The sequence below is a fragment of the Sulfitobacter sp. 1A10359 genome (genome assembly GCF_043558145.1).
GTDB classification, from domain to species: Bacteria; Pseudomonadota; Alphaproteobacteria; order Rhodobacterales; family Rhodobacteraceae; genus Sulfitobacter; species Sulfitobacter faviae.
On record NZ_JBIFGB010000004.1, the window covers coordinates 1 to 54,502 of the forward strand.

General features: G+C 62.8%; 59 protein-coding genes and 2 tRNA genes (1 of these 61 cut by a window edge). 31 read left to right on the top strand and 30 right to left on the bottom strand.

Annotated features, from left to right (window positions below):
- Positions 1-71: 71 nt before the first annotated feature.
- Complete coding sequence (locus ACGYK2_RS11180) at positions 72-2,006, bottom strand: DUF6538 domain-containing protein (RefSeq protein ID WP_394374304.1); 1,935 nt, start codon at positions 2,004-2,006, stop codon at positions 72-74.
- Between the two features lie 48 nt (positions 2,007-2,054).
- Positions 2,055-2,129 (bottom strand) — tRNA-Asn (locus tag ACGYK2_RS11185).
- A 276-nt stretch (positions 2,130-2,405) separates the two neighbouring features.
- On the opposite strand from ACGYK2_RS11185, the gene ACGYK2_RS11190 reads away from it, so the two are divergent.
- The gene (locus tag ACGYK2_RS11190; RefSeq protein ID WP_271689384.1) at positions 2,406-2,795 is read left to right on the top strand and encodes a DoxX family protein; all 390 of its coding nucleotides are present in this window, start codon (positions 2,406-2,408) and stop codon (positions 2,793-2,795) included.
- Between the two features lie 62 nt (positions 2,796-2,857).
- Here the strand turns inward: ACGYK2_RS11190 and ACGYK2_RS11195 are convergent, their stop codons facing one another.
- Both ACGYK2_RS11195 and ACGYK2_RS11200 read right to left on the bottom strand, forming a co-directional pair.
- The gene (locus ACGYK2_RS11195; RefSeq protein WP_271689383.1) at positions 2,858-4,444 is read right to left on the bottom strand and encodes a gamma-glutamyltransferase family protein; all 1,587 of its coding nucleotides are present in this window, start codon (positions 4,442-4,444) and stop codon (positions 2,858-2,860) included.
- Between the two features lie 587 nt (positions 4,445-5,031).
- Positions 5,032-5,121, bottom strand: a tRNA-Ser gene (locus tag ACGYK2_RS11200).
- Between the two features lie 435 nt (positions 5,122-5,556).
- Here ACGYK2_RS11200 and ACGYK2_RS11205 point away from each other — a divergent pair.
- Positions 5,557-5,859 (top strand): hypothetical protein, encoded by a 303-nt coding sequence (locus ACGYK2_RS11205; RefSeq protein ID WP_271689382.1) that lies wholly within the window; start codon positions 5,557-5,559, stop codon positions 5,857-5,859.
- An 86-nt stretch (positions 5,860-5,945) separates the two neighbouring features.
- Here ACGYK2_RS11205 and ychF read toward each other — a convergent pair whose 3' ends face one another.
- Together ychF and ACGYK2_RS11215 are read right to left on the bottom strand one after the other, a co-directional pair.
- The gene (ychF, locus tag ACGYK2_RS11210) at positions 5,946-7,043 is read right to left on the bottom strand and encodes a redox-regulated ATPase YchF (RefSeq protein ID WP_271689380.1); all 1,098 of its coding nucleotides are present in this window, start codon (positions 7,041-7,043) and stop codon (positions 5,946-5,948) included.
- Positions 7,044-7,102: 59 nt separating this feature from the next.
- The gene (locus ACGYK2_RS11215) at positions 7,103-7,294 is read right to left on the bottom strand and encodes a hypothetical protein (RefSeq protein WP_067261693.1); all 192 of its coding nucleotides are present in this window, start codon (positions 7,292-7,294) and stop codon (positions 7,103-7,105) included.
- Between the two features lie 156 nt (positions 7,295-7,450).
- Between ACGYK2_RS11215 and trpA the strand changes: the two genes are divergently transcribed.
- The 8 genes from trpA to ACGYK2_RS11255 all read left to right on the top strand — a co-directional run bounded on the left by trpA (position 7,451) and on the right by ACGYK2_RS11255 (position 14,085).
- A complete protein-coding gene (trpA, locus tag ACGYK2_RS11220) occupies positions 7,451-8,242 on the top strand; it encodes a tryptophan synthase subunit alpha (protein ID WP_271689379.1) in 792 nt (263 codons plus the stop codon).
- 139 nt (positions 8,243-8,381) lie between these two features.
- Positions 8,382-9,572 (top strand): alpha-hydroxy acid oxidase, encoded by a 1,191-nt coding sequence (locus ACGYK2_RS11225; RefSeq protein WP_067261685.1) that lies wholly within the window; start codon positions 8,382-8,384, stop codon positions 9,570-9,572.
- On the top strand, positions 9,566-10,183 hold the full coding sequence (locus ACGYK2_RS11230; protein WP_271689378.1) for a hypothetical protein: 618 nt from the start codon (positions 9,566-9,568) through the stop codon (positions 10,181-10,183). The genes ACGYK2_RS11225 and ACGYK2_RS11230 overlap by 7 nt, the downstream gene beginning before the upstream one ends.
- 116 nt (positions 10,184-10,299) lie before the next feature.
- On the top strand, positions 10,300-10,953 hold the full coding sequence (locus tag ACGYK2_RS11235) for a 50S ribosomal protein L25/general stress protein Ctc (RefSeq protein ID WP_271689377.1): 654 nt from the start codon (positions 10,300-10,302) through the stop codon (positions 10,951-10,953).
- Positions 10,954-11,128: 175 nt separating this feature from the next.
- Positions 11,129-11,827 (top strand): aminoacyl-tRNA hydrolase, encoded by a 699-nt coding sequence (gene pth / locus ACGYK2_RS11240; protein WP_271689376.1) that lies wholly within the window; start codon positions 11,129-11,131, stop codon positions 11,825-11,827.
- A gap of 102 nt (positions 11,828-11,929) precedes the next feature.
- Positions 11,930-13,105 (top strand): serine hydrolase, encoded by a 1,176-nt coding sequence (locus ACGYK2_RS11245; RefSeq protein ID WP_271689375.1) that lies wholly within the window; start codon positions 11,930-11,932, stop codon positions 13,103-13,105.
- Positions 13,106-13,120: 15 nt separating this feature from the next.
- Positions 13,121-13,504, top strand: a complete 384-nt coding sequence (locus tag ACGYK2_RS11250) for a DUF2237 family protein (protein ID WP_271689374.1) — start codon at positions 13,121-13,123, stop codon at positions 13,502-13,504.
- A 2-nt stretch (positions 13,505-13,506) separates the two neighbouring features.
- Positions 13,507-14,085 (top strand): DUF4893 domain-containing protein, encoded by a 579-nt coding sequence (locus ACGYK2_RS11255; protein ID WP_271689373.1) that lies wholly within the window; start codon positions 13,507-13,509, stop codon positions 14,083-14,085.
- Positions 14,086-14,100: 15 nt separating this feature from the next.
- Here ACGYK2_RS11255 and ACGYK2_RS11260 read toward each other — a convergent pair whose 3' ends face one another.
- The 6 genes from ACGYK2_RS11260 to ACGYK2_RS11285 all read right to left on the bottom strand — a co-directional run bounded on the left by ACGYK2_RS11260 (position 14,101) and on the right by ACGYK2_RS11285 (position 19,412).
- Entirely contained in the window at positions 14,101-14,634 is a 534-nt protein-coding gene (locus ACGYK2_RS11260) for a LuxR C-terminal-related transcriptional regulator (protein ID WP_271689372.1), read from the bottom strand.
- Positions 14,635-14,836: 202 nt separating this feature from the next.
- Entirely contained in the window at positions 14,837-15,103 is a 267-nt protein-coding gene (locus ACGYK2_RS11265) for a tryptophan synthase subunit beta (RefSeq protein WP_271689371.1), read from the bottom strand.
- 39 nt (positions 15,104-15,142) lie between these two features.
- Positions 15,143-15,409: a tryptophan synthase subunit beta gene (locus tag ACGYK2_RS11270; protein ID WP_271689370.1), complete on the bottom strand. Its 267-nt coding sequence runs from the start codon at positions 15,407-15,409 to the stop codon at positions 15,143-15,145.
- A gap of 51 nt (positions 15,410-15,460) precedes the next feature.
- A complete protein-coding gene (locus ACGYK2_RS11275; RefSeq protein ID WP_209217424.1) occupies positions 15,461-15,709 on the bottom strand; it encodes a tryptophan synthase subunit beta in 249 nt (82 codons plus the stop codon).
- Between the two features lie 434 nt (positions 15,710-16,143).
- Positions 16,144-17,376, bottom strand: coding sequence for a tryptophan synthase subunit beta (gene trpB / locus ACGYK2_RS11280; protein ID WP_067263216.1), 1,233 nt, complete (start codon positions 17,374-17,376; stop codon positions 16,144-16,146).
- Between the two features lie 98 nt (positions 17,377-17,474).
- Positions 17,475-19,412 carry an AsmA family protein gene (locus tag ACGYK2_RS11285; protein ID WP_271689369.1) on the bottom strand — a complete coding sequence of 646 codons (1,938 nt, stop codon included), beginning with the start codon at positions 19,410-19,412 and terminating at the stop codon, positions 17,475-17,477.
- Between the two features lie 62 nt (positions 19,413-19,474).
- Here ACGYK2_RS11285 and rimO point away from each other — a divergent pair, with 62 nt between their 5' ends.
- Positions 19,475-20,848, top strand: a complete 1,374-nt coding sequence (gene rimO / locus ACGYK2_RS11290; protein ID WP_271689368.1) for a 30S ribosomal protein S12 methylthiotransferase RimO — start codon at positions 19,475-19,477, stop codon at positions 20,846-20,848.
- 18 nt (positions 20,849-20,866) lie between these two features.
- On the opposite strand, the gene ACGYK2_RS11295 is transcribed toward rimO, so the two are convergent.
- Positions 20,867-21,361 (bottom strand): lactoylglutathione lyase family protein, encoded by a 495-nt coding sequence (locus tag ACGYK2_RS11295; RefSeq protein WP_209217428.1) that lies wholly within the window; start codon positions 21,359-21,361, stop codon positions 20,867-20,869.
- Between the two features lie 95 nt (positions 21,362-21,456).
- On the opposite strand from ACGYK2_RS11295, the gene ACGYK2_RS11300 reads away from it, so the two are divergent.
- From ACGYK2_RS11300 to ACGYK2_RS11310, 3 genes are all read left to right on the top strand, one after another.
- Positions 21,457-22,347, top strand: coding sequence for a LysR family transcriptional regulator (locus ACGYK2_RS11300; protein ID WP_276154467.1), 891 nt, complete (start codon positions 21,457-21,459; stop codon positions 22,345-22,347).
- 138 nt (positions 22,348-22,485) lie between these two features.
- The gene (locus ACGYK2_RS11305) at positions 22,486-22,869 is read left to right on the top strand and encodes a hypothetical protein (protein WP_271689366.1); all 384 of its coding nucleotides are present in this window, start codon (positions 22,486-22,488) and stop codon (positions 22,867-22,869) included.
- 69 nt (positions 22,870-22,938) lie between these two features.
- The gene (locus ACGYK2_RS11310) at positions 22,939-23,559 is read left to right on the top strand and encodes a hemolysin III family protein (protein WP_209217431.1); all 621 of its coding nucleotides are present in this window, start codon (positions 22,939-22,941) and stop codon (positions 23,557-23,559) included.
- Here the strand turns inward: ACGYK2_RS11310 and ACGYK2_RS11315 are convergent.
- Both ACGYK2_RS11315 and ACGYK2_RS11320 read right to left on the bottom strand, forming a co-directional pair.
- On the bottom strand, positions 23,556-23,912 hold the full coding sequence (locus ACGYK2_RS11315) for a YigZ family protein (RefSeq protein WP_394374297.1): 357 nt from the start codon (positions 23,910-23,912) through the stop codon (positions 23,556-23,558). The two genes, ACGYK2_RS11310 and ACGYK2_RS11315, sit on opposite strands and share 4 nt — an antisense overlap.
- Positions 23,913-23,916: 4 nt before the next feature.
- Entirely contained in the window at positions 23,917-24,642 is a 726-nt protein-coding gene (locus ACGYK2_RS11320; protein WP_271689364.1) for a M48 family metallopeptidase, read from the bottom strand.
- Between the two features lie 209 nt (positions 24,643-24,851).
- On the opposite strand from ACGYK2_RS11320, the gene ACGYK2_RS11325 reads away from it, so the two are divergent.
- The 12 genes from ACGYK2_RS11325 to ACGYK2_RS11380 all read left to right on the top strand — a co-directional run bounded on the left by ACGYK2_RS11325 (position 24,852) and on the right by ACGYK2_RS11380 (position 35,051).
- Positions 24,852-25,082, top strand: coding sequence for a hypothetical protein (locus tag ACGYK2_RS11325; RefSeq protein ID WP_067261534.1), 231 nt, complete (start codon positions 24,852-24,854; stop codon positions 25,080-25,082).
- A gap of 10 nt (positions 25,083-25,092) precedes the next feature.
- Positions 25,093-25,971, top strand: coding sequence for a branched-chain amino acid aminotransferase (locus ACGYK2_RS11330; protein WP_271689363.1), 879 nt, complete (start codon positions 25,093-25,095; stop codon positions 25,969-25,971).
- Between the two features lie 97 nt (positions 25,972-26,068).
- A complete protein-coding gene (locus ACGYK2_RS11335) occupies positions 26,069-26,527 on the top strand; it encodes a universal stress protein (protein WP_040700546.1) in 459 nt (152 codons plus the stop codon).
- 113 nt (positions 26,528-26,640) lie between these two features.
- Positions 26,641-27,201, top strand: coding sequence for a NifU family protein (locus ACGYK2_RS11340; protein ID WP_067261530.1), 561 nt, complete (start codon positions 26,641-26,643; stop codon positions 27,199-27,201).
- A 19-nt stretch (positions 27,202-27,220) separates the two neighbouring features.
- Positions 27,221-27,817 (top strand): tRNA (adenosine(37)-N6)-threonylcarbamoyltransferase complex dimerization subunit type 1 TsaB, encoded by a 597-nt coding sequence (gene tsaB, locus ACGYK2_RS11345; protein WP_271689930.1) that lies wholly within the window; start codon positions 27,221-27,223, stop codon positions 27,815-27,817.
- A complete protein-coding gene (locus ACGYK2_RS11350; RefSeq protein ID WP_271689362.1) occupies positions 27,814-28,269 on the top strand; it encodes a GNAT family N-acetyltransferase in 456 nt (151 codons plus the stop codon). Before tsaB ends, ACGYK2_RS11350 begins: the two co-directional genes overlap by 4 nt.
- Before the next feature lie 107 nt (positions 28,270-28,376).
- The gene (locus tag ACGYK2_RS11355) at positions 28,377-29,378 is read left to right on the top strand and encodes a BMP family protein (RefSeq protein WP_271689361.1); all 1,002 of its coding nucleotides are present in this window, start codon (positions 28,377-28,379) and stop codon (positions 29,376-29,378) included.
- A gap of 136 nt (positions 29,379-29,514) precedes the next feature.
- Positions 29,515-31,116: an ABC transporter ATP-binding protein gene (locus ACGYK2_RS11360; RefSeq protein ID WP_271689360.1), complete on the top strand. Its 1,602-nt coding sequence runs from the start codon at positions 29,515-29,517 to the stop codon at positions 31,114-31,116.
- A 1-nt stretch (position 31,117) separates the two neighbouring features.
- Positions 31,118-32,254 (top strand): ABC transporter permease, encoded by a 1,137-nt coding sequence (locus ACGYK2_RS11365; RefSeq protein ID WP_271689359.1) that lies wholly within the window; start codon positions 31,118-31,120, stop codon positions 32,252-32,254.
- 35 nt (positions 32,255-32,289) lie between these two features.
- A complete protein-coding gene (locus tag ACGYK2_RS11370) occupies positions 32,290-33,258 on the top strand; it encodes an ABC transporter permease (protein ID WP_271689358.1) in 969 nt (322 codons plus the stop codon).
- A 114-nt stretch (positions 33,259-33,372) separates the two neighbouring features.
- Entirely contained in the window at positions 33,373-34,287 is a 915-nt protein-coding gene (locus ACGYK2_RS11375; protein WP_067261874.1) for a sulfite exporter TauE/SafE family protein, read from the top strand.
- Positions 34,284-35,051 (top strand): TIGR02186 family protein, encoded by a 768-nt coding sequence (locus tag ACGYK2_RS11380; protein ID WP_271689357.1) that lies wholly within the window; start codon positions 34,284-34,286, stop codon positions 35,049-35,051. The genes ACGYK2_RS11375 and ACGYK2_RS11380 overlap by 4 nt, the downstream gene beginning before the upstream one ends.
- Here the strand turns inward: ACGYK2_RS11380 and ACGYK2_RS11385 are convergent.
- The 5 genes from ACGYK2_RS11385 to ACGYK2_RS11405 form a co-directional block, all read right to left on the bottom strand.
- Positions 35,048-36,586: an ATP-dependent RecD-like DNA helicase gene (locus ACGYK2_RS11385; protein WP_271689356.1), complete on the bottom strand. Its 1,539-nt coding sequence runs from the start codon at positions 36,584-36,586 to the stop codon at positions 35,048-35,050. The two genes, ACGYK2_RS11380 and ACGYK2_RS11385, sit on opposite strands and share 4 nt — an antisense overlap.
- Before the next feature lie 80 nt (positions 36,587-36,666).
- Positions 36,667-37,386 carry a LuxR family transcriptional regulator gene (locus tag ACGYK2_RS11390; protein ID WP_271689355.1) on the bottom strand — a complete coding sequence of 240 codons (720 nt, stop codon included), beginning with the start codon at positions 37,384-37,386 and terminating at the stop codon, positions 36,667-36,669.
- Positions 37,334-37,540, bottom strand: coding sequence for a hypothetical protein (locus ACGYK2_RS11395; RefSeq protein WP_271689354.1), 207 nt, complete (start codon positions 37,538-37,540; stop codon positions 37,334-37,336). The genes ACGYK2_RS11390 and ACGYK2_RS11395 overlap by 53 nt, the downstream gene beginning before the upstream one ends.
- 191 nt (positions 37,541-37,731) lie before the next feature.
- Positions 37,732-39,012, bottom strand: a complete 1,281-nt coding sequence (ccrA, locus tag ACGYK2_RS11400; RefSeq protein WP_209217441.1) for a crotonyl-CoA carboxylase/reductase — start codon at positions 39,010-39,012, stop codon at positions 37,732-37,734.
- Positions 39,013-39,137: 125 nt separating this feature from the next.
- The gene (locus ACGYK2_RS11405; protein ID WP_271689353.1) at positions 39,138-40,535 is read right to left on the bottom strand and encodes a 1-acyl-sn-glycerol-3-phosphate acyltransferase; all 1,398 of its coding nucleotides are present in this window, start codon (positions 40,533-40,535) and stop codon (positions 39,138-39,140) included.
- 165 nt (positions 40,536-40,700) lie between these two features.
- On the opposite strand from ACGYK2_RS11405, the gene ACGYK2_RS11410 reads away from it, so the two are divergent.
- The 3 genes from ACGYK2_RS11410 to deoD all read left to right on the top strand — a co-directional run bounded on the left by ACGYK2_RS11410 (position 40,701) and on the right by deoD (position 44,000).
- Positions 40,701-42,668 (top strand): protein meaA, encoded by a 1,968-nt coding sequence (locus ACGYK2_RS11410; protein WP_271689352.1) that lies wholly within the window; start codon positions 40,701-40,703, stop codon positions 42,666-42,668.
- 83 nt (positions 42,669-42,751) lie between these two features.
- Positions 42,752-43,096, top strand: coding sequence for an H-NS histone family protein (locus ACGYK2_RS11415; RefSeq protein WP_271689351.1), 345 nt, complete (start codon positions 42,752-42,754; stop codon positions 43,094-43,096).
- Positions 43,097-43,295: 199 nt separating this feature from the next.
- Positions 43,296-44,000 carry a purine-nucleoside phosphorylase gene (gene deoD, locus ACGYK2_RS11420; protein WP_209217445.1) on the top strand — a complete coding sequence of 235 codons (705 nt, stop codon included), beginning with the start codon at positions 43,296-43,298 and terminating at the stop codon, positions 43,998-44,000.
- Positions 44,001-44,191: 191 nt separating this feature from the next.
- Here the strand turns inward: deoD and ACGYK2_RS11425 are convergent, their stop codons facing one another.
- The 10 genes from ACGYK2_RS11425 to ACGYK2_RS11470 all read right to left on the bottom strand — a co-directional run bounded on the left by ACGYK2_RS11425 (position 44,192) and on the right by ACGYK2_RS11470 (position 52,878).
- Positions 44,192-45,841: an FAD-binding dehydrogenase gene (locus tag ACGYK2_RS11425; RefSeq protein WP_394374298.1), complete on the bottom strand. Its 1,650-nt coding sequence runs from the start codon at positions 45,839-45,841 to the stop codon at positions 44,192-44,194.
- Between the two features lie 52 nt (positions 45,842-45,893).
- The gene (locus ACGYK2_RS11430) at positions 45,894-46,109 is read right to left on the bottom strand and encodes a hypothetical protein (RefSeq protein ID WP_067261889.1); all 216 of its coding nucleotides are present in this window, start codon (positions 46,107-46,109) and stop codon (positions 45,894-45,896) included.
- Between the two features lie 54 nt (positions 46,110-46,163).
- A complete protein-coding gene (locus ACGYK2_RS11435) occupies positions 46,164-46,943 on the bottom strand; it encodes a succinate dehydrogenase iron-sulfur subunit (protein WP_067261891.1) in 780 nt (259 codons plus the stop codon).
- Between the two features lie 10 nt (positions 46,944-46,953).
- Positions 46,954-47,289 carry a hypothetical protein gene (locus ACGYK2_RS11440; protein ID WP_271689349.1) on the bottom strand — a complete coding sequence of 112 codons (336 nt, stop codon included), beginning with the start codon at positions 47,287-47,289 and terminating at the stop codon, positions 46,954-46,956.
- Positions 47,289-49,094 carry a succinate dehydrogenase flavoprotein subunit gene (sdhA, locus tag ACGYK2_RS11445; protein WP_271689348.1) on the bottom strand — a complete coding sequence of 602 codons (1,806 nt, stop codon included), beginning with the start codon at positions 49,092-49,094 and terminating at the stop codon, positions 47,289-47,291. The genes ACGYK2_RS11440 and sdhA overlap by 1 nt, the downstream gene beginning before the upstream one ends.
- A gap of 28 nt (positions 49,095-49,122) precedes the next feature.
- Positions 49,123-49,494: a succinate dehydrogenase, hydrophobic membrane anchor protein gene (sdhD, locus tag ACGYK2_RS11450; RefSeq protein WP_067261896.1), complete on the bottom strand. Its 372-nt coding sequence runs from the start codon at positions 49,492-49,494 to the stop codon at positions 49,123-49,125.
- Positions 49,495-49,505: 11 nt separating this feature from the next.
- The gene (gene sdhC, locus ACGYK2_RS11455; RefSeq protein ID WP_067261898.1) at positions 49,506-49,889 is read right to left on the bottom strand and encodes a succinate dehydrogenase, cytochrome b556 subunit; all 384 of its coding nucleotides are present in this window, start codon (positions 49,887-49,889) and stop codon (positions 49,506-49,508) included.
- Positions 49,890-50,141: 252 nt separating this feature from the next.
- Entirely contained in the window at positions 50,142-51,104 is a 963-nt protein-coding gene (gene mdh / locus ACGYK2_RS11460) for a malate dehydrogenase (protein ID WP_067261933.1), read from the bottom strand.
- A 154-nt stretch (positions 51,105-51,258) separates the two neighbouring features.
- A complete protein-coding gene (locus tag ACGYK2_RS11465) occupies positions 51,259-52,374 on the bottom strand; it encodes a PRC-barrel domain-containing protein (protein WP_271689347.1) in 1,116 nt (371 codons plus the stop codon).
- 177 nt (positions 52,375-52,551) lie between these two features.
- Positions 52,552-52,878, bottom strand: a complete 327-nt coding sequence (locus tag ACGYK2_RS11470) for a hypothetical protein (RefSeq protein WP_271689346.1) — start codon at positions 52,876-52,878, stop codon at positions 52,552-52,554.
- Positions 52,879-53,180: 302 nt separating this feature from the next.
- On the opposite strand from ACGYK2_RS11470, the gene ACGYK2_RS11475 reads away from it, so the two are divergent.
- Together ACGYK2_RS11475 and ACGYK2_RS11480 are read left to right on the top strand one after the other, a co-directional pair.
- Positions 53,181-54,047: a CoA ester lyase gene (locus ACGYK2_RS11475; RefSeq protein WP_271689345.1), complete on the top strand. Its 867-nt coding sequence runs from the start codon at positions 53,181-53,183 to the stop codon at positions 54,045-54,047.
- Positions 54,044-54,502, top strand: partial view of an NnrU family protein gene (locus tag ACGYK2_RS11480; protein ID WP_271689344.1) — the 5' portion only. The gene runs 99 nt beyond the window's last position; the window shows 459 of its 558 coding nt (coding positions 1-459); the start codon lies at positions 54,044-54,046; its stop codon lies beyond the right edge, outside the window. Before ACGYK2_RS11475 ends, ACGYK2_RS11480 begins: the two co-directional genes overlap by 4 nt.

Genomic DNA, 54,502 nt, shown 5'->3' on the forward strand with positions numbered 1-54,502 from the left:
GGGAAGTGTGTTCACATGGGTCAATTCTCAGTGACAATTTATGGGGCTACCGGGTCAGTTCTCAGTGACAATCAACAACTATGGCGCAGACTGTGGCCATCGAGGCCTTTTGGGTTGCCATCCAGCTGACACTCGCGAAGCTTCCGCCAGTTGTATCTCAGGGCAGACATGAACTTTTTCTTCGCGCTGGTCGGGCGCAGTTCGGGAAACAACAATCTCTCCCCCTTGGACATCATCCTGTCTCGATGCTCCAGCAAACCAAGTTCGAGCAGATGCTCATGGATCGGGATGAGCCGCGCGCTGTGAGCGTTCTTGATCCGGCGCTCTTCATGAGAGCGAATATCAAACCCGTACTGGCCATCGACCTCGACGATCGCATCCACGGTCAGACCTGCGATTTCCTCCATCCGTCCGCCCGAGTACGCGACCATCAGTGGCAAGAAAAACAGTCCGTCCTTGATGACCTCATTACCGCATTCATGCCGCCTGCCGTCACTGCGGCAGCCCTGCCAGACGGGATGCTGGAAGAGCGCATTGATCTCGTCAGGCTGGAAGGCAGAGCGCTTGCTGCGGGCGCGCACATCCTCACGGCGGCGTAGCAGTGAGGGATCAAGGTCAGCATCTACGCCAGACCGCTCGTTGGCCCGTGCATGCTTCAGCACAGCACCAATTTGATCGAGATACGAATTATAAGTCGAGGGCGCGCGGCCCAGCTGTTCGTCTTCAAGCTCCCGCGCTTCGGCCTCAAGATCCGCCCAAGTCAAGAAGGCATCTTTTTTCCGTTTCAAGAAATTAGTCCTGAGGTCTTCAATCCGCTCTTCGAAAATCCGGAAATGATACTGCTCTACCTCGGTGACTGTCTGAACGCCGGTCAGCAAACAGAACGTCTTAACTCGAGAGCGCCGCTGATCGGCGGTTTTGTCGTCCATTTCGCCCTTTGCCTGGGCGATTTTGATGCTGCGTTCACAGGCGCCAGCGATGTCGACACCATAGGGCTGTTTGGCGGGCGAACGGTGCAGCGGTTCATCGCAGTCTCGCGCTGTGTCGAACTGCTCCGTCAATCTTTGGATGGTCAGCGGCTCCTCAGAAAGCTGAACGCCGGGCGTCAGACACGCAGACGTGGTCCTAGCAATCGAATGGTCAGGTTCGATCTGTTTCGCCGCATTGGCAACATTCGTGGGGGGTGCCGTAGTTTCCGGATCAGCGACCTCCTGCATTGGGAAGCCCTCGGACACGGGCTTCGCAATCTCGCGGAGCATGCTCTGGTACGTTTCACGAACGGACACCTGGTCCGTATCGAGGCAGTCCAAAGAGGCAAGGCGCGCCTGCAGATAGACCTCCATGATCTGAGCGCGATGCTCCATCGAACACGGGGTCATTCCTGTGGCGCTGATAAACTCCTCTGCCAGCGCATTTATCGTTTCCCGTGCCGAAAGGGCATGGGCTTCTGCATGGTAGCACCGCATGACGTTCGCCAGCATGTCGGGTGACCATTCCGGATTAACGTGGCTGGGCGGAAACGCTTTCCCAATCCCGTTCTGCAAGAGAGAAACCAATGCGATCCGGAGAGGCTCACGGTTCTCCGGAGATGAAAAACCGGACCGGCCCAAGACCCATTCAAGCCGCCGCTGACGACGTGTTTCCTGAATCGACTGCGTCAACCGCACCTTCATGTACCGGCGCAGCAGATCTTCCGGGATTTCGTCCAAAACAAAGACAAACGCATCCAGCACGCTTTCGAACTCCATGGTTAGTGTCCCAACACATGTAAGCGCAAGATTCGGGTCTTTCGTCCCTAGGGAGATCAAGACGGGCGAACGAGATGTGGATAACCCTGGGATGCGCCGACGAAAATAATACTGTCCGCGTTGACGGTAGAGGTAACTCGAAAGGGGCATGCAATCTCCGGGTTTCGGAGAGCCTGCTTCGATGAGTGAAATGGAGCAGAGGCAACCTGATGTGCAACCTCGTGTGCAACCAAATCTGCCAACTCGGGGAAACAACATCGGAGCCAAACACAAAATGTGTTTATCCTCAGATGCTTGCCAGGAAATTGGCTCCGGCGGTAGGGATCGAACCTACGACCAATTGATTAACAGTCAACTGCTCTACCGCTGAGCTACGCCGGAATGCCTATGTCTGTCTTTCGGGCAACGCCCTCGGACAGCGGCTCTTTAACGCGGGCGGTCCGGGGTGCGCAAGAGCAATTGACCGATTGAAGTGAATTTTTTTCGATTATCTGCAAACGCCCGTGAAATGCGCCCCGCGACACGGTTCGGCACCGGGGGCCGGCATCACAGGTCCGTTACACATCTCCTCCCCCGGCGCTTAGGGCTGGACGGGTTGCGCGGGCTGCGGTTGAAACTGGGCTCGTATGAACAACTCAATGTCCTGAAAGGGAAAACATGACCTTCCTCTCCCCCTACCAGCCGCAGATACTCTCGCTTTTCCGCATCATGTCGGGGCTCTTGGTGCTGCAACATGGCACGACCAAGATCCTTAGCTTTCCAGCCGGGCCGATGAACGGCGTGTCGATCGCCTCGATGGGTGGAATCGCGGGCGTGATCGAATTGGTCTTTGGCGTCTTGCTGGTGATCGGCCTGTTCTCGCGCCTGTCAGCCTTTATCCTGAGCGGCTTGACGGCGGTGGCCTATTTCATCGCGCATATGCCGCAGGGGTTCTTTCCGCTGCTGAATGGCGGTGAACTGGCGGCGCTTTACAGCTTTGGCTTTCTCTACCTCGCAGCCGCCGGGCCGGGGCCGTGGTCGGTCGACGCGATGCGCGGGCAAGGCTGAAAACAAAACGGCATGGCCCTGGAACGGGCCATGCCAAACTCACATGGGCAAAGACGCCCGGATCAGAAACCCGCCGCCTGCCCGTCTTTGCGCGGATCGGACCCGGCGGAATATCCGCCCTCGGGCAGACGCTGCACCAGCTGCGCGCCGCCGAAACCGAAAGCGTTGTCCGGCGCTTCGACATGGACGACATGACCCAAATCGCGCAGCCCTTGCAAAAGCTCGGGCGCCATCGCCGGCTCGCAAGCCACTTCCAGCCCCGACAGAATGCGCCAGCGCGGCGCATCGGCGGCGACCTGAACGTCCTGCCCCCAAAGCTGCGTGCGCAGCAGCAGTTGCATATGACCTTGGGCCTGAATCGGGCCGCCCATCATGCCATAGGCCATCAGGGGCTGGCCGTTCTTCATCGCGAAGCCGGGGATGATCGTATGGAAGGGCCGCTTGCCCCCCGCCACGATATTCTGATGCCCCGGCTCGGTGGTGAAGCCAAAGCCGCGGTTCTGCATCGATACGCCCGTCCCCGGCACCACCACGCCCGAGCCGAAGCCCGCGTAGTTCGACTGGATGAAGCTGACCATCATGCCCGACGCATCCGCCGTGCTCATCAGAACCGTGCCGCCTTGCTTGGGCGCGCCCGCGCCAAAGTCCTGCGCCTTCTCGGTCGAGATCAGCGCGGCGCGGGACTTGAGGTACGCGGGATCGAGCAGCGCCTTTTCGTCGACCTCCGTCATGGCCGTCCGATCCGCCACATAGGCATGCAGATCGCTATAGGCGAGTTTGCAGGCTTCGATCTGCAAATGCACCGCCATCAGGTCGTCTGCGCCATGCGCGCGGATATCGCTATGCTCCAAAATGCCGAGCGCCATTAGCGCGGCGATCCCCTGCCCGTTTGGCGGAATTTCATGCAGTTCCACATCGTCAAAACTTTGGCTGATCGTGCCACACCATTCGGGCTTATTGGCCGCCAGATCCGCCATGGTCATCGCGCCGCCATTGGCCTTGGCATGGGCCACGATCTCTTCGGCGATCTCCCCCTCGTAAAAGGCGCGGCCATTGGTCTCGGCGATCAGCCGCAGGGTGCGTGCGGCGCCGGGGTTGCGGAACCGCTCGCCCGCGCGCGGGGGGCGGCCCTCGGGCAGAAATGTCTCGGCAAAGCCCGGCTGCTTGCCCAAAACCTCGGCCCCGCGCGCCCAGAGCGTCGCGATGGTGGGCGAGACGAGGAAGCCCTCTTCGGCATAGCGGATCGCCGGGGCCAGCACCGTTGCCAGATCAAGCTTGCCGAACTTCTCCATCAATTCGACCCAAGCGCTGACCGCGCCCGGCACGGTGACACTGTCCCAACCATGCTCGACCATGCCATCGGGGAACCGCTCAGGCGACCAAGCCGCAGGCGCGCGGCCCGAGGCGTTGAGCCCATGCAGCTTCTCCCCATCCCACAGGATGCAGAAAGCGTCAGAACCCAGCCCATTGCCCGTAGGCTCCACCACCGTCAGCGCCGCGGCGGTGGCGATCGCCGCATCCACCGCATTGCCCCCCTGCTGCATCATCAAGAGACCGGCCTGCGTGGCCAAAGGTTGAGAGGTCGCGACGACATTGTCGGCAACCACAGGAGATCGGTGGGACGGGTAAATGGGATCGTGACGAAGCATAGCTGTCCTTTGCTTGGGTAAGGCCAGCGGCGCGGTCAAACCGGCCGCCTGCGGCGTTGCCGGCAAAGTGAACGTGAATGCATCTGCATGCAACTGCCCAGCCGGAGAATTCCGCGGGGATAACGTGCTTGTTGGCGGCTTTGTTACCCGCCGCTGCCCGGGGACCTGCGCGCCGTGAGGCGCAGCATCTTGCGGTGGTGGCGGAAACTCCGCTCGCAATGGCCCGGGGTGAAGATCATGACCCAAAGCGCCCAAAGAACGCTCACCTCCCGGTATTGCCACGCCCTTGCACAGAGCGACTGATCGGCATCGGAGAAGATACAATTATGCAGGATGCGAGACCAGTCTCTTACGTTAACCAACATCTGGAACCTCCTTTTCGCTGAGCGATGGGGCGTCTCGCCGCCATCGCCAAGGATCTGGTCCCCCCGGATGTTTAGAATGCTGGCCGAAAATTCTGCCGAGAATAAGGCGGAGGGCTGGTAAGACCGTGCCGGGCAAATGTAACGAAGTTGCAAAGCGGGGGTACGCTAGGGGCGTATGCGATGACGGCCCGGTCGGGGGCGGTGCTATCGTGCAGGTGTGGGTGGCGGAGACGAAGGGATTCGAACCCTCGAGACCCTTCCGGGCCTACTCCCTTAGCAGGGGAGCGCCTTCGACCACTCGGCCACGTCTCCGTCGACCCGTCTAAAGAGGTCGCGCCCGAGGGGCAAGGCGAAATTCGTGGGAAATTCTGCATTTCTTGCGGTGGGTTTCTTTTTCCCGCCCGCTGATCCACCGCGCTGAGACAGGATACTGCGTGATCAACTGTGCTGCTGTGCAGCAGCAGCCATCCCAGCAGCCCCAACCACTGGCATTTCCCTGCCATTTGTCGTGGCTGTAGCAACTTACACGGCAGCGTGAATAACTTGTGAAACAATGCGAGGGATATAGCAACTAACTGAATATATACAGAAAAACAGACCGCAGCCTTCCTCCGAACAAGCAAAACGCCCCGCCCCACCTCCAATCTCGCAACCGCAGCGAAACTTTCACGGCGGAGCGCCCGTTACTTCACCACAAACAATGACATCGCACTGACGCGATTTAAGAGAAACCTGAAGGAACACGCTATGAAACTCATCATGACCACCGCCGCCGCCGCTTTGATCTCCACCGCTGCCGTTGCCGACAACTCCACCCGTCACAACGACATTTTCCTCGACACTTCGGTGAACGCTGACGCAAGCGACGTCTATGGCAACAATGACCGTATGCGGAACCCGCATGCCTCGACCAAGGCGAACGACATCATGCTGAACACCGCCGACACCGACAAGAACCGCGACACCGTGATGAGCACACGCAACGCCCTGCGCAGCCCCGGTGAAGGCTATGTCTACGGTGGCTTTGGCACGGGCAACGACAGCAAGTAAGCTGTTGCCCTAACAAACAAAAAGCCCGGCAGCGCGCGCTGCCGGGCTTTTTACGTGTGCGGAAGCCTTGCCCCCTGCCCCGCTGATCAGGTGTTGAACAAGAAGTGCAGCACGTCGCCGTCTTTGACGATATAGCCCTTGCCTTCAGCCCGCATCTTGCCTGCTTCTTTTGCAGGGCCCTCACCGCCGAGGCTTACGAAATCATCATAGGCGATGGTCTCGGCACGGATGAAACCCTTTTCGAAATCACCGTGGATGACCCCCGCCGCCTTGGGCGCGGAGGTGCCGGACTTGATGGTCCAAGCGCGCGCCTCCTTGGGGCCGACGGTGAAATAAGTCTCTAGGTGCAAAAGCTCATAGCCCGCGCGGATCAGCCGGTCGAGCCCGGCTTCCTTCAGCCCCATTTCTTCAAGGAACATCTCGGCCTCTTCGGCTTCGAGCTGGCTGATCTCTTCCTCGATCTGGGCCGAGATCACCACATGGGAATTGCCCTGTGCGGCGGCCATCTCGGCGACTTTGGCGGAATGTTCGTTGCCTTCGGCGGCCTCGGATTCGCCCACGTTGCAGACGTAAAGCACGGGCTTGGTGGTCAGCAGCTGCAGCATGCGCCAAGCCTTGGCGTCGTCCTCGTCGACCTCGACCACGCGGGCGGGCTTGCCGTCTTCCAGCGCTTCCAGCGCCATGCGCATCAGACGCTCTTGCTGGACCGCTTCCTTGTCACCGCCCCGCACCTTGCGAACGATGTTTTGCAAACGTTTTTCGATGCTCTCAATATCGGCGAGCATCAGTTCGGTGTCGATGGTCTCGGCATCGGCCACGGGGTCAACGCGGCCTTCGACATGGGTCACGTCGCCGTCTTCAAAACAGCGCAGCACATGGGCGATGGCGTCGACTTCGCGGATGTTGGCGAGGAACTGGTTGCCCAAGCCTTCGCCCTTCGACGCACCTTTGACCAGACCGGCGATGTCGACGAATGTCATGCGCGTGGGGATGATGCTTTTCGAACTGGCGATCTCGGCCAGCTTGTCGAGCCGCGCATCGGGCACCGCCACCTCGCCGACATTGGGCTCGATGGTGCAGAACGGAAAATTCGCCGCCTGCGCCGCAGCGGTGCGGGTCAGCGCGTTGAAAAGGGTCGATTTGCCGACGTTCGGCAGACCGACGATGCCCATTTTGAAACCCATGACGATACCCCTATAAAAGCTGCGCGTGTGTTAGGGGTAAGGGCCGCAAAGCGCAAGGCTCAGCGCGCGCGTCGGTCCTGATGCGCCTGATAGATCAGGATCCAAGCCAGCAGGATGAACATCGGATGCGTCAACCCGCCCGAGAAGATGATCGCGGGCAGCCAGATCAGGAAGACCACGATGGACAGGATCGGCCGTCCGATCAGCAGGATCGACAGCGGCGGCAGGAAAAGGGCGAGTACATAATTCATGGCCCATGAGATAGGAGGCTTTGCGCAAAATGGAAGGGCGCGGCGTGCCATAGGCGCCCACCGGAGGCGAATTTTGCCGCCCCCTGCCCCGCGGTGGATTGATTTTCACCGCGACATTCGGCATTGCCGAGGAAAGCACCAAATGAGGCAAGCCACATGACCCGTATCGACGCCAAATTCGAAGACCTCCGCGCCCGCGGCAAAAAGGCGTTTGTCTCCTATGTGATGGCGGGCGACCCGGATTTCGACCGTTCGCTGGAAATCGTGCGCGGCCTGCCTGCTGCCGGGGTCGACATCATTGAGCTTGGCCTGCCCTTCACCGATCCGATGGCCGATGGCCCAACGATCCAGCTTGCCGGTCAACGCGCCCTCGAAGGGGGCATGACGCTGAACCGCACGCTGGAAATGGTCCGCGCCTTCCGCGAGAATGACGACACGACACCCATCGTGCTGATGGGCTATTACAACCCGATCTATTCCATGGGCGTCGAAAACTTCCTGAAAGAGGCCAAAGACGCCGGGATCGACGGGTTGATCGTGGTCGACTTGCCGCCCGAAGAAGACATCGAGCTTTGCCTGCCCGCGCAGGACGCCGGGTTGAACTTTATCCGCCTCGCCACACCCACGACAGACGACAAGCGCCTGCCGCGCGTGGTGCAGAACACCTCCGGCTTCGTCTATTATGTCTCGATCACCGGCATCACCGGCTCGGCCGAAGCCAATGCCGCGGACGTCTCGCCCGAGGTGGCGCGCATCCAAAAGGCCAGCGGCCTGCCCGTCATCGTGGGCTTTGGCGTGAACACGCCCGAGAAAGCCCGCGCCATCGCCGAAGTGGCCGACGGTGTGGTGATCGGCTCGGCCATCGTAAGCCGGATCGCCAATGGCGACAGCGCAAAGGATGTGCTGGGCTTTGTGAAGTCACTGGCCGACGGGGCGCATTCAGCGTAACCCCCCTCTCCCTGGGAATCGACCCCAAGCCCGCGCTGCCCCACTGGCCGCGCGGGCTTTTTCGTTGCCGCAGCCTTCCCAATTGCCAAGCCCCCCACCAGTTGCTACCAAAAGTTAACCCATTCAGCACAGGTGGCCCATGCCCGTCATCACCAGCATCGACGATCTCAAACGTATCTACAAACGCCGCGTCCCGCAGATGTTCTACGACTACGCGGAATCGGGCAGCTGGACCGAGCAGACTTTCCGTGAGAATTGCAGCGATTTTGACCAAATCCGCCTGCGCCAGAGGGTCGCCGTGGATATGTCGGGGCGCAGCACGGCGACGCAGATGATCGGCGAGGACGTGGCCATGCCGGTGGCCCTCGCCCCCGTGGGCCTGACGGGGATGCAATGTGCCGACGGGGAAATCAAAGCCGCGCGCGCAGCCGAAGCCTTTGGCGTGCCCTTCACCCTGTCGACCATGTCCATCAACTCCATCGAAGACGTGGCAGAGGCGACGACGAAACCCTTTTGGTTTCAACTCTATACCATGCGCGATCAGGATTATGTCAGCCGCCTGATCCAGCGCGCGAAGGACGCGAACTGCTCGGCCCTCGTCATCACGCTTGATCTGCAAATCCTCGGACAGCGCCACAAAGACCTGAAAAACGGCCTTTCCGCCCCGCCCAAACTGACGGTCAAAACACTCGCCAACCTTGCCACCAAATGGGGCTGGGGGCGCGAGATGCTGGGCGCGAAGCGGCGGCATTTCGGCAATATCGTGGGCCATGTGCATGGGGTCACCGACAACGCCGACCTTGGTGCTTGGACGGCGGAGCAGTTCGATCCCTCTCTCGATTGGGACAAGATTGCCAAGATCAAAGAGCAATGGGGCGGCAAGGTCATCCTCAAGGGCATTCTGGATGCCGAGGATGCGCGCATGGCACTGAAAGTCGGGGCCGATGCGATCATCGTCAGCAACCACGGCGGGCGGCAGCTCGATGGGGCGCTAAGCTCGATCCGTATGCTGCCAGAGATCCTCGACGCGGTGGGCGACCAGATCGAAGTGCATCTCGATGGCGGTATCCGCTCGGGTCAGGACGTCCTCAAAGCCATGGCCATGGGGGCCAAGGGCACCTACATCGGGCGCGCCTTCATCTATGGGCTGGGCGCGATGGGGCAGCCGGGCGTGACCCGCGCGCTGGAGGTGATCCACCGCGAGTTGGATCTGACCATGGCGCTCTGCGGAGAGACGCAAATCGCCAACCTCGGGCGGCACAACCTGCTGATCCCGCGCAACTTTGGCGGTGATTGGCAGGAACGGCCGCGCGATCCGGGCACATGCTGATCTTTCTCAGCCGCGACCTTACCTTTCTCGCCACGCCAAAAACCGGGACCACCGCTGTCGAAATGGCGCTGAAGCCCGAGGCCGAGATCATCTTTTCGCGGGGGCGCAAACATCTGACGGCCCTGCGTTATCGGCGGCGCGTTCTGCCCTTTTTGCAGGAAACCTTCTCGGCCTCCCCCGAGGCTTTGGCGGTGATGCGCAACCCTGTCGAGCAAATCCGAAGCTGGTATCGCTACCGCAGCCAGCCCCGGCTGGATGGCAAACCGCTCAGCACCAAGGGGCTGAGCTTCGAGGACTTCGCGCTTGAAGTCATTTCCGACACGCCCCCGCCCCGCGCGCAGATCGGCAGCCAGTTTTCCTTTCTGACCTCTGACCGTGAAGACCTGCTGGTCGAGCACCTCTTCGCCTATGAACGCCAACCGGCCTTTCGCGATTTTCTGGCCGAAAGACTGGGGCGGGAGGTCAAGCTCAAGCCCAAGAACGTCTCACCCGATCTGCCCGCGCCCCTGTCGCAGGAGGTCGAATCCCGCCTGCGCGCCGCACGCGCCAAGGAGTTCGCCCTCTATGACCGGCTTATGGCGGCGGACGGCTATCTGCGCACGCCGCAGTAATAGCGCCGCCCCGGCCCTTTTGCCCTTTCCAGCCGGGCAAAACCGGTCTATACGCGCGGCTTCACGCGGGAATACAGCCTTGGAGGATTCCCGCCCTAACAAATTTGGAGACTAAAATGGCCGGAGAGATTCCTGATCTTGAAGCCCAGGTACGCGCGGGGACAGGCAAGGGCGCCGCTCGCCAAGCACGTCGTGACGGCATGGTTCCTGGTATCGTATTTGGTGGCGACAAAGAGCCGCTGCCGATCAACATCCCCTTCAACAAGCTGCTGACCAAGCTGCGCGCAGGCCGCTTCAAAGCGACCCTGTTCAACCTCAAGGTTGAAGGCCACGACGACGTTCGTGTGATCTGCCGCGACGTTCAGCGCCACGTTGTCAAGGACCTGCCCACGCACATCGACCTGATGCGCCTCAAGCGGACCACCAAGATCAACCTGTTCATCAACGTCGACGTCAAAGGCGAAGAAGAATGCCCCGGCCTGAAAAAGGGTGGCGTGCTCACTCTGGTCCGTCCGGAAGTTGAACTGGTCGTCACCGCCGCGGACATCCCCGAGCATGTGACCGTCGACATCACCGGCCTCGAAATCGGCGACAGCGCGACCATCAGCCGCGTCGACCTGCCCGAGGGTGTGAAACCCACGATCGACCGCGACTTCGTCGTCGCCACGATCTCTGCACCTGCTGGTCTGGCCGCGTCGGATGACGACGATGACGACACGGCAGCGGACGAAGTGCCGACAACCGAAATGGGCCCGCCCGACGGTGAATAATAGCGCGCCGCAAGGCTGTGCTGAAACGGGGTCGCATCGCGCGGCCCCGTTTTGCGTTTGGGGCCCGATTTCTTTCAAAGAAATCGCCCCGGAAATTCTAAAAATTTCCGGCGACCTTGGGGACATTCTCCCGCCCCGCTTGTTAAGATAGGCGAAACCAAAGGAGACCTCGCCCATGAAACTGATCGTCGGCCTCGGCAATCCGGGCGCGAAATATGCCCGCAACCGTCACAACATCGGCTTCATGGCGCTGGACCGCATTGCCGATGACCACGGGTTTTCCCCGTGGAAGGGCAAGTTTCAGGGCAGCGTCAGCGAGGGGCGTTTCGGCTCTGACCGGGCGGTGCTGCTCAAGCCCGAAACCTTTATGAACAACTCCGGCCAATCGGTTCAGGCGGCGATGAAGTTCTACAAGATCGACCCCGCTGATGTGATTGTTTTTCATGACGAATTGGACCTCGCCCCCGGTAAGGTCAAATGCAAGACCGGCGGCGGCCATGCAGGCCACAACGGGCTGCGTTCGATCCACGCGCATATCGGGGCGGACTATGACCGTGTGCGCATGGGCATCGGCCACCCCGGCCATAAGGACGCGGTGGCGGGCTATGTGCTGCGCGACTTCCCCAAAGCAGACGAAGGTTGGCTGGACGATGTGCTGCGCGGCGTCTCGGACGGGGCGGCGGATCTTGCACGGGGCGACACTGGCCGTTTCATGAATGCCGTGGCGCTGCGCGTGGCCCCGCCCCGCTCGGGCACCGGCAGCAAGGGGCCTAAGAAACCCACCGAAGCCCAGCCAAAGCCCGCCCCCAGCAAACCCGAGCCGGAGGCAGAGCCCCAATCGCCGCTGCAAAAGCTGATGGACCGCTTCCGCTGACGCTTTCGGCCTCACGCCCCTGCTGACGCCCCTCCTGACGCAATGTCGGGCTGGCCCCCGCCCCCGCGCCGTGGTTCACTGTGGGCCAACAGGGGGGATATCATGCGTACATTCGGAAAATGGCTGGGCCGGGTCTTGCTGGCGCTTTTGTTGGCGGCCATCGTCATCGGCCTTTGGAAGCGGGAAGAGATCGAACGGCTCTTGGCGGTGAACTCTCTCTTCTCCGAAGAGAAGATCGTGCACAACTTCAGCCATATGGACGGTGCTTTCCTCTCCGCCCCCGTTTCGCGCGGGGACGGGCTGACGACCGAGCTTCCCTATGGCCCCGAAACCGAACTGCCCGAGGCGGTGGACGACTGGATCGCGGCGCGGGACGTGACCGCGTTGGTGGTGCTGAAAGACGGCGCCATCGTCTATGAGAACTATTTCAAAGGCACCGGCCCCGAGGACCGCCGCATCAGCTGGTCGGTGGCGAAAAGCTATCTTTCGGCGCTGGTGGGCATCCTTCTGGAGGAGGGCCAGATCGCATCCCTCGACGATCCGGTGACCAAATATGCCCCCAGCCTGAAGGGCAGCGCCTATGACGGGGCCAGTCTGCGCAACGTGCTGCATATGGCCAGCGGCGTCACCTTTGACGAAGATTATCTGGACTACGATTCAGACATCAACCGCATGGGCCGGGTGGTGGCGCTTGGCGGCGAGCTCGACGATTTTACCGCCGAATTGTCCGAGACCTTCACCGCGCCGGGCAGCCAGTGGCAATATGTGTCGATCGACACCCATGTGATCGGCATGGTGGTGCGTGGTGCCACCGGGCGCAGCGTGCCCGAGTTGCTGAGCGAGAAGGTCATCGCGCCGTTGGGGCTGGAACATGCGCCCTATTACATCGTCGATGGCTCCGGCACCGCCTTCGTGCTCGGGGGCCTCAATATGACCACGCGCGACTATGCCCGTTTCGGCCAGATGTTCGCCCAAGGTGGGCAATGGAACGGCCAGCAAATCGTGCCCGAAGACTGGGTAACAGAATCAACCAGCCCCACCGCCCCCACCGCCGAGGGCCGCATCGGCTATGGCTACCAATGGTGGATCCCGCAGGGCGCGCCCGAGGGGGAATATATGGCGCGCGGCATCTATGGGCAGTACATCTATGTCGACAGCGCCCGTGATGTGGTCATCGCCACCAATGCCGCCGACCGCAAATTCCGTGAGGCGGGGGTGGCGGAACAAAACATCGAGATTTTCCGCCAGATCGCGGCCTCACTCGACGAGGAAAGCTGAGACAGAAAGGAAGCCATGACCCCGGACGACAGCATCAACGTTCTGAACCAGCCCCTCGCCATCTGCGGGACCGATCCGGTCACGGGCTTTTTCCGCGATGGCCATTGCAACACCTGCGCGCAGGATCAGGGCAGCCATACGGTCTGCGCGGTGATGACGGCGGAGTTTCTGGCCTATTCGAAATATGTCGGCAATGACCTCAGCACCCCGCGCCCCGAGTTTGGCTTTGCCGGGCTGAAGCCGGGCGACGCATGGTGCCTCTGTGCCGCGCGGTTCCTGCAAGCCGCGGATGAGGGCTGCGCCCCGCGGGTGCATCTGGCCGCCACGCATCTGCGCGCGCTCGATATCGTGCCGCTGGAGGTGCTGCGCGACCATGCCATCGACCCCAGCGAGGATTAACCATGCGCCTGCGCCTCTTGCCCCTCCTGCTGCTTCTGCCCGTCACCGCTTGGGCGGAAACCACCCTGCGCCCCGTCGATAGCGCCCGGTTAGAGACCTTCGACGCCGCCTTTGGCGTCGCCATGATGCAAGCGCTGAACGGGGGCGACGCGGGGGATGTGGCGATCTTGACCCGCGCGCTCTCTGGGCAACCTCAGGTCGCATTCTCCGCCGATTTGCAGGGCGATTGGTCTTGCCGCACGATCAAGCTGGGCGGGATCAGCCCGCTTGTGGCCTATAGCCCGTTCAAATGCCGCTTTACCGCCAGCAATCGCGGTTTCACCTTTGAAAAACTCACCGGATCACAGCTCACCAAGGGCGAGATTACCCTGCGCGAAGGCCGCGCGATCTATGCCGGGGTGGGCTATGTCCGGGGCGAAACGCCGCCCGATTATGCCGATCTGCCCGAAGATTTCACCTCAGGCGGCAAAGTACAAAGCGACGTGGCCGTGTTCCAGCGGGTCAGCCCCACCCGCGCGCGGCTGTTGTTCCCGTCACCGGCAGTGGAAAGCGATTTCGATATTCTGGAACTGACGCGCTAAGGCGCCACGCCGCCCTTAGGCCGCGTGGCAGAGTTGCAGTTTCGACTTGGGACGCGGCATCAGGGAATCGTCCATCAAGTCTTCGATAAAGGTGCTGAGAAGCTGGGTCCGCCCGGTCACGCCCGCCTTGCGGTAAATCGCATTGGTCTGCGCCTTTACGGTGCCTTCGGACGTGCCGCGCATCTCGGCAATATCGCGTGTATTCAAACCCTTGGTGAGAAAAATCGCCACGTCCCGCTCTGCCGGGGTGAGGTGCCATTCGCGAAAGTGTTCTTCGAGCACATCGGCGAATTCCACCGTACAATGACGCAGCGCCGTCTCTGCCCGCTCGGCCCGCTGGAGGCTCATCCGCAGTGCCATCCAGCCCAGAACGACCCCGAGAATCAGACCCAAAACCTGAATGCCCTTGTTCGGCCCAATGTCGGCCAGCGGGGTGCCGAAAAGCGTCACGCCGCGCCCCTCCAGTGCAAAAACGAGCACGAAATAGACAGTGGCGTTGAACTGTAGAGCGGCGATAACCCACAGTGCGATCTTTTTCTTATTATTCATGGTGAAGCCTTGCCTTGGTGTTCGCCGTATTTAACCGCGGCGGACCGAAGTGCAAGGGATGGCGGGCATGCGCCCTGATCAACCCTTAGTGATTTGGCACCCGCCCCGGGGGGCGAGTACATTCTCTTGAGGCCAGTTCAGGGTTGCTTGGCTGGCCGGAAGACTGTTTTACCGCAATGCCTTAGCAGGCATCGAGCCGAACTCAGTGCGGGAAACGGTTCACTTTCTCGGCGTCTTGCGCGGCGGGGAAGACGGTGACGGTCACGTCGGATGTGTCTTCTGCGCGGAAGGTGCCGCTGTTAAAGATGTCCAGCTTCACATTGTCGACCGCGTCGTTGCGGCTGGAGTAGGAAACGCCTGCATCAGCTTTGTCATTATAGCCGATTTGCTGGCCTTCCATGCCCTGTGCGAAAGCGGCGGAGCCTGCTGTGGCAAGGATCAGGGCGGTGGTTGCGAGTGTCTTTTTCATGTCGTGTCCTTTCGGGGGAAAGTGAGTGGCGCGCGGCGATCAGCGCGGGAAACGGTTGACCGAAGCGTCGCTCTGCGCGGTCGGGAAGACGGTGATGGTCACGTCGGACAGGTCTTCGGCGCGCAGGATGCCTTCTTTGAAGACTTCCAGCTTGGTCTCGTCCACGGCTTCGCTGCGGCTGGAGTAGGAAACGCCATTGTCGGTCTTGTCGTTATAGCCGATGCGCTGGCCTTCCATGCCTTGAGCGAAAGCAGCAGTGCTTGCGGTGGCGAGGATCAGTGCGGTTGTTGCGAGTGTCTTTTTCATCGTTTTAGCCTTTCGGGGGAGAAAGTTAGGGGGAGGAGCCGTGGCCCGCGTTTAGCGGACGAAACGGCCATCTTCTTGTGCGTCTTGTGTGGTGACGAATACGGTCGCTGTCGCCTCGGCAGGTGTTTCGGCGCGCAGGTCGTCAAAGCTCAGAGCGTCGGAAGTGACGTTGCGTGTCGAATAGGCGGCGTCTGCGTTATCTGCGGTATAGCCGACCTGCTGGCCTTCCATGCCCTGTGCGAAGGCGGCGGTGCCTGCTGTGGCAAGGATCAGTGTGGCGGTTGCGAATGCGTTTTTCATGTCGTGTTCCTTTCAGTCCCGGGTTGGGTTGCGAGCCGCTCATCGGTGACGCGGCGTCGTTGGGATGACAGGAAAAAGGGCATTCGAGGGGGGATTGGCTATCTGCCGCGGGTTTAAATCGTCCGATCTAAACCCCTGTAAGAGCGTCGTAAACTTTGGTTTACGAAGCCAATCGGGCGCTAAATACGGGGGTGGATTGCCTTAGCGTCAAGCCTGCAAGGGCGAAACGGGGTTTCGCGGGCAGGCGCGCGGGCTGCAACGAAAGGCTAGCCGGTCTTTTCGCGATGTGAAAGTTTTTTCGCGCTTTTTCGGCAAAGAACTTTGGCCCCTGCCCAAAGTTTATGCGCAAATCACATACCGCGCGTTGTCGCATAAAAAACGGGCCCGCGTTTTCACGCGGCCCCGTCAAACTCGACTCGGATTCGGATGGGAATTTAGGCGAATTCACCCATGTCGAAGTCCAATGCGCGGGCAACGGTGAAGATGTCCTTGTCGCCCCGGCCACACATGTTCATCACCAGCAGGTGATCCTTGGGCAGTTCCGGCGCGATCTTGAGTACATGCGCCAGCGCGTGGCTCGGCTCAAGCGCCGGGATGATCCCTTCAAGCGCGCAGCACAGCTGGAACGCCTCCAGCGCCTCGCGGTCGGTGATCGAGACATATTGCGCCCGGCCGATGTCATGCAGCCAGGAATGCTCGGGGCCAATGCCGGGATAGTCCAGCCCGGCAGAGATCGAATAACCCTCAAGGATCTGCCCGTCGTCGTCCTGCAACAGGTAGGTACGGTTGCCATGCAGCACGCCCGGACGCCCACCGGTGAGCGAGGCGCAATGCTCCATCTTCTCGTCCACGCCCTTGCCGCCGGCCTCGACGCCGATGATGTTCACCGATTTGTCGTCGAGGAAGGGGTAGAACAGGCCCATGGCGTTGGAGCCCCCGCCGATGGCGGCGATCACCGTGTCGGGCAGACGGCCCTCGGCCTCTTCCATCTGGGTGCGGACTTCCTTGCCGATGATCGACTGAAAGTCGCGGACCATCGCCGGATAGGGGTGCGGCCCGGCCACGGTGCCGATGCAATAGAAGGTGTCGCGCACGTTGGTCACCCAGTCGCGCAGCGCGTCGTTCATCGCGTCTTTCAGCGTGCCGCGGCCGGAGGTCACCGGGACCACCTCGGCGCCCAGAAGACGCATGCGGAAGACGTTGGGGGCCTGACGTTCAACATCATGCGCGCCCATGTAGACCACGCATTTCAGACCGAACTTGGCGCAGACCGTCGCCGTGGCCACACCGTGCTGGCCCGCGCCGGTCTCGGCGATGATGCGCTTCTTGCCCATGCGGCGGGCGAGGATGATCTGCCCCAGCACGTTGTTGATCTTATGCGCGCCGGTGTGGTTCAACTCGTCGCGCTTCATATAGACCTTGGCACCGCCCAGATGCTCGGTCAGCCGCTCGGCGTGATAGAGCGGACTGGGGCGGCCGACGTAATGGGTCCAGAGGTCGTGCATCTCGGCCCAGAAACTGTCGTCGGTCTTGGCCTTCTCATATTGTTCTTCCAGCTCAAGAATGAGCGGCATCAGCGTTTCCGAGACAAAGCGCCCGCCGAAATCGCCGAAACGGCCCTGTTCGTCGGGGCCGGTCATGAAGCTGTTGAAAAGATCGTTGGCCATTGCGCCTCTCCTAGAATGTCGCGTCAGCCTTACCGCAGCCCGCCCGCCTACGCCACCATGAGTTTCGCCAAGCGGCGGCAGGGGGCGGTGTGGGGCGGCTAGTCGAACAGTTTGAACAACTCGCGTCTGACCGCATTCTCCAACTCATCCTTCACGATATCCTCGGTCGAGCGGGTGTCGTCGGGTGCGATGTTCAATTCCTCCTGTATTTTCTGGCGCACCACTTCTTCGGCCTGCTGCTTTTCTTCGGCAAAGTTCAGATCAATCGCGGCGCGCAGGTCGGCCTTGATCTCAGGCTCAGCCCAAGGCCCCCTGATCCGCACCGGCACCGCCAGCCCACCGCGCGACGCATTGACGCGCAGCGCCTTGGGCGTGACCGTATAATCCAGCCTCTGCGCCCCCAGATCGACCTGCCCTGCCCCCGTCGCGTTGAAATTCGGCAGCAGCATCAGCAGATCGTCGTTGCGCAAGACGCCCTTGGCGATCTCGAACGTCGCTTGGACGGAATCGAACACCGTGCTGCCGCCTTCGGCATCGACGGAGCCAAGCAGCGCGTCCAAGTCGATCCCCGCAATCGTGCCGCGCCCCATGGACAGCGCGCCAGAGCCGCTGAGCGAGCGCATGATCGCGTCAATGGACTGCCCCACCCCGAGGAACGACAGTTCGGCATCGCCCGCCCCGGTAAAGCGCGTCACCCCGGCGGTATCCTCTAGCAGGTCGCGCATCTGCACGTTCTGCGCTTGCAGCCTGCCGCCCACGGACAGGCCATCGCGGTTGTTCATCACAAACTCCCCCGCGACCTTGCCGCCATAGGCGTTCATATCCTGCAGATCAAAGACCATTCGCGCGCGCTCATTGCGCAGCACGGCACGGGTGGGGCCAAGGTCGAGCTGCCCCAGATCGACGCTTCCCGCGCTCAGGGCGATGTTCCCGTCAAAAGCCGCGAGCCAATCGGCGTTGATCTCTTGCCGTGACCAGCCCTCTGTCTCCGCCGTAGCGGTGCTATCGGCACCTGCGGCCTGACCCGTTTCCTCGGACAGGGCCGAAAGGTCCAGCGCCCCGGTCCGCAGGTTTGCGGTGATCCGCGGCCTGCCGTTCAGGGCCAGATCGGCCTGCCCGGCCAGACTGTTGCCGCCCAAATCCACCGCGAGATTGCGCAGCGACAGACGCCGATCCGCCGTCAGGGTCAGCCCAGATCGCAGATCGACCGACCGGCCCAAACCGCGTGGCAGCGTCACAGCGCCCGCGCCGAGCGACGCCAGAAACCGCACCGTATCGGGGCTGTCGATCCGAATATCCCCCGCCAGCGCCCCGTTGAGCGCGCCGCGCCCGTCGAACAGGGCTTCACCCCCGCCCGTCGTAACCTCCGCCCGCAGCGGCTGCACGCCGCCCTCCAGAAAATCCGCAAATCCTTCGATCCGCGCAGCAAGCTGAACCGGCTCGCTCGCTGGCGCCATGCTGGCGGTGATCTCCGCCGCCCCGCCCCGCTCGGGCCAGTCCAGCGCCAGATCGACACCGTCGTAGCGCAGCACATCCGCCCCTTCCGCGTCATAGATCAGCGTGGCATCGGTTACCGTGAGTTTCTGAATGCTTAGTGGCCGCCGGTTAGCGTTCGGCGCGCTCTCGGTTTCCAACCGCGCGCCGCTGGCGCTGTCGGTGAACTGCCAACTCGCCCGCCCATCAAGGCGTTGCTCCAACCGGATCACCGGACTTTGCGCCGCGATATTGGTGATCCGTATCTCACCACGCAAAAGCGCGCCCGCATCCACCCCAATCGCCGCATTGGCCGCCGTCAGCAGCGCGCCCTTGTCGGTCCAATCGGCATTGCCGACCTCAAGCCCGCCCGCGGTCACCCCCAGCACCGGCCAGAGCGTCACGCCCACATCGCCGGTGATCGACACCTCCCGCCCGGTCATCCGGCTGAGTTGCTCACTGGCGATCCGCGCGATCCGTTCGCCGGGCAGCAGGAACAGCGCCCCCAGCATGATCACGACGATCAGCAACAGCGCGCCGATGACCCGTATAATCCATCTCATGGCTCTCTCCTCCTGCCCGGCGGCTCTTTCCCCGCTCATCCGCTTGCCTTATAGCGCAAGCCATGAGCACAAACCCACCCAATCTGCGCCCCGACCTCGCCCCGCAGGCGAAGATCAGCGATCCCGCCCGCCCCGGCCAGCCGACCATCGGCATGGTCAGCCTCGGCTGTCCCAAGGCATTGGTCGATTCCGAACGCATCCTGACCCGGCTTCGCGCCGAGGGCTATGGCGTTTCGCCCGATTACGCGGGCGCTGATGCGGTGATCGTGAACACCTGCGGGTTTCTCGACAGCGCCAAGGCCGAAAGCCTTGATGCCATCGGCGAGGCGCTGACGGAAAATGGCAAGGTGATCGTCACCGGCTGTCTGGGGGCCGAGCCCGATTACATCCGCGAACATCACCCCCGCATCCTCGCCGTCACCGGCCCGCACCAATACGAACAGGTGCTCGACGCGGTGCATGGCGCGGTGCCGCCCGCGCCCGATCCCTTCATCGACCTTCTGCCCGCGCAGCAGGTCTCGCTCACGCCACGGCATTACAGCTACCTCAAGATTTCCGAGGGCTGTAACCACAAGTGCAAGTTCTGCATCATCCCCGACATGCGGGGCCGGTTGCAAAGCCGCCCCGCCCATGCGGTGATGCGCGAGGCCGAGCGGCTGGTCGACAATGGCGTCAAGGAACTGCTGGTCATCAGCCAAGACACCTCCGCCTACGGGGTCGACATCAAACATGCCGAAGACCGCGGCCACCGCGCGCATATCACCGATCTGGCGCGGAATCTCGGCTCGCTCGGCGCATGGGTGCGGCTGCATTACGTTTACCCCTACCCGCATGTGCGCAAGTTGATCCCGCTGATGGCCGAAGGCCTCGTACTGCCCTACCTTGACATTCCATTCCAACACGCGCATCCGGACGTGCTGAAACGCATGGCCCGCCCCGCCGCTGCGTCGAAAACCCTCGACGAGATCGCCGCATGGCGCGACACCTGCCCCGGCATCACCCTGCGCTCGACCTTCATCGTCGGCTATCCGGGTGAGACGGAAGCGGAGTTCCAGACCCTGCTCGATTGGCTGGACGAAGCGCAGCTCGACCGGGTCGGCTGCTTCCAATACGAAAACGTCGAAGGCGCGCGGTCGAACGCGCTGCCGGATCATGTGGCGCCCGAGATCAAACAAGACCGTTGGGAGCGCTTCATGGAAAAGGCGCAGGCCATTTCCGAGGCCAAGCTCGCCGCCAAGGTCGGCAAACGCCTCGACGTGATCGTGGATGAGATCGACGAAGACGCCGCCACCTGCCGCACCAAATCCGACGCGCCCGAGATCGACGGCAATCTCTTCATCGACGAGGATTTCCAGAACCTCAAGGTCGGCGACATCGTCACCGTCGAAGTCGAAGAGGCGGGCGAATACGACCTTTGGGGACGTCAGATCACCTGACGCCCCCGCGGGCTGCTCTCAGGCGTAAGCGCCTGCCGAATAGGTCAGCTCATAGCTGTGGCTATAAAGCTCAAAGACGATGCCGAAGGGGTCTTCGACATAGACCATGCGGTAGGGTTTCTCGCCCGGGAAATATTCCCGCACCGGCATCCGCTGCTTGCCGCCCGCCGCGATGATCCGCTCCAGCAGACCTTCGACATCGGGGTCTTGGATGGCGAAGTGGAAGGTGCCGTGGCGCTTATGCTCCAGCTTTTCTTCGGGGGCGTAGTTGCCCGGGAACTCGAAGATTTCGATTCCGATGCCATCCGCTGTCGCCAGATGGGCGATGCGCAGCGAACCCCAGCCGGGGCCGAAGACATCGGTGCACATGACGCCGATGGCGCTGTCTTCTTCCACCGCTTCGGTGGGCTGCATCACGACATAGAACCCAAGAACTTCGGAATAGAATTTCACGGCGGCGTCGAGGTCCGGCACGGATAGGCCGATGTGGGAAAAGGTACGGGGGGTGGTCATATGCGGTCTCCTGTTTGCGTTGAGGTTGAGATAGACAGGCGCACCCCACATGTGAAATTATCAAATCTCATCGAAATCATAACGAACTGTTTGCCATGCTGAACGCCACTTGGCTTGAGACCTTCACCACCCTTTGCGAGACCGGCCATTTCACCCGCACGGCGCAGCGGCTCAACATGACCCAGCCGGGGGTGTCGCAGCATCTGCGCAAGCTGGAAGACCAGTTGGACCAGCCGCTGATCGCGCGCGAGGGCAAAAGCTTCACCCTGACCCCGGCGGGCGAAGCGTTGTTTGAAACCGGCCTTGCCCGCCGCCGCGAAGAGCAACGCTTGCGCGAACGCATCGCGACCGACCTGCCCGACCGGGGCGTGGTGCATATCGCCTGCTCCGGCAGTTTCGCCATGCTGCTCCAGCCGCTGCTGCTGGAGTGGATGGCCCAAGCGCCCGACCTCTCCCTCCATCTCGAAGCCGCCCCCCAAGCCACGATCCGCGCCGGGCTGCTCGATGGGCGGTTTGATCTGGGCGTGCTGGCCGATGACCCTGCCCACGCAAGGCTCGAGGCCCGGCATCTGGGGCGCGAGGAACTTTGCCTCGTGCTGCCGGTTAATGCATTGGAACGGATAGAAAGTTTTGCCGATCTCGAAAGCCGGGGCTTCATCGCCCACCCCGATGGCTTCGCCTATGCCGACGATCTGCTCCAGCTCAATTTCCCGGAAAGCTATCCGGGGGCCGACCGGATGCGCCTGCGTGGCTATGTGAACCAGATCGGTCAGATCCCAGCGGCAGTGGCGCGGGGCGTGGGCTATACGCTTTTGCCCCGCAGCGGGGTCGAAACCTTTGCCGCCAAGGACCGGCTCAGGCTGCTGCCTCTGCCCAAGCGGCGTTGGCATGACCTCTGGCTCGCCTCCCGGCGCGGGCGCCCCCTGCCCGCGCGGATGGTGAAGACGGCGGAACTGATCGCAGAGGCGGCGGAACAGCTACGATAGCGGACGCATCACAGATATTGTGGAACAAAACACCCCCGCTACTAGATATACTATCATGGAAGGGCGAGATTGCGGAGAGACTTGAACATGTTCCCTTTCTGTTCTATATGTAGAACGCAGTAGCAGAGGAATGACCACATGTCTTTTCAACCTCAGTTTCCCGGCATCTTCGACCTTGAGCAGCAAGGCCGCCCGCCCCGTGGCAGCGATAGCGCGCAGCCCAAACAGGCCGACCGCCGCATGCCCGCGACCGAGAAACAGATGCAATACGCCCAGTCCCTCGCCAAGCGAACGGGCGAAGACCTCCCCAAAGGCATCGAAGCGGATCGCGCGGCGGTGTCGGAATGGATCGACGCCCATAAACCGCAAGCGTTGGAGGGGCCCTTTGCCGCCTACCCTTCCGCCAAACAGGTCGCCTTTGCCGAACGCATCGCGCGCTTGAAACGCCGCGATGTCCCGCAGGAGTGTTTTCGCGACAAGACCCTGATGTCGCGCTGGATCGACGGCAACAAACCGCGCTGATCCACCCGGCTCTGCGCTTTACCTTTCGTCACCCATGGCAGAGGGCGGTTTCGCTGCTACCTTTCTGTCATGGGCTATCCGACCTCCATCGCTGAGACTTTGGCCGACGGCACCGTGCATGTGCTGAGCCTTGGCTTCGCCATTCCAGCCAGCATCCTTTTGATGATCCATGCCGCCGGGCAAGAGGGGCAATTGACCGCCACCGCGATCTACGCGGGCTGCATCCTTGCCTCTTTCACTGCCTCTGCCATCTATCACCTGCTGCCCTTCGACCGCAGCCGCGCCTTCCTGGGCCGGGTCGATCATGCGGCGATCTATTTCAAGATTGCGGGCACCTATACGCCGCTGGTGATGGTGATCGGCTCTGGCTTTGCCTATGGCATCCTCGGCGTGGTCTGGGCGCTGGCGGTGATCGGCGCGGTGGCCAAGCTCTGGTTCTGGCGCACCGATGCGCGCGGATCACTCGCGCTCTACCTCGGCATGGGCTGGCTCTCGGTCCTGTTAATCTACCCGATGTGGCACAATCTGCCGGGGGCGGCACTGGCGCTGGTGGCCGCGGGCGGGCTGACCTATTCGGCGGGCACTTTGGTCTATGCCCATCCCGGCATGCGCTATCAAAACGCGATTTGGCACGTCTTCGTGCTGGTCGCCACGGCCTGTTTCTTTGCCGCCATCGCGCTCAGCCTTTAGCCCGCGGGCCCATCCAGATAGGCCCGCACGCAGGTCTGCACATGGCGAAACCGATCGCCGCCCAGATGTTTGCCGCCGTACCAGCGAGTGACGACGATCAGATGATCGGTCAGCCCCTCACGCTCCAACATCCGCAGGATCACCATGCCCGCGCCGGATTCGCCATCGTCGCCTTTGAGCGGGCCGCCATCCGACAGCAGCACCGCCCAAGTGTTATGCGTGCCCTTGGCGTAGGATTTGTCGCGTTTGAGGTCTTTCAACGCGGCATCGACCTCGGCCCGGTTGCGCGCAGGGCAGCCCGACACCGCATATTTCGACCCGCGGTCGTTCAGCACCTGCCCCAGTTTGCGCAAACCGTTAAAGCCCCGCCATTGTGCGCCGCACGATATCAATCCGGGCGTTATTGGGCGGATGGGTGCCAAGGAAACGGTCGCCGGGATCGGGAATGCGGGTAAAGAACTCGGCCCCGCGCAGCGGGTCATAGCCCGCCCGCGCGGTGATGATCGTGCCAAGGGCGTCGGCCTCAAGCTCGAAATCCTTGGAATAACGCCGCGCGCCGACCTCTGCACCCAATTCCTGCGCCGTGCGCACGGCATTGGCATCGCCCCCGCTCAGCGTGGCGAGACCGGCAAAGATCACCGCGCCTGCCATGGCGTTCTGTTGCTGGCGTCCGATATGGCCCGCGATGTGATGCGCGGCCTCATGGCCCAGCACGAAGGCAAGCTCGTCTTCGTTGCGGGCATCGGCGATCAGCGCCAATGTGAACGCCACGATGGGGCGGCCGTTTTTGTCAAGCGTTTGGAAGGCATTGGCCGGTTGGCCGGGGCGGTCGTCGACCACGATATTGAAATCACAGTTCATCCCCGTCGTCCGATTGCGACACTCCCGTTCGGCCACAGGTTCGAGCGTGCGGACCACCTGAACAAAGCTCCGCGCCGCCGCGCTTGCGCTCAGCCGCGGGCTTGTCTGCCCCGTGGTCTGCGGCCTGTCGGCCGGGATCGGCCCTGTTTGGATCGGTGCCACCTCACAGGCAGAAAGCAGGGCGATGACGGCAAATGCGCCAAGGGCATTTAACAATTTCACGGCTGATCCTCGCTCGGGGGTCCTTGAGCCACCTGTCTATCACGACGCCCTGCCGCCGCCACCCCCGTTCACGGCGCTTTGACACCCCACGGCGGTCTTGCGCTTGGCGTCACAAACCCTGTCTTGCGCGCGCGAGCACAAAGCTTGTCTTGCGCTCGTGAGCACAAAGCCTGTCTTGCGCTCGCGAGCACAAAGCCTAATGTGCCCTCATGTTTACCATCGAGCATGAATTCGACGCCACCGTCATCACCCTGATCGACGAATCCGACGCCCCCCTGCGCGAGGACGTCACCGTCTCTGCCTTCGCGGGGCAAATCACGATCGAGCAATGGGACGCCCGAACCGACCGTGTGGCCAAGATCACCCTGTCCCCCGCGCAGCTGAGCGATCTGACGGCGGCACTGAACCTGCCCGAGGGCATCTACCGAAGCAATTCCTGAGGATCGTCACATGGCCACCGGCACAGACATCAAGACCTATTTCAACGGCGCATGGCACGACGGCGATCTGCCGACCATCAAGGCCGCCGACCACGGCGCATGGCTGGGCACCACCGTTTTCGACGGGGCGCGGCTGTTCGACGGGCTGGCCCCCGATCTGGAAGCGCATTGCGCGCGGATCAACCGCTCGGCCCGCGCGCTGATGATCACTCCCACGGTTGAAACCGAGGATATGATCGAGATGTGCCGCGAGGGGCTGAAGAGCTATTCGCGCGATCAGGCGGTCTATATCCGCCCGATGTATTGGGCGCTGGCGGGTGACGAGTTGGGCATCGTGCCGCGCGAAGGTGCCACCGGCTTTGCCATCAGCCTTGAGGCCATCCCCATGGCCCCGCCCGAGGCCGCGACCACCCTCACCCGCACCCGCTTCCGCCGCCCGGTGCTGGAGGATAACGTCGTTAACGCCAAAGCAGGCTGCCTTTACCCCAACAACGCCCGCATGATGGTCGAGGCGCGCTCCAAAGGGTTTGGCAACGCGCTGGTCGCCGATGCCATGGGCAATGTCGCCGAAAGCGCCAGCGCCAACGTCTTCATGGTCAAGGATGGCGAGGTTTTTACCCCCATTCCCAATGGCACCTTCCTTGCCGGGATCACCCGTGCGCGGCATATGTCGAACATGCGCGAGGCGGGGATGAAGGTGCATGAGACCGTCCTCAGCTTTGACGATTTTCATGCCGCCGATGAAGTCTTTCTGTCGGGCAATATGATGAAGGTCACACCTGTCAGCGCCTTTGACGACACGCAATATGGCACCGGGAACAACCAGAACCCGGTCACGCGCCGGGTGCGTGAAATGTATTGGGATTGGGCCGCAAGTCAGCGCGGCTGAAGGCCCGGATGGCAGCGGCGCGCGAAAGCAATTGCCAGCGCCGCCCGCCCGCGCCATGATCGCACCGCACCGGGAGGAGGTGCGGAGAGAGGGTTTGATGCGGAAATTCCTAGTGGTGTTGGACGATAGCACCGAATGTCTGAATGCCATGCGTTTCGCCGCCCTGCGCGCGGCGCGCACGGGGGGCGGCGTGGCCGTGCTGTCGGTGATCCCACCCGAAGAGTTCAACCATTGGATCGGCGTTGGCGACCTGATGCGCGAAGAGGCCCGCGAACGGATCGAGGTGCATTTCGAGGTTTTCGCCAAATGGATGCGCGACAAACAGGGCGTCGATCCTGAGTTGATCATCCGCGAGGGCGAACCCACGGATGAGATCATCCAGCAGCTGTCCGACGACCCCGACATCGGCGTTCTGGTGCTCGGCGCCAGCGGCGACCGCAAGAAAGGCCCCGGCCCGCTGGTCACGCAGTTGTCGCGCTCTGCCGGTGCCCTACCCGTGCCGATCACCATCGTGCCCGGCGATCTGAGCAAGGAACGGCTCGAAGCGATCACCTAAGCGCTCTGCCGCACGCCCAATGCCCGGCGCCACAATTTAGAACGGTTCTAAACCTTGACTTGCCGCCCGCGCAGGCGCATATCAGGAGCCACGCCGAAAGCGAGGTACACACCATGTTCATCCAGACCGAATCCACTCCGAACCCCGCAACGCTCAAGTTCCTGCCGGGTCAGACCGTGCTGGAGATGGGCACCGCTGATTTCCCCTCCCCCGAAGCCGGGGCAACCTCCCCGCTGGCCCAACGGCTGTTTGCGGTCGAGGGCGTGACCGGCGTGTTCTTCGGCACCGATTTTGTCACCGTGACCAAGCAAGATGCGGTGGAATGGGACCATGTGAAACCCGCCCTTCTGGGCGCCATCATGGAGCATTTCCAGTCCGGCGAGCCGGTCATGGCCTCCGACCACCAGCCCACATCCGGCCACGCCGCGCATGACGGCGAAGATGGTGAAATCGTAGGCCAGATTAAAGAGTTGCTTGACAGCCGCGTGCGTCCTGCCGTGGCGCAAGACGGGGGTGACATCACCTTCCACGGGTTTGAGCGCGGCGTCGTCTATCTGCACATGCAGGGTGCCTGCGCGGGCTGCCCCTCTTCGACACTGACGCTGAAGATGGGCATCGAGAACCTGCTGCGCCATTACATCCCCGAGGTCACAGAGGTGCGCCCGGTTGCCTGAGCATCACGCAGGAGGGCCACTGATTCTGGCCTTCGACACATCGGCCGCGCATTGCGCGGCCGCTTTGCTGTCGGGCGATCGGATCTTGGCTTCCCGTACCGAGCCGATGACCAAGGGACAGGCCGAACGCCTGCTGGTCCTCTGCGAAGAATTGCTGGCCGAAGCGGGCGTGGTCTATGCCGATCTCACCGCGCTTGGCGTCGGCATCGGGCCGGGGAATTTCACCGGCATCCGCATCGCCGTTTCTGCCGCCCGTGGGCTGGCGCTTGGTCTTGGCATCCCGGCAGTCGGCGTCGATGCCTTCGACGCGCTGCGCGAAGGCCATGACGGTGCCTGCGCCTGTGCGGTGGATGCCCGCCGCGATCAAGTATTTCTGCAAGGCTTTGACAACCCCGGCATTTCCGCGCCCGCGCTTCATGATGCCACAGCCCTCCCGGCCTTCACCGGCCCGCTGATCGGCGCGGGCGGAGAGCCGCCAGCAATGCCTGTGGCCGAAGCCATCGCCCGCATCGCCGCGCGTCGCTTTGCCAGCAGTCCGCCGCGCCCCGCGCCGCTTTACCTGCGCCCCGCCGATGCCGCGCCCGCCCGCGACGCGGCACCGGTTCTGCTGCCGTGACACCGGCGGCTCTCGCCACACTCCATGCTGCGGCCTTCACCCAAGACAGGCCGTGGCGAGAGGCGGAGTTCGCAAGCCTGCTCGACAGCCCCTTCGTGCAGCTTTTCACCCGCCCCGGCGGCTTTGCCCTGACCCGCACCATCGCGGGCGAATCCGAACTGCTGACGCTTGCCGTGGACCCTGCGCAGCAACGTCGGGGGCTGGGCCGGGCCCTGCTGCGCGACTGGCTCGCCGCCCTGCCCGCCGACTGCGAAAGTGCCTTTCTCGAAGTCGCAGCTGACAATCTGCCCGCCCGCGCGCTCTATGCGGATCAAGGCTTTGCCCAAATCGCCACCCGCCGTGCCTATTACGCGCGGAGCGGCGTCCCACCCGTCGATGCCTGCATCCTGCAACGCGTCTTGACCCATGGTCACGCTGGCGATCCGGGCGGCTTGCCCTCAAAAAGCGGTTGACCCTACCCCCCGCCTGCGCCCTAGATTATACCTGATCACATGATCCACAAACGCCGTGGCGGCAGCATCTGATTGACCGCCCGACACCACAACCCGGGAGACACCAAATGACCCTCATGACGAAATTCCTCGGCGCTGCTGCGGGCCTCGCGCTCACCGCGGGCGCGGCAGCGGCTGAACCGGCGCTGATCTTCGACCTCGGCGGCAAGTTCGACAAGAGCTTCAACGAAGCGGCCTTCAACGGTGCCTCCCGCTGGGCCGAAGAAACCGGCGGCAAATTCGCCGAGATCGAGATGCAGTCCGAAGCGCAGCGTGAGCAGGCCCTGCGCCGCTTCGCCGAATCCGGTGCCAACCCGATCATCACCATGGGTTTCGCCATGGCCGATCCGCTGGCGACCGTCGCGCCCGACTATCCCGACACCAAGTTCGCCGTGATCGACGTGAACTGGCTCGACCTGCCCAACGTCCGTCAGGTCAGCTTTGCCGAACATGAAGGCTCCTACCTCGTCGGCGTCATGGCCGCGATGGCCTCCGAGAGCGACACCGTGGGCTTCGTCGGTGGCATGGACGTGCCGCTGATCCGTCACTTCGGCTGCGGCTATGCCCAAGGCGTCAAGGCGACCAACCCCGACGCCACTGTCATCGCCAACATGACCGGCACCACCCCCGCCGCATGGAACGACCCGGTGAAGGGTTCCGAGATCACCAAGGCCCAGATCAACCAAGGCGCTGACGTGGTCTATGCCGCGGCGGGCGGCACCGGCGTGGGCGTGCTGCAAACCGCCGCCGACGAAGGCATCCTGTCGATCGGCGTGGACAGCAACCAGAACCACCTGCACCCGGGCAAGGTGCTGACTTCCATGCTGAAACGCGTCGATGTCGCCGTCTATGACGCGATGATGGCGGGCGAAGACCTCGAAGTCGGCGAAGTCGTGACCCTCGGCCTTGCCGAAGAAGGTGTTGGCGTTGCCATCGACGAACATAACCAAGATCTCGTGACCGAAGAGATGAAGGCCGCTGTCGACGAAGCGCGCCAGAAGATCATCGACGGCGAGATCAAAGTGGTCTCCTACTACGAGAACGACAGCTGCCCGGCACTGGACTTCTGAGCCCAATTTATCCACAATCGACACCCGGGGCCGCGCCGATCATCGGCGCGGCCCCTTTTAAAACCCCACAGCGTGACCGGGGCAGCGATGGACCAACGCCAGATCAAGGGCTGCAACGCCCGCAGGACCTTTTGACATGACCGATACCGCCCCCGCGATCGAACTCAAGGGCATCTCCAAGGCCTTCGGCCCGGTACAGGCCAACAAAGATATCTCCATCCGCGTCATGCCGGGCACGATCCACGGCATCATCGGCGAGAACGGCGCCGGCAAATCGACGCTGATGTCGATCCTCTACGGCTTCTACAAGGCCGACGCGGGCGAGATCTTCATCGGTGGCCGCAAGACCGAGATCCCCGACAGCCAGGCCGCCATCGCCGCCGGCATCGGCATGGTGTTCCAGCACTTCAAGCTGGTCGAGAACTTCACCGTGCTGGAGAACATCATCCTCGGCGCCGAGGATGGCCGCCTCTTGAAGCCCTCGCTGTCGAAGGCGCGCAAGACGCTGATCGAACTGTCAAACGACTACGGCCTCAACGTCGACCCCGACGCGCAGATTCAGGACATCGGCGTCGGCATGCAGCAGCGTGTGGAAATTCTGAAAGCGCTCTACCGGCAGGCCGATATCCTCATCCTCGACGAGCCCACCGGCGTGCTGACCCCCGCTGAGGCCGACCAGCTGTTCCGCATTCTCGGCCGCCTGCGCTCCGAGGGCAAAACCATCATCCTCATCACCCACAAGCTGCGCGAGATCATGGAGATCACCGACACCGTGTCGGTCATGCGCCGCGGCCAGATGACCGCCACCGTGAAAACCGCCGAGACCTCGCCGCAGGAACTGGCCGAGCTGATGGTCGGGCGCAAGGTGCTCTTGCGCGTCAACAAAGAGCCCGCCACCCCGGGCGAGGTGATCCTCGACATCAAGGGGCTGCGCGTCGTCGACGACAAAAGTGTCGAGCGGCTGCGCGGGATCGACCTTCAGATTCGCGCGGGCGAAGTGCTGGGCCTCGCGGGCGTTGCGGGCAACGGCCAGTCGGAACTCTTGGAAGTGCTGGGCGGCTATGCCGACGGCACCGGCAACGTTACGCTCAACGGCACCCCGCTGGACCTCTCGGGCAAGAAAAGCGACGGCCAGTCGCGCCGTGCGCGTGGTGTGGCCCATGTGCCCGAAGACCGCCAGCGCGAAGGCCTGATCATGGATTTCCAGGCTTGGGAGAACAACGTCTTCGGCTACCACCACGACGACCGTTTCAACAGCGGCATGCTGATGGACCACGCCGCGATCCGCGCCGACGCCGAAGACAAGATGGCCCGTTTCGACGTGCGCCCGCCCGACCCGACGCTGGCGGCCAAGAATTTCTCGGGCGGCAACCAGCAGAAGATCGTTCTGGCCCGCGAGATCGAGCGCAACCCCGATCTTTTGCTGATCGGCCAGCCCACCCGCGGCGTCGACATCGGCGCGATCGAATTCATCCACGAGCAGATCATTGCGCTGCGCGATCAGGGCAAGGCGATCCTGCTGGTCTCGGTCGAGCTCGAGGAAATCCTCGCCCTGTCGGACCGCATCGCGGTGATGTTCGACGGGCAGATCATGGGCGAACGTGCCGCCGATCAGACCGACGAAAAGGAGCTTGGGCTGCTGATGGCAGGCATCACCGATACCGAGAACGAACACAGCGTGGCCGAGGTCGAGGCCAATCTCGCCCGGGCGGGCGGCGACGCGCGCAAGGAGGTCTGAGATGGACGTGATGCCGAAATGGGCCGAGGTGATCCTCGTGCCGCTGATCTCCCTGCTGCTGGCCGCCGTGCTCTCGGCGCTGGTGATCCTGTCGATCGGCGAAGACCCGGTCGCGGCGGTGAATCTCATGGTCAAGGGCGCGCTCGGCTCGACCTATGGCTGGGGCTACACGCTGTACTACGCCACCAACTTCATCTTCACTGGTCTTGCCGTCGCCGTGGCGTTCCACGCGCGCCTGTTCAACATCGGCGGTGAAGGTCAGGCGATGCTGGGCGGCCTTGGCGTGGCGCTGGCCGCGCTCTACATCCCGTGGCCGCATTGGACGCTGGCACTGATCGGTTGCGGCGTCATGGCCGGTCTTCTGGGCGCCATCTGGGCCGCGATCCCCGGCTGGCTGCAGGCCAAGCGCGGCTCCCACGTCGTGATCACCACGATCATGTTCAACTTCATCGCCGCGGCGCTGCTGAACTACGTGCTGGTCAACGTCATGCGCCCGCCGGGCAGCATGGACCCGGCCAGCGCCCGCTTCCCCGAGGCCGTGCATCTGCCGACCCTGCACGAGTTGCTTGCCCCCCTTGGCATCGCCTTCTCCAAATCCGCACCCGCCAACGTCTCGCTGCTGGTGGCCGTCGGCGCCTGCGTGGCGATCTGGATGCTGATCTGGCGCACCCGTCTGGGCTATGAAATCCGCGCCTACGGCCATTCGCAGCCGGCGGCGAAATACGCCGGCATCTCGCCCGTGCGCATCACCATGATCACCATGATCATCTCGGGCGCGCTGGCAGGGCTGATGGCGATCAACAACGTCATGGGCGAAAGCGAACGTCTGGTGCTGAACGCGACCGAGGGCGCGGGCTTCATCGGCATCGCCGTGGCGCTGATGGGCCGCTCGCACCCGGTGGGCGTCTTCTTTGCCGCGCTGCTCTTTGGCTTCCTCTACCAAGGCGGCGCGGAGCTTGCGCTCTGGACCTCGATCCCGCGCGAGTTGATCGTCGTGATCCAGGCGCTGGTGATCCTCTTCACCGGGGCGCTCGACAATATGGTGCGGATGCCGCTGGAGCGTCTCTTCTTGATGTTCCGCCGCCCCGGCCCGCCCAAACCCGGCCCCCGCAGCGCCCAGTCGGAGAGCGCGGAATGAGCCCCTATACCCCCCTGAGAAAGCGGGTCTGACCTATGGACTACATCACGCTCATCCAATTGCTTGACAGCACCGTGCGGCTCGCGACGCCGCTGCTCTTGGCCTGTCTTGCCGGTCTTTTCTCCGAACGCGCGGGCGTCTTCGACATCGGGCTTGAGGGCAAGATGCTGGCCGCGGCCTTCTTCTCGGCGGCGCTCGCCTCAATCACCGGGTCGGTCTGGCTGGGTCTGGCGGCGGGCATCGCCTCTTCGCTGGCGCTTAGCGCCGTGCATGGCCTTGCCTCGATCACCTTCCGCGGCAACCAGCTGATCTCAGGCGTGGCGATCAACTTCCTCGCCGCGGGCATGACCGTGCTGATCGCGCAGGACTGGTTCGCCCAAGGGGGCCGCACCCCCTCGCTCTTCGGCGGCGCGCGGTTCGAGCCGATCACTCTGCCCTTCGCTGAGGCGATGGAGAGCGTGCCCGTCATCGGCCCGCTTTACGAAGAGCTGATCTCGGGCCATTCGATCCTCGTCTATGCCGCCTTCCTCGCCGTGCCGCTGACATGGTGGATCCTGTTCCGCACCCGCTTCGGCCTGCGCCTGCGCGCGGTGGGCGAGAACCCCGCCGCCGTCGACACCGCCGGTGTCTCGGTCGTGGGTCTGCGCTATGCCGCGGTGGCCATCGCGGGGCTGCTCTGCGGCGTGGCGGGCGCCTACCTCAGCACCGCGCTGCAGGCGGGTTTCGTCAAGGACATGTCGGCGGGCCGCGGCTTCATCGCGCTGGCCGCGCTGATCTTCGCCAAGTGGCGTCCGTGGTACGCCCTTTGGGCCACCCTGCTCTTCGGCCTCTTCGGCGCGCTGGAGACCCGACCGGACGTGATCCAGTCGGTCATCGGCATCAAGGTGCAGGGCCAGCTTCTGGGCGCCCTGCCCTACCTGATGACCGTGGTGATCCTCGCCGGTTTTGTCGGAAAAGCGATCCCGCCGCGCGCGGGTGGCGAGCCCTATGTGAAAGAACGTTGACACTTCCTTCCGGCCCTTGCACCCGAGGGCCGGATCGGCGCAACCTGTCAAAGTGGTCGCCTCACCGCGACAAGCTATGTTGAACTGCGCGGCCGTTCGGGGCTAGGAAACGTCATGCAAATCTACCTGCCCATTGCCGAAGTATCGGTCAACGCCTTCCTCCTTTTGGGATTGGGCGGCATCGTGGGCATCCTTTCGGGCATGTTCGGCGTCGGCGGCGGGTTTCTGATCACGCCGCTGCTGTTCTTTGTCGGCATCCCGCCCGCCGTGGCGGTGGCGACCTCGACCAATCAAATCGTGGCCTCTTCCTTCTCGGCGCTTCTGGCGCATCTCAAGCGAAAGACGGTCGATTTCCGAATGGGCTGGGTGCTGCTGGCCGGGGGCCTGATCGGCTCCGGCATCGGCATGTTCATCTTTAACTACCTGAAATCGCTCGGCCAAGTCGATCTGCTGGTGACGCTTTGCTATGTCGTCTTCCTTGGCATTATCGGCGGGCTGATGTTCGTGGAATCGCTCCGCGCCATCCGCCGCACCCGCAAGGGGGGCCGAGTCAAACGCAAGAAGCACTATTGGGTGCATGGGCTGCCGTTCAAAATTCGCTTTCGGGTTTCGGGCCTCTATATCTCGGTGATCCCGCCGGTGCTGGTCGGCGCGGCGGTCGGGATGCTTTCGGCGATCATGGGCGTGGGCGGCGGTTTCATCATGGTGCCCGCGATGATCTACCTGCTCGGCATGCCGACAAAAGTGGTGATCGGCACCTCGCTGTTGCAGATCATCTTCGTCACCGGCTTCACCACCATGCTCCATGCCACCACCAACCAGACGGTCGACATCGTGCTGGCGGTGCTGCTGCTGGTGGGCGGCGTGCTCGGCGCGCAGGTGGGCACGCGGATCGGCGTGCGGATGCAGGCCGAACAGCTGCGCATCCTGCTCGCGGTGCTGGTCTTGGCGGTCTGCGGCAAGCTGGCGCTTGACCTGTTGCTGGAACCGGCGGAACTCTATTCCCTCAGCCCGGTGGCGGCGGAATGATGCGCGCGCTGATCGCCTTTCTTGGCCTGTGTTTCACGGCCCTGACCGCCACGGCGGAAGAGGAAATCGTGCTTGGCCTCAGCCAGGCCGAAGTCTCCATCACCACCAATTTCGACGGGTCCGAGATCCTCGTCTACGGCGCCGTCAAACGCGAAACCCCGATCCCCGATGGCGCGCCGCTCGAAGTCGTCATTACCGTCTCCGGCCCCTCGGCCCCGGTCATGGTGCGCCGGAAAGAGCGGCGCTTTGGCATCTGGGTGAACACCGCCGCGGTTGAGGTCGACCGCGCGCCGAGCTTCTACGCTGTGGTCACCTCCGGCCCGCTGGCCGAGGTGCTCAAACGCATCGAAGACCTGCGCCACCGCATCTCCATCCCCCGCGCCATCCGGTCGGTCGGCGCCCCGATGGAGATCGCGGACCCCACCCAATTCACCGACGCGCTGATCCGTGTGCGCAAGGATGCGAACCTGTACCAAGTTATCGAAGACGGGGTGAAGGTGGATGAGCAAACCCTCTTCCGCGCCGCCGTCGCCCTGCCCGCCTCGCTCACCGAAGGGGCCTATGACACGCGGATTTTCCTCACGCGCGGCGGCGATGTGGTGGCGCAATATGAGACGATCATCGACGTGCGCAAAGTCGGGATGGAGCGTTGGCTGTTCAACCTTGCCCATCAACAGGCGTTTCTCTACGGGCTGCTGTCGCTCTTCATCGCGGTTGCCGCGGGCTGGGGCGCCTCTGCCGTCTTCGGCCTCATGCGCCGCTAAGCCGCGCCATCCTCGGTCGCCTCAAGCGTCAGCGCCGCCGCTGGCGCGGCCCGCAGATCATCCACCCGCAGCGGCCCCGAAGGCTTGCTGAGCCGGTTGCGCACCACCCAGATCAGACGTTCCTGAGCGCGCGTAATCGCCACATAGGCCAGCCGTTTCCACAGCGGCTGCCCCGCCTCGCTCCGCCCCATCCGCGCGGCGGCATAAAGATCGGGGGCGAAGACCTGCACATTCTCCCACTGGCTGCCTTGGGCCTTGTGGATCGTCACCGCCGCCCCATGCAGAAAGGTCGCCCCCATGCGCGCAGCGAAGGGGATGAAGGGTTCTTCTTCGTCGGGTTTCTCGATCTTCACGATCGAGGCGGCACTCACCTGCGGGTCTTCGGCGCCGATCACATGCAAGCGGCTGAAGCCGGGCTTGCGCCCCTCGCCCAGATAGACCACCTGCGCGCCCTTGATCAGGCCCCGCGCTTCAAGGTCCAGCCGTTTTTTGCGGTGTTTCAGCGGCAGTTCGATCCCGTCGCAGATCAGCGGCTCACCGGCCAGCAACGCATCTTCGGGCGCGCCATGCACGCTGCGGAACGCATTGATGAGCCGAATACGCGTCGCATTGCGCCAGACCAGCACCGGGCTGCGCGCCATCAGGTCGACCTCAACACGCTGGCCCCAGACCACGCGGTCATCGCGGCGCGCCGCGTCTTCGATCATCCGCTCGAAGTCATGAAACTCCAACTGCGGATCGGCCAGCGCATGGGCGAGATCAAGGATCGGGTTGTCGGCCTCTTGCCGGTGGATGCGGTTGAGGTTCAAGACGCGCTTCTCGGGCAGTTTCTCGAAGACCATCGTGCCCGACTGCCCCACCGGTGCCAGCTGCGCCGGGTCACCGAACAACAGCAGCGTTGGGAAGATCTCTTTCAAATCCTCGAACTGCTTGTCGTCCAGCATCGAGCTTTCGTCGACGAAACCGATGTCCAACGGCTCTTCCCGCCGCTTCCAGCCGGTGATGAAATCACTGCCGCGCAGCCCCGCCGCCGCCAACGCCCCGGGCACCGACTTGTTGTTCGCGAAAAATGCCGCCGCCCGGTCCAACGCCATTTCGCTGAGGCCCTCGATCTCGGGCTTCTCACCGTTGCCGGTCAGCCATTCGGCGATGCGCTCATACTCAGGGTGATAGACCGGCGTATAGAGAATGCGGTGGATCGTTGTCGCGGGCACCCCGCGCAACCGCAGCACGCTCGCCGCCTTGTTGGTGGGCGCGAGGATCGCCAAGGTCCGCTTCTCGCGCTTCTTGCGCGATTCGTAATCGCCCGAGACGATCTCGACCCCGGCCCCTTCCAGCGCGCGGTAAAGCTCGGCCAGCAGCAGGGTTTTGCCCGATCCGGCCTTGCCGGTCACCGCCATCACCTGATCCGGCCCGCCCGCAGGCGGCATCAAAAGCGAGTCGTCCAGATCGATGCCCGCAGAGCGCAGCATATCGGCCACCTTGTCATGGGCGGCGGCTTGGTCTTCGGAATAGGTGAGCGCGGTAGATGTCATTGGGCGACCCTAAATGAGCCCCGCGCCGGGGGCCAGATGGCTTTGCCCCGCGCGCCTGCGATTCATGTGGATTATCTGCCTCAGACGACGATCAGCCCCCGGCTGAGCGCACGGGCGACGGCATGGGTGGTGTTGGACGCCCCCAGTTTGAAGCGGGCGCTTTCCACATAGGCCCGCAGCGTATGTTCCGAGATCGACAGACGGTCAGCCACCTGCGCGCGGCTGTAGCCCACCGCCAGCAGGGTCATCGCATCCACCTCGCGCGGGGAAAGTGCCTGCACGGCACCCGGCGCCCGCTCCGGGGCCAGCGCCAGCGCCTTTTCGTTGAAGCAATGGGCCGCCCAGATCAAATCGCGCCGGTGCCGCGCGGTGAAAGCGGCCCAAACCCGATCGGTGCAACTGTGGTTCGTGGTGAAAAGCGCGAATTGCCCATGCGGCCCCCGGATCGGGACCGAGAACCCCTGATCGCCAACCCCATGGTCCAAAGCATCCCGGCGAAACTGCCGCGCGGCGCGAGAGGACCAATCGAGGTCTTTCCAATCCACCGGCTCGAACCGGCGATAGCAGCCCGCGACCACGGGATCGATGCGCAGGTAGTTATGCGCCTGATAGCGCTCAGACCAGAGCGCGCCATAGGTGCCGCAGCCATATTGCACCCCCGCCGTGTCGACCCAGTGATAGACGACGTGCAGAATGCCAAAGTGATCGCGCAGGTCTTTGCAGGCCTGCCCAAGGGCGGGCTGGCCATCAGCCTGCGCCAGCCTTTCCCAAATCCGTTCCAGATGCGGCTCTATCCTCATGCGTCTGGCCCACGGCCCTTTCGCGTTGCAAGGACATCTCAGCCAGAGCGATCAGCGCCGCGTCGTCCAACTGTTCCGCCGTGCGCGGCAGTTGGTTCGCCATGGCAAAAGCCCTGAGATCGGCCAAAACGTCCAATATCCAATCATCTCGCATGAGGGTCGCCCAGCTTTGGTTAATGGCAGATTAATACAACCATAGCATGTACATTATTTTGCACCATCCGCGCTTTCTGCCCCCCCATAAATAGCGGGGCTTCGGGCGCTAAGCCTCTGTTTCGACAGGGCACCACGCAAAACCCCCGCAGCCGGAGCCACGGGGGTTTCATCTTAGCCGATCCGTAACGCTCAGTCGCGGGCGACCAGCGTGTCTTCCAGCGTGCGCAGCCCGGTCGTCGGCGCTTGAACCAGTACCGACATATTCCCCGGCTTATGCTCATTACGCATCATCTTCATATGCGCCTCGGGCAGATCGGCCCAGCTAAAGACCTCGGACATGCAGGGGTCGAGCCGCCGCTCCATCATCAGCTTGTTGGCCGCACTCGCCTGTTTGAGATGGGCAAAGTGGCTGCCCTGCAAGCGCTTCTGGTGCATCCACATGTAGCGCACGTCGAAAGTCAGGTTGAACCCGCTTGTGCCTGCGCAGATCACCACCATGCCGCCCTTCTTGACCACGAAAGTGGAGACCGGGAAGGTCGCCTCGCCGGGGTGCTCAAACACCATGTCGACATTCACGCCCTTGCCGGTGATGTCCCAGATCGCCTTGCCGAACTTGCGCGCTTCCTTGAACCACTCGGCATATTCCGGCGTGTTCACGGTGGGCAGTTGGCCCCAGCAGTTGAAATCCTTGCGGTTCAGCACGCCTTTGGCACCCAGATCCATCACGAACTGACGCTTGCTCTCGTCCGAGATCACGCCGATCGCATTGGCGCCCGCGGTGTTGATAAGCTGGATCGCATAGGACCCAAGGCCGCCGCTTGCCCCCCAGACCAGCACGTTCTGACCGGGCTTGAGGTCATGCGGCTCGTGGCCGAACAGCATCCGGTAGGCGGTCGCCAACGTCAGCGTGTAGCAGGCGCTTTCCTCCCATGTCAGGTGCTTGGGCCGGGGCATCAGCTGCTGGCTCTGCACCCGGGTGAACTGCGCGAAAGAGCCGTCGGGCGTCTCGTAGCCCCAGATCCGCTGGCTGGGAGAATACATCGGGTCGCCGCCGTTGCATTCCTCGTCGTCGCCGTCGTCTTGGTTGCAGTGAATCACCACCTCATCGCCGACCTTCCAACGGGTCACCTTGTCACCCACCGCCCAAACGATGCCCGAGGCATCGGAGCCGGCGATGTGATAGGGCTCGCCATGGCCGTCGAAGGGGCTGATCGGCACGCCGCGCGCGGCCCAGACACCGTTGTAGTTGATGCCCGCCGCCATCACGAGAACCAGCACGTCTTGGCTGTCGAGCTTGGGCACGTCGACCACCTCTTGCAGCATCGCGCTGTCCGGGTCGCCGTGCCGTTCGCGGCGGATCGCCCAAGCATACATCTGTTTCGGGACATGCCCCATCGGGGGCATCTCGCCCACTTCATAGAGGTCCTTTTGCGGGGCGTCATATTCGGCGTGTTTCGTATCCAGTGCCATGTGGGCCTCCTGCCGGTGATCGGTGTCTACAAGGTCTGTGCCGCACCGCAGAATCGCGGCGGCTCCCTTTCGGGATATGACCCGCCGCGCAACAATGCAACCCCTAGATACCGCCGTTTGTAATTTTATGACCCAGCAGTCGCAGCAATTTCTGCCGCAGGTGCAGCATCCTCCCAGGGGAAATGTGCAATGGAATTAGCGTAGAAGGCCAAAACAGGCCCCTGCCCCTCGACGATCTCCAGCCCCTCTGGGCCTTCGGAAATGACGCCACGTTTCTTGAGCCGCGCGACGGCGCGGGCGACCCGCTCGGGCAGGACGTCCGGCTTCGGCACCCGATTGCGCGGTGGCATCTGCTCCAAAGTGGCAGCCACTTCGGCCAGCAGATCGGCCTCCTTCATCGGGCGCGCGGCCTGCAACATCACCCGCGCGATCAGCGGCACGGTCAGCACCGGCATCGCCTGCGCGATCCGGTCCATCAACATTTCGGACAACTCCGACACCGGCACCCCGGCCCCGGTGCGACGCAACGACAGCGGATCGCCAAAGGTCACCGCCGCCGTGCCAAAACGCGTGTCGCGCCCGCGCAGCCGCCGCCACATCTTGCGCAGCACGAAGCCCACAACCACCGTGATCCGCGCCCCGAAACGCCGGTCCCCGCGCTGCCCGGCGGCGATCAACACGCGGTCTTCCAGTACCCGGTCATAATTAATCGCCACCGGCACGAAAATGATGTCGCGCTCGCCCTCGGGGTCGAACCCATCCACGACATAGGACAGAAGCCCGACCTTCGGCGGCTGCAAGGCCCCGGTCAGGCTCAAGCCGCCCTCGGGGTAGAAGGCCTGCGTCACCCCGCCCGTCGTGGCCATCTGCACATAGCGCGCCAAAACCTTGCGATAGAGCGCCCCGCGCGACCGACGGCGGATGAAATACGCCCCCATCGAGCGGATCAACGTGCTCAGCGGCCAGACCCGCGCCCATTCCCCCACCGCATAGCTCAGCGCCGAAGACCGCGCGGCGAGATAGGTCACCAGCATGTAATCCATGTTCGACCGGTGGTTCATGATAAAGACCACCGTGGCATCCCGCGGCAGCGCGGCGAATGTCGTCTCGTTACTCACCGCCGTCTCGACCCGGTAGACCGTATTGGTCAACAGCCGCGCCAAGCGGATGCCGAAACTGAAATAGGCGAAGGCCGAAAACCGCGGCACGATCTCGCGCGCATATTCCCGCGCCTTTTGAAAGGCTACGTTTTCCGGCACCCCGTTGCTGCGGGCATAGTTGACGATCTCTTGGCTGACCTCCGGATCATAGATCAGCCGCTGGATCATGTCGTGCCGCCGCGCCAGTTTGAAGGGCTCGATGGGCCGCGTCAGCCGCTTGTTCAACCGTGCTACTGCCCGCTCAAGCCGCCGGCGAAAGAACCAACGCACCGAAGGCAGCAGAAAGTGGCTCAGCGCGGTGACGGCTGCGAAAACCACGATGAGGATGAACAGCCAAAGGGGCAATTGCACAGTCTGCGTCATGGCTTAACCCTTACAGTGCAGGGGCGAGAGGACAATATTTATCTGTTTCCCGCCCGCCCAAGCGGCCCGAGTGATGCCGCAACGCAGCGAATTGACAGAGGCATATTATTTCCCCTATCAACGTCATGACGCAACTTTATTGCAACCCAGATTCAAGAGGCCACGATGACCCAACCGCAGAAAGACCGCCCCTGGCTCATTCGCACCTATGCGGGCCATTCCACCGCCGCCGCGTCTAACGCGCTCTACCGCTCGAACCTTGAGCGCGGGCAGACCGGGCTTTCCGTGGCCTTCGACCTGCCGACCCAAACCGGATATGACAGCGACCATGTGCTCAGCCGCGGCGAGGTTGGCAAGGTGGGCGTGCCGGTGAACCACCTCGGCGATATGCGCGCGCTGTTTGATGGCATCCCGCTGGAGCAGATGAACACCTCGATGACGATCAACGCCACCGCCCCTTGGCTGCTGGCGCTCTATATCGCGGTGGCCGAGGAACAGGGCGCGGATGTCTCCAAGCTGCAAGGCACGGTGCAAAACGACCTGATCAAGGAATACCTTAGCCGCGGCACCTATATCTGCCCGCCCGCGCCATCGCTTAAGATGATCGCGGATGTGGCCGAATTCTGCTATACGAATGTCCCGAAATGGAACCCGATGAACGTCTGTTCCTACCACCTGCAAGAGGCGGGCGCGACGCCGGAACAGGAATTGGCCTTCGCGCTGGCCACCGCCACCGCCGTGCTCGACGCGCTCAAACCCCGCGTCCCGGCAGAGGATTTCCCGAAATTGGTGGGCCGCATTTCCTTCTTCGTGAACGCAGGCATCCGTTTCGTCACCGAAATGTGCAAAATGCGCGCCTTTGTAGACCTTTGGGACGAGATTTGCCGCGCGCGCTATGGCGTCGAAGACCCCAAATTCCGTCGCTTCCGCTATGGGGTGCAGGTCAATTCGCTGGGGCTGACCGAACAACAGCCCGAGAATAACGTCTACCGTATTCTCATCGAAATGCTGGCCGTGACCCTCTCGAAAAAAGCCCGCGCCCGCGCCGTGCAATTGCCCGCATGGAACGAAGCCCTCGGCCTGCCCCGCCCCTGGGATCAACAATGGTCGATGCGGATGCAGCAGATCATGGCACATGAGACGGACCTTTTGGAATTCGACGATCTATTCGACGGCAACCCGGCGGTCGATGCCAAGGTCGAATTGCTCAAAGAAGGCGCGCGGGCCGAATTGGCGAATCTCGACGGTATGGGCGGCGCGATTTCCGCGATCGATTACATGAAAGGACGTTTAGTCGAAAGCAATGCCGACCGGCTGCGGCGTATCGAAAGCGGCGAAACCGTCGTGGTGGGCGTAAACAAATGGCAGCAAGGCGCGCCCTCGCCCCTGATGACCGGCGCAGGCGATATCATGCAATCCGACCCCGGCGCCGAGGCCGACCAGCTCGCCCGGCTCGACGCATGGCGCAGCGCGCGCGACGAGGGTGCCGTGAAACAGGCGCTGGCCGATCTGCGCGCCGCGGCGCAGGCGGGCGAGAACATCATGCCCGCCTCTATCGCCGCTGCGAAAGCCGGGGTGACCACCGGCGAATGGGCCGCGCAGATGCGCGCCGTTCACGGGGAATATCGTGGCCCTACAGGTGTTTCCGCAGGCCAGTCCAACAAGACCGAAGGTCTGGACGACCTGCGCGATGCGGTAGACGCGGTCAGCGACAAACTTGGCCGCAGGCTGAAGTTCCTCGTCGGCAAACCGGGGCTCGACGGCCACTCAAACGGGGCCGAGCAGATCGCCGTCCGCGCCCGCGATTGCGGCATGGACATCAGCTATGAAGGCATCCGTCTGACACCTGCGGAGATTGTCGAAGCAGCACAAACGGAAGCCGCCCATGTGGTCGGCCTGTCGATCCTCTCGGGCTCTCACGTGCCCTTGGTCGAAGACCTGATGAAACGCATGGCCGAGGCCGGGTTGACCCATATTCCCGTCATCGTCGGCGGCATCATTCCCGAGGCCGACGCCACCCGTTTGCGCGCCGCTGGAGTTGCGCAGGTCTATACGCCGAAGGACTTCGAATTAAACGTCATCATGCAGGATATCATTACGCTCGCCGATCCCAAAGCGGTGGCGGCGGAATAGGCTGACACAAAATACATCGTGCAATTAACTTATTGCCTCTATAATTCCCTCTACCAGCACAATCTGGAAAGGAAATATCAGATATGGAAAAAGACCTGAAATCCATGAGCCGTAAGGAACTGGAGAAACTTCTGTCGGATGTCAAAAAGGCATTGCAGGCCGCGCAGGCGCGCGAACGCCGCGCCGCACGCAAGGCAGCGCAAAAGGCAGCGGCGGAATATGGCTTTTCCCTGAATGAGTTAGCTGATGAGGCCCCCGCGCCCAAGAAGGCCAAGAAGCCGCGCAAAGCGCCTGCCGGTCCGAAATCGAAGCCTCAGTTCGCCAATCCGGAGAACCCGTCCCAGACTTGGACCGGAAAAGGCCGCCAGCCGAATTGGTTCCGCGCCCAAGTAGAGAATGGTGCCGATCCGGAAACGATGCGGGTTTAATACTTCCCGAAATACGGGAATTTCGCGCCGGTTGAATAGCAATTCACCGGCGCTTTTTTATTGCTAACGGAAATGTGAATTCGATAGTCACCGCCCGCACGGCGCCGAGCGGAAGTTTACGTCACACCCCCTGCCCCACCGCAGCCCTTGTGAAGCCCGCCTTGCGCGGGCAAAATGCGCCAAACATCAGGAGACAGAAATGACCGTCCATATTGGCGCAAAACCCGGCGATATCGCCGAAACCGTATTGATGCCCGGCGACCCCTACCGCGCGAAATGGGCGGCGGAGACCTTTCTCGAAGGGGCCGAACTGGTCAACGAAGTGCGCGGCATGCTCGGCTTTACCGGCACATGGCGCGGCAACCGGGTGACGATCCAAGGCTCGGGCATGGGAATGCCGTCGCTGTCGATCTACGCCAATGAGTTGATGACCGAATATGGCGCGCAGACCCTGATCCGCATCGGCTCTTGTGGCGGCATGCAATCCCATGTCGGCATCCGTGACGTGATCATCGCCATGACGGCGAGCACGATCACCTCGCCCTCCTCCGGCATTTTCCGCGAATTGAACTACGCCCCCTGCGCCGATTACGGCCTTTTGAGCGCTGCTGTCGCTGCCGCCGAAAAGCTCGAAGCTAAGACCCATGTGGGCGGGATCTATTCCTCGGATGTTTTCTATGCGGAGCGCCCCGACCTTGACGAGCAGATGGTGCGCCATGGCATCCTCGGTGTCGAGATGGAAGCGGCGGAGCTTTACACGCTGGCCGCGCGGCACAAGCGGCGTGCCTTGGCGGTGCTGACGGTGAGCGATCATTTGCAGACCGGCGAGGCGCTGCCATCGGAGGATCGCGAAAAGAGTTTTGGCGATATGGTCGAGATTGCGCTGGAGGCGGCCTTTGCCTGAGTGCGGCGCCTGCTGAGAGGGCGGGATTGGTATTTGAAAAAGGATGAAGGGGCGCGGCGGGGGTCGCGCCTTTTTTCGTGGCTTGGCGGGTGGTGTGAGCGAGGGGGGTGCTTCGTTGGTTGGCGCTCGCGTGTGGGGAGAGTGCGGAAGGTATTTGGGAAAGGATGAAGGGAGGGGGTGTGGCGCGTCTTTCAGGCGTGTTGGCCGGCGAGGCGGCCGGAGTAGAGGCAGCCGCCTAAGAAGGTGCCTTCGAGGGCGTTGTAGCCGTGGTAGCCGCCGCCGCCGAAGCCGCAGACCTCTCCGGCGGCGAAGAGACCGGGGAGGATGGTGCGCGCAGGCGTGAGCACGCGGCCTTGGGTGTCGCTGTGCAATCCGCCGAGGGATTTCCGGGTGAGGATGTTGAGCCGCACGGCGATGAGCGGGCCGTTGGCCGGGTCGAGGATGGCGTGGGGTTTGGCGGTGCGGATCAGGCGGTCGCCACGGTAGTTGCGGGCGCCGCGGATCGCGGTGATCTGGGCGTCTTTGGCGAAGGGGTTGCCCAATTGGCCGTCGCGGGCCGCGATTTGGGCGCGGATGTGCTCTGGGGCGACGGGGGTCTCGGGTGTGAGGGCGTTCATGCGGGCGACGAGGGTTTCCAAGTCCTCGGCGACAATGAAATCCGCGCCTTTTTCTTTGAAGGCCTCGACTGCGGCGGTTGCCCCCTTCCCGAGGCGCGCCTTCAGGACTTCGCCCCGTTTGCCGGAGGTGAGATCGGGGTTCTGTTCGGATCCCGAGAGGGCGAATTCCTTTTCGATGATCTTTTGCGTCAGGATGAACCAGCTGTGTTCGCCCGCTTGCAGGATGCGTTTGAGGGTCGAGAGCGTGTCGAAGCCGGGCAGGCAGGGGGCTTCCATCCGGTCGCCCTGCGCGTCGAACCACATCGACGAGGGACCGGGCAGAATGCGGATGCCGTGGTTGGGCCAGATCGGGTCCCAGTTCTGGACGCCCTCGCAATAGTGCCACATGCGGTCTTCGTTGATGAGCCCGGCCCCGGCGTCGGCTGCAATGCCGTGCATCTTGCCGTCGACGTAGTCGGGCACGCCGCTGACCATGCGTTGCGGGGCGGGGCCGAGGCGGTCAGTGGGCCAGTGTTGGCGCACCAAATCATGGTTGGCTCCGATGCCACCGGTGGTGAGGATGACGGATTCGGCGGTATGTTCGAATGGCCCGGTGACGTTGCGTGGGGTGCTCTGCCCGCGGAGGGCGTCGCTGTCTTCCAGCACCTCGCCTGCGACGCCGGTGACTGCGCCATTGGTGGCGACCAGTCGTGTGACCCGGCGGCGGAAGCCAAGGCGCAGTTTGCCCGCCGCTGCATGTTCGCGCATTAGCCGCGCGAAGGGGGCCACAACGCCGGTGCCGGTGCCCCAGGTGATGTGGAAACGCGGGACGGAGTTGCCGTGGCCTCCGGCCCCTGCCCCGCCGCGCTCGGCCCAGCCGACGACCGGGAACCAGCGCAGGCCGATCTGGTGCAGCCATGCGCGCATGTCGCCCGCCGCCCAGTCGATGAACCCTTGCGCGAACTTGCGGGGGTTGGCGTCCTCCGCCCGGTCGAACTGCGCCGAGCCCATCCAGTCGCGATAGGCGAGTTCCGCGCTGTCGCGGATGCCCATGCGGCGTTGTTCGGGCGTGTCGACCATGAAGAGACCGCCGAGCGACCAATAGGCCTGCCCGCCGAGGCTTTGCGGGCCTTCTTGGTCCATGAGCAGCACCCGGCGGCCGCGCAGCACGGCCTCATGGGCGGCGACCATGCCGGCCAGACCCGCCCCCACGACGATCACATCTGCTTTGAAACGCTCACCCATTGCTGCCTCCCCTGTTCCCGCAAGCTTGCGGCGGGCTGGGGGCAAAAGCAAGTCACAGACGCGGGGTGTCGAGCCCTTTGAGGCAGCGGTCGGGCGGGCCTTCGCTGCGGTAGGCTTCGGCCCCGCAGGCGACGCAGTGGTATTTGCGCAGCGCGCCTTTGTCCCCCGCCCGGTCTTCGCGCCAGCGGCAGTCCCGCGTGGGCGCGTTGCGACGGGCAAAGATCAGCACGATCACAAAGACGATAACGATGACGAAGGGCAGGATCATGGGAAAAACCAAAGGCCCGGCGCTTGGCCGGGCCTTCCTGTCGGATTGGGTGGATTAGACGGTGCGCTCGACCATCAGTTTCTTGATATTGGCGATCGCAGCCGCCGGGTTCAGCCCCTTGGGGCAGGTCTTGGCGCAGTTCATGATCGTGTGACAGCGGTAGAGCTTGAACGGATCCTCAAGGTCATCCAGACGCTCGCCCGTGGCCTCGTCCCGGCTGTCGATGATCCAGCGGTAGGCGTGCAGCAGGGCCGCTGGGCCGAGGTAGCGGTCGCCGTTCCACCAGTAGCTGGGGCAAGAAGTCGAGCAGCAGGCGCACATGATGCACTCATACAGACCGTCGAGCTTGGCACGGTCGTCGATCGACTGTTTCCACTCCTTGCGGGGCTCGGGCGTGTCGGTTTCCAGCCACGGCTGGATGCTGGCGTGCTGGGCGTAGAAGTGGGTCAGATCGGGGATCAGGTCCTTGACCACCGGCATATGCGGCAGCGGGTAGATCTTCACCACGCCGTTGATCTCTTCCATGCCGTAAGTGCAGGCCAGCGTGTTGATCCCGTCGATGTTCATCGCGCAGGAGCCGCAGATGCCCTCGCGGCAGGAGCGGCGGAAGGTCAGCGTCGGGTCGATCTCGTTCTTGATCTTGATCAACGCGTCGAGAATCATCGGCCCGCAATCGTCCATATCGACGAAATAGGTATCCAGCGCCGGGTTCTTCCCGTCGTCGGGGTTCCAGCGATAGATGTGGAACTCGCGCAGGTTGGTCGCCCCTTCGGGCTTGGGCCATGTCTTCCCGCTGGTCATGCGGGAGTTTTTCGGAAGCGTCAGTTGAACCATTATGCGTCTCCTAAAGCGTCAGACCGGCTGCGGGCGCGGCGGCCAGCAGGCAGGTACGGGTCTCGGGGCGCGACAGGATGGTGCGCACGGTGCCCGTTGTTGTATCGTCCACGCCAACCACGGTGGCGCGGGCCAATTCGCGCAGCTCCAGCGCGTCGGCATTGTCGATGATGCAATCGGTGAAGGGGGTGATCAGCTCTTTCGGCACCTGCGGGAAACGGGTGGCCAGAACCTCGGTCACCACGCCTTTGGAGGTCTGGCGGGCGGTGTCATCCACCGCCTGCTGAACCTCCACACAGCCCGAAAGGCCGAGCATCGTGGCCGCGATGAGTGCTGTGCGGACCATCAATACACCCGTGCCTTGGGGGCGATCTTTTTCATGTCGATGCCGCCTTCATCCTCTTTGGTCAGCGGATCAAGGTGCACGGCGCGGTAGGTCAGCTTGGCATCGTTGCCATCGAACCAGGCCAGCGAATGCTTGCGCCATTCGTCGTCGTTCCGGTCCGGGTAGTCCTCATGCGCGTGGGCACCACGGCTTTCCTTGCGCGCAGCGGCGGCGGTGATCGTGGCGGTGGCGTTGGGCATCAGGTTGGTCAGCTCCAAGGTCTCCATCAAGTCGGAGTTCCACACGAGGCTGCGGTCGGTGACATGCAGATCGTTCAGCTTGTCGGCCACGTCGATCATCTTCTTGCGGCCTTCCTCCAACGTCTTGTCGGTGCGGAAGACGGCGGCATCGGCCTGCATAGTCTTTTGCATCTCAAGGCGCAGTTCGGCAGTCGGCGTGCCGCCCTTGGCATTGCGCAGACCGTCGAAGCGATCGAAAGCCTTCTCGACCGATTTGAGGTTCGGGGCGGGCACCGGGCTTTCGGGGTCGACGATCTTGGCGGCGCGGATCGCGGCGGCGCGGCCAAAGACCACGAGGTCGATGAGGGAGTTGGAGCCCAGACGGTTCGCACCATGCACCGAGGCACAGCCCGCCTCGCCCACGGCCATCAGGCCGGGTGCGATGGCGTCGGGGTTGTCGGCGGTCGGGTTCAGCACCTCGCCCCAGTAGTTCGTGGGGATGCCGCCCATGTTGTAGTGCACGGTGGGCAGCACCGGGATCGGCTCTTTCGTGAGGTCTACACCCGCAAAGATACGCGCGGATTCCGAGATGCCCGGCAGGCGCAGGTCCAGCGTCTCCGGCGGCAGGTGGTTCAGGTGCAGGTGGATGTGATCCTTGTTCTCGCCCACACCGCGGCCTTCGCGGATCTCCATCGTCATGCAGCGCGAAACCACGTCGCGCGACGCCAAATCCTTGTAGGTCGGCGCATAGCGCTCCATGAAGCGCTCGCCTTCGGAGTTGGTCAGATAACCGCCCTCGCCGCGCGCGCCCTCAGTGATCAGGCAACCCGCGCCGTAGATGCCGGTGGGGTGGAACTGGACGAATTCCATGTCTTGCAGCGGCAGACCCGCACGGGCCGCCATGCCGCCGCCGTCGCCGGTGCAGGTATGTGCGGAGGTGGCCGAGAAGTACGCTCGGCCATAGCCGCCTGTCGCCAGCACGACCATCTTGGCGCTGAACAGATGCATGGTGCCGTCGTCGAGTTTCCAGCAGAGCACACCTTGGCAGACACCGTCGTCCGACATGATCAGGTCGATGGCGAAATATTCGATGAAGAATTCCGCGCTTTGCTTCAGCGACTGGCCGTAGAGCGTGTGCAGGATCGCGTGACCGGTCCGGTCAGCGGCGGCACAGGTGCGCTGCACGGGGGGGCCTTCGCCGAATTCGGTGGTATGGCCACCGAAGGGGCGCTGGTAGATCTTGCCCTCTTCGGTGCGCGAGAAGGGCACGCCGTAATGCTCAAGCTCGTAAACCGCCTTGGGCGCTTCGCGGGCGAGGTATTCCATCGCATCCGTGTCGCCCAGCCAGTCCGAGCCCTTGACCGTGTCATACATATGCCACTGCCAGTTGTCGGGGCCCATGTTGCTCAAGGACGCGGCGATGCCCCCCTGCGCGGCCACGGTGTGGCTGCGGGTCGGGAACACCTTGGAAATACAGGCCGTGCGCAGCCCCTGCTCCGCCATGCCCAAAGTCGCGCGCAGACCAGCACCGCCTGCCCCCACCACGACAACGTCATATTCGTGGGTTTCGTATTCATATGCTGCCATTTAATCGGTCTCCCGTTTGGGCGTATTGTTACAGGGCGAGCTTGGCGATGGCGAAAACGCCGACCGCTGCTGCGCCGTAGCTGATGATGGTCATCACGATGAGGGCGACTTTGTTGGCCAGCCCATGGACATAGTCCTCGATCAGCACCTGCACGCCGTCATTGAAATGTTTAAAGCCCACGATCAGCGTCAGCGCCGCCACGATGGCCGGGAAGGGCCGCGCGTAATAGGCAAGGATCTCTTCATAGCTGCCGCCGAGCGCACTGCCGAAGGTAAAGACGAACAGCGGGATCAGAACCAACAGCGCCAGCGAGGAGACTTTCATCGCCCAGAAATGCGCGGTGCCGGTTTTCGCCGAGCCAAGGCCGCGGGCGCGTTTGCGATCTGTCATGTATGCCATGGTGTCGCTCCTCAAACGATGATGATGGTCAGGATGGTCAGCACGACCGATCCGATCAGCACGGTCCAGCCCAGCTTTTCCGCGGTGGGGATATCGAGCATGCGGCCCGTATCCCAGATCAGGTGCCGCACACCGGCCAGCGTGTGATACCACAGGCCCAAGAGCGACAGGGTAAAGACCAGATCACCGAACCAGCTGGTCATAATTCCGTTCACGGTGTCGAAATACTCAAGAGACGTGGCCGCGGCGAGGAACCACCACACGATAAGCAGCGCGGTGATCAGCATCGCGTTGCCGGTGATCCGGGTGAGAATCGACGTCATGGAGGTCAATTGAGGGCGGTAGATCGTCAAATGCGGGGAAAGCGGGCGGTTACCCCGGTTCACGTCGGCCATGGCGCGGTCCTTTGTCCTGTGCTTTGTCCTGTGCTTTGCATCTTGATAGCGGTTTTTACAGGACTGTCACGGGGAACTGCGGGGAATCTGCCGGGTTTGGCCGGTGTTTCGGTGGAAAAATGACAGAGTGATGTGGTCCTACTCGTTTTTGTGATCACAGCATATTATAGTGTGATCACAAAACTGCCCCACCCCTGAACGAAAAAGCGCGCCCCGATTGGGACGCGCTCCAAAACTCGTATGCCGTGAGGCTTAGGCGAGGCTCTCGTCAATGCCTTTGCAAGCTTCGACCAGACCTTTGACCGCGTTGACGGAGTTGTCGAACATCGCCTGCTCGTCTTTGTTCATCGAAATCTCGACGACACGCTCAACACCGCCTGCGCCGATCACGGTGGGCACGCCCACATAGAAGCCGTTCAAGCCGTAGGCCCCATCGACATGCGCCGCTGCGGGCAGAACGCGCTTTTGGTCCTTGAGATAGGCTTCGGCCATCTCGATCGCGGAGGTGGCGGGCGCGTAGAAGGCGGAGCCGGTCTTCAGCAGGCCGACGATCTCGGCGCCGCCGTCACGGGTGCGCTGCACGATCGCGTCGAGCTTGTCCTGTGTGGTCCAGCCCATCTTGACCAGATCGGGCAGAGGGATGCCTGCGACGGTGGAATAACGTACCAGCGGCACCATCGTGTCGCCGTGACCGCCCAGAACGAAGGCGGTGACGTCTTTCATCGATACGTTGAACTCGGTCGCGAGGAAGTGGCGGAAACGCGCGGAGTCGAGCACGCCAGCCATGCCGCAAACCTTGTTGTGCGGCAGGCCCGAGAATTCGCGCAGCGCCCAGACCATCGCGTCGAGCGGGTTGGTGATGCAGATCACGAAGGCGTCGGGCGCGTGCTTGGCAATGCCCTCGCCCACGGATTTCATGACCTTGAGGTTGATGCCCAGCAGGTCGTCGCGGCTCATACCCGGCTTGCGGGCCACACCGGCGGTCACAATGCAGACGTCCGCGCCCGCGATATCGGCGTAATCTTGCGTGCCCGACATGGTGGCGTCGAACTTGCCCGAGGGGCCCGACGACGCGATATCGAGAGCTTTGCCCTCAGGGGTGCCCTCGGCAATGTCGAACAGGACGACATCGCCCAATTCTTTCAACGCTGCGAGATGGGCGAGAGTGCCGCCGATTTGCCCCGCGCCGATAAGCGCGATTTTGGGTCTGGCCATGGTCATGTCTCCGACAGAGGTTTCATTTGCGCCGGAGATACCGAAATGCACGGTCCCGTGCAAGTTGCAGCATTGGCGGGCGGCTAACCCCTGCCCTCACCACGAAAAAGGCCGCCCCGAGGGGCGGCCAATTGCTGAACTTTAAGGCGAAGAATTAGTCGCCTTGGTACTCAGGCTGCGATTCCAGACGCTCTTCGGTGCTGTCGATGTAGATGCGCACGTCGTCGCCTTCCACGTTTTGCAGAACCTGAAGTTCGTCAAATGTCACGGCCACCGGCTTTTCGCCCAGACCAAGGAAACCGCCCACGTTGATGACCACACGGTCAATCTGGCCGTTGTCGCCGATCAGCAGCGAGTCGATCTCACCCACGGTTTCGTCGTTGGCACCATAGACATAGGAGCCTTCAAGGTCCTCGGCGCTCATCTGCTCGATCATCTCGGCTTCGGCATTGGCATAGCCTTCACGCTCAACTTCGGGGCGCGGCAGCAGTTCACGCTCAACGGTTTCGTCGCCTGTGATCACGGTGGTGTTGGCTTCGGCTTCGTTGACAGCTTCTTCTGTCTCGGCTTCGGCGTTCTCCATCATGGTTTCGGCTTCTTGCGCCATTTCCTCGGATTCGGCCTCTACGTCATTGGCCATCTCTTCGGTCTCGGCTTCAAGGTTTTCGGCCGCGTTCTCGGTGTCTTGCGCCAGTTCCTCGGTCTCGGCCTCTACGTCGTTGGCCATTTCCTCGGTCTCGGCTTCGACATCGTTCGCCATTTCTTCGGCTTCGGTCTCGCCGTTGATGACGGTGACGTTCGCGTCAGTCTCGTTCATGGCGTCGCCTTCCATCCGCTCGCCATCCATCATGGGACGTTCGAACTCAGGCGCCTGTTCCAGCATCTCTTTCGAGGTGTTCACAACGAGGAAGCGCTCACCGCCTTCGTCGTTCAGGATGCGAATCTTGTCCATGGAGATGGAAACGTCACGTTCGCCCATGCCAAGGAAGCCGCCGATGCCAAGGATCACGGCAGTCACTTCGCCGTCCTGCGACACGATGATGTCGTTAATCTCGCCAATATCATCCCACTCCTGCTCGGCGCCATCGGCAACGGGGGTTGCCGCGTCAACTTCGGCTTCGGAGTTGTAGATGCGCATGCCGATCAGGTCGGATGCAAGGAAATCAGTCTGCTCTACGGCAACGTTGCCAAAGCCTTCGGAATGCGCGTCAGCAAAGGCTGTGCCGGTCATGGTCAATACGATGGCCGTCGTGCTCAGAAAACGTTTCATTGTAGGTCTCCTTCCAAAAATGAGCGTTGCTTGCTCTTCTGGAACCACAACCCGGATGGCCCTCTCCAGTTCCACGGCGGCACAAATAAATGGCGGGACTTCGCCCAAGCAGCGGCAGGCCCCAAACATAGAAAAGGCGGCCCTAGGCCGCCCGCGCTTCCACGATATATTCCGCCCTCAGGCGTCTTCGCCCTTGGCGGGCAACTCCTCCGCCAGCGTCTCGAACCCTTGGCCCGAGGCGACGAGACAGGTGATACCGTTGACCCCGGTGACCGTGATCGTCCAACTGCCCGTCTGGTTGGAGGCGAAAACCTCAACCACCGCATTATCGCCGCCCAGTCCCATGGACTGGCGCGTCTCGCCATAGCCATCGGCCAGCCGCAGCACCACATGATCGCGCGGCGCGCAATTGCGCGGCGTCTGCGCCTCGGTCGTGGTGGCCAGCACAATCGCCGAAGCCGCGGTGAGCGCCGCGAGGTGAAGAAATTTAACGAAACCTGTCATAGCATCTGCCTTCGCATCGAAAGGCGTGATCCTTGGGGGTGGCAATGCGCCGTCTTTCGCACCGGCCCCAAAGCAGCCTTGGTTGAAATGACTGCATCCGCTGCGCTGGAAACTGCGGCAGATGCGATGCAACAGACAGTGCGCCCCAAGGCTGAAAGACTGGTTAATCCGCCGCGCGGAAATCACCGCAACAGCTTCGCTGCGTCGCGGCATGTTTTGCCTTGAAGTTTTCGCACAAAAATGCCCCTCTGTGCGCAACAATGTTAGGCGGCCAGCGCGCCGCCCTGCCTGAGGAGCCTTTCATGACCGCCACAACCCGCCCCCTGCGTTCCGTTCTCTACATTCCGGGCTCCAAGCCCCGTGCCTTGGACAAAGCCCGCGGATTGGTCTGCGACGCGGTGATCTTCGATCTCGAAGATGCCGTCTCCCCCGATGAGAAGGTCGCTGCACGTGAAACATTGGCCGAGGCACTGGCCGAAGGCGGCTACGGCGCGCGGATGCGGGTGGTGCGGATCAACGGGCTCGATACCGAATGGGGCGCCGATGACGCCCGCGCCGCCGCCGCAATGAACCCCGATGCGATTCTCCTGCCCAAGGTCGGCTCCCCCGCCGATCTCGAAGCGCTGGCCGAGATCGTGGGCGACATCCCCCTTTGGGCGATGATGGAAACCCCCGGCGCCATGCTGAATGCCGCCGCCATAGCCGGGCACCGCCAGTTGCAGGCCATGGTCATGGGCACCAACGATCTGGCGAAAGACCTGCAAACCCGCTTCCGCCCCGACCGGCTGCCGCTGATCACCGGCCTCGGGCTTTGCCTGCTGGCCGCCAAAGCGCATGGCGTGGCGATCATCGACGGGGTGTATAACGCGTTCAAAGACGAAGACGGCCTGCGCGCCGAATGCGAACAGGGCCGCGACATGGGGTTTGACGGCAAAACCCTGATCCACCCCGCGCAGCTCGACATCGCGAATGCCGCCTTCACCCCGTCAGAGGAAGAAGCCGCCCTCGCCCGCCGCCAGATCGACGCCTATGAAGAGGCACAGGCCGCAGGTCAGGGCGTGGCGGTCGTCGACGGTAAAATCGTGGAAAATCTCCATGTTGCCACCGCCCGCGAAACACTGGCAAAACTGGCGGCAATTGCAGCCATGAGCCCGGAGCCTTCGCCATGACAATCCTCATCCTCGGCCTGATCCTTTGGATCGGGGCCCATCTCCTCAAACGCCTGATGCCTGCCCAACGGGCGCAGATGGGCACCGCAGGCCGGGGCGCGGTCGCCACCGCATTGGTCGTGGCGCTGGCCCTCATCATCTGGGGCTATCGCGCAGCGGAGTTCATTCCGGTCTGGACCCCGCCCAGCTTCTTTATCCACATCAACAACCTGTTGATGGTACTGGCCTTCTGGGTCTTCGGCTCCAGCGCCGCCAAGGGCGCCAAGGCATGGCCCGCCTATAAAACCCGCCACCCGCAACTGCTGGCGGTGAAGATCTGGGCCACGGCACACCTTCTGGTCAACGGCGATCTCGCCTCCATCCTGCTCTTTGGCACCATGCTGGGCTGGGCCGTGAGCGAGGTCATCCTGATCAACCGCGCCGAGCCGGGTTGGACACCCCCGCCCCACGCAGGC

Coding starts and splice junctions, on each gene's coding strand:
- ACGYK2_RS11335 (WP_040700546.1), top strand. CDS start 26,069: ATGCGGAAATTCCTAGTGGTGTTGGACGATAGCACCGAATGTCTGAAT.
- ACGYK2_RS11195 (WP_271689383.1), bottom strand. CDS start 4,444: ATGCTTCGTCACGATCCCATTTACCCGTCCCACCGATCTCCTGTGGTT.
- pth (WP_271689376.1), top strand. CDS start 11,129: ATGAAACTGATCGTCGGCCTCGGCAATCCGGGCGCGAAATATGCCCGC.
- ACGYK2_RS11270 (WP_271689370.1), bottom strand. CDS start 15,409: ATGAAAAAGACACTCGCAACAACCGCACTGATCCTCGCCACCGCAAGC.
- ACGYK2_RS11410 (WP_271689352.1), top strand. CDS start 40,701: ATGACCCAACCGCAGAAAGACCGCCCCTGGCTCATTCGCACCTATGCG.
- ACGYK2_RS11355 (WP_271689361.1), top strand. CDS start 28,377: ATGACCCTCATGACGAAATTCCTCGGCGCTGCTGCGGGCCTCGCGCTC.
- ACGYK2_RS11370 (WP_271689358.1), top strand. CDS start 32,290: ATGGACTACATCACGCTCATCCAATTGCTTGACAGCACCGTGCGGCTC.
- ACGYK2_RS11255 (WP_271689373.1), top strand. CDS start 13,507: ATGCGCCTGCGCCTCTTGCCCCTCCTGCTGCTTCTGCCCGTCACCGCT.
- ACGYK2_RS11325 (WP_067261534.1), top strand. CDS start 24,852: ATGTTTACCATCGAGCATGAATTCGACGCCACCGTCATCACCCTGATC.
- ACGYK2_RS11230 (WP_271689378.1), top strand. CDS start 9,566: ATGCTGATCTTTCTCAGCCGCGACCTTACCTTTCTCGCCACGCCAAAA.
- ACGYK2_RS11375 (WP_067261874.1), top strand. CDS start 33,373: ATGCAAATCTACCTGCCCATTGCCGAAGTATCGGTCAACGCCTTCCTC.
- ACGYK2_RS11245 (WP_271689375.1), top strand. CDS start 11,930: ATGCGTACATTCGGAAAATGGCTGGGCCGGGTCTTGCTGGCGCTTTTG.
- ACGYK2_RS11385 (WP_271689356.1), bottom strand. CDS start 36,586: ATGACATCTACCGCGCTCACCTATTCCGAAGACCAAGCCGCCGCCCAT.
- ACGYK2_RS11380 (WP_271689357.1), top strand. CDS start 34,284: ATGATGCGCGCGCTGATCGCCTTTCTTGGCCTGTGTTTCACGGCCCTG.
- ACGYK2_RS11465 (WP_271689347.1), bottom strand. CDS start 52,374: ATGAAACGTTTTCTGAGCACGACGGCCATCGTATTGACCATGACCGGC.
- ACGYK2_RS11430 (WP_067261889.1), bottom strand. CDS start 46,109: ATGATCCTGCCCTTCGTCATCGTTATCGTCTTTGTGATCGTGCTGATC.
- trpB (WP_067263216.1), bottom strand. CDS start 17,376: ATGGCCAACGATCTTTTCAACAGCTTCATGACCGGCCCCGACGAACAG.
- trpA (WP_271689379.1), top strand. CDS start 7,451: ATGACCCGTATCGACGCCAAATTCGAAGACCTCCGCGCCCGCGGCAAA.
- ACGYK2_RS11205 (WP_271689382.1), top strand. CDS start 5,557: ATGAAACTCATCATGACCACCGCCGCCGCCGCTTTGATCTCCACCGCT.
- ACGYK2_RS11300 (WP_276154467.1), top strand. CDS start 21,457: ATGCTGAACGCCACTTGGCTTGAGACCTTCACCACCCTTTGCGAGACC.
- mdh (WP_067261933.1), bottom strand. CDS start 51,104: ATGGCCAGACCCAAAATCGCGCTTATCGGCGCGGGGCAAATCGGCGGC.
- ACGYK2_RS11260 (WP_271689372.1), bottom strand. CDS start 14,634: ATGAATAATAAGAAAAAGATCGCACTGTGGGTTATCGCCGCTCTACAG.
- ACGYK2_RS11190 (WP_271689384.1), top strand. CDS start 2,406: ATGACCTTCCTCTCCCCCTACCAGCCGCAGATACTCTCGCTTTTCCGC.
- ychF (WP_271689380.1), bottom strand. CDS start 7,043: ATGGGTTTCAAAATGGGCATCGTCGGTCTGCCGAACGTCGGCAAATCG.
- ACGYK2_RS11275 (WP_209217424.1), bottom strand. CDS start 15,709: ATGAAAAACGCATTCGCAACCGCCACACTGATCCTTGCCACAGCAGGC.
- ACGYK2_RS11360 (WP_271689360.1), top strand. CDS start 29,515: ATGACCGATACCGCCCCCGCGATCGAACTCAAGGGCATCTCCAAGGCC.
- deoD (WP_209217445.1), top strand. CDS start 43,296: ATGACCGTCCATATTGGCGCAAAACCCGGCGATATCGCCGAAACCGTA.
- sdhD (WP_067261896.1), bottom strand. CDS start 49,494: ATGGCATACATGACAGATCGCAAACGCGCCCGCGGCCTTGGCTCGGCG.
- ACGYK2_RS11475 (WP_271689345.1), top strand. CDS start 53,181: ATGACCGCCACAACCCGCCCCCTGCGTTCCGTTCTCTACATTCCGGGC.
- ACGYK2_RS11425 (WP_394374298.1), bottom strand. CDS start 45,841: ATGGGTGAGCGTTTCAAAGCAGATGTGATCGTCGTGGGGGCGGGTCTG.
- ACGYK2_RS11415 (WP_271689351.1), top strand. CDS start 42,752: ATGGAAAAAGACCTGAAATCCATGAGCCGTAAGGAACTGGAGAAACTT.
- sdhA (WP_271689348.1), bottom strand. CDS start 49,094: ATGGCAGCATATGAATACGAAACCCACGAATATGACGTTGTCGTGGTG.
- ACGYK2_RS11250 (WP_271689374.1), top strand. CDS start 13,121: ATGACCCCGGACGACAGCATCAACGTTCTGAACCAGCCCCTCGCCATC.
- ACGYK2_RS11340 (WP_067261530.1), top strand. CDS start 26,641: ATGTTCATCCAGACCGAATCCACTCCGAACCCCGCAACGCTCAAGTTC.
- ACGYK2_RS11285 (WP_271689369.1), bottom strand. CDS start 19,412: ATGAGATGGATTATACGGGTCATCGGCGCGCTGTTGCTGATCGTCGTG.
- ACGYK2_RS11215 (WP_067261693.1), bottom strand. CDS start 7,294: ATGAATTATGTACTCGCCCTTTTCCTGCCGCCGCTGTCGATCCTGCTG.
- ACGYK2_RS11390 (WP_271689355.1), bottom strand. CDS start 37,386: ATGAGGATAGAGCCGCATCTGGAACGGATTTGGGAAAGGCTGGCGCAG.
- ACGYK2_RS11235 (WP_271689377.1), top strand. CDS start 10,300: ATGGCCGGAGAGATTCCTGATCTTGAAGCCCAGGTACGCGCGGGGACA.
- rimO (WP_271689368.1), top strand. CDS start 19,475: ATGAGCACAAACCCACCCAATCTGCGCCCCGACCTCGCCCCGCAGGCG.
- ACGYK2_RS11265 (WP_271689371.1), bottom strand. CDS start 15,103: ATGAAAAAGACACTCGCAACCACCGCCCTGATCCTTGCCACAGCAGGC.
- ACGYK2_RS11295 (WP_209217428.1), bottom strand. CDS start 21,361: ATGACCACCCCCCGTACCTTTTCCCACATCGGCCTATCCGTGCCGGAC.
- sdhC (WP_067261898.1), bottom strand. CDS start 49,889: ATGGCCGACGTGAACCGGGGTAACCGCCCGCTTTCCCCGCATTTGACG.
- ACGYK2_RS11405 (WP_271689353.1), bottom strand. CDS start 40,535: ATGACGCAGACTGTGCAATTGCCCCTTTGGCTGTTCATCCTCATCGTG.
- ACGYK2_RS11225 (WP_067261685.1), top strand. CDS start 8,382: ATGCCCGTCATCACCAGCATCGACGATCTCAAACGTATCTACAAACGC.
- ACGYK2_RS11470 (WP_271689346.1), bottom strand. CDS start 52,878: ATGACAGGTTTCGTTAAATTTCTTCACCTCGCGGCGCTCACCGCGGCT.
- ACGYK2_RS11330 (WP_271689363.1), top strand. CDS start 25,093: ATGGCCACCGGCACAGACATCAAGACCTATTTCAACGGCGCATGGCAC.
- ACGYK2_RS11440 (WP_271689349.1), bottom strand. CDS start 47,289: ATGGTCCGCACAGCACTCATCGCGGCCACGATGCTCGGCCTTTCGGGC.
- ACGYK2_RS11395 (WP_271689354.1), bottom strand. CDS start 37,540: ATGCGAGATGATTGGATATTGGACGTTTTGGCCGATCTCAGGGCTTTT.
- ACGYK2_RS11305 (WP_271689366.1), top strand. CDS start 22,486: ATGTCTTTTCAACCTCAGTTTCCCGGCATCTTCGACCTTGAGCAGCAA.
- ACGYK2_RS11310 (WP_209217431.1), top strand. CDS start 22,939: ATGGGCTATCCGACCTCCATCGCTGAGACTTTGGCCGACGGCACCGTG.
- ACGYK2_RS11180 (WP_394374304.1), bottom strand. CDS start 2,006: ATGTTGTTTCCCCGAGTTGGCAGATTTGGTTGCACACGAGGTTGCACA.
- ACGYK2_RS11365 (WP_271689359.1), top strand. CDS start 31,118: ATGGACGTGATGCCGAAATGGGCCGAGGTGATCCTCGTGCCGCTGATC.
- ccrA (WP_209217441.1), bottom strand. CDS start 39,012: ATGGCACTGGATACGAAACACGCCGAATATGACGCCCCGCAAAAGGAC.
- ACGYK2_RS11435 (WP_067261891.1), bottom strand. CDS start 46,943: ATGGTTCAACTGACGCTTCCGAAAAACTCCCGCATGACCAGCGGGAAG.